At 58.5% G+C, this 54,519-nt stretch carries 54 protein-coding genes, 1 other RNA gene and 1 pseudogene; 21 read left to right on the forward strand and 35 right to left on the reverse strand.

Annotated elements, in window-relative coordinates; all coding sequences use genetic code 11:
- Window positions 1-183: 183 nt before the first annotated feature.
- Window positions 184-462: an HU family DNA-binding protein gene (locus tag BLO50_RS20325; protein ID WP_090256113.1), complete on the reverse strand. Its 279-nt coding sequence runs from the start codon at window positions 460-462 to the stop codon at window positions 184-186.
- 142 nt (window positions 463-604) lie between these two features.
- Here BLO50_RS20325 and BLO50_RS22415 point away from each other — a divergent pair.
- From BLO50_RS22415 to ffs, 3 genes and pseudogenes are all read left to right on the forward strand, one after another.
- Window positions 605-1,381 (forward strand): annotated as a pseudogene (locus BLO50_RS22415) (MCP four helix bundle domain-containing protein); the annotation flags it as partial.
- A gap of 27 nt (window positions 1,382-1,408) precedes the next feature.
- Window positions 1,409-2,239: a methyl-accepting chemotaxis protein gene (locus tag BLO50_RS22420; protein WP_425262278.1), complete on the forward strand. Its 831-nt coding sequence runs from the start codon at window positions 1,409-1,411 to the stop codon at window positions 2,237-2,239.
- 104 nt (window positions 2,240-2,343) lie between these two features.
- Window positions 2,344-2,440: signal recognition particle sRNA small type (ffs, locus tag BLO50_RS20335), an RNA gene on the forward strand.
- A gap of 483 nt (window positions 2,441-2,923) precedes the next feature.
- On the opposite strand, the gene BLO50_RS20340 is transcribed toward ffs, so the two are convergent.
- Both BLO50_RS20340 and BLO50_RS20345 read right to left on the reverse strand, forming a co-directional pair.
- Window positions 2,924-3,211 (reverse strand): DUF3509 domain-containing protein, encoded by a 288-nt coding sequence (locus tag BLO50_RS20340; protein ID WP_090256115.1) that lies wholly within the window; start codon window positions 3,209-3,211, stop codon window positions 2,924-2,926.
- A 70-nt stretch (window positions 3,212-3,281) separates the two neighbouring features.
- Window positions 3,282-3,503 carry a hypothetical protein gene (locus tag BLO50_RS20345; protein ID WP_090256116.1) on the reverse strand — a complete coding sequence of 74 codons (222 nt, stop codon included), beginning with the start codon at window positions 3,501-3,503 and terminating at the stop codon, window positions 3,282-3,284.
- Between the two features lie 462 nt (window positions 3,504-3,965).
- On the opposite strand from BLO50_RS20345, the gene dnaX reads away from it, so the two are divergent.
- The 4 genes from dnaX (at window position 3,966) to BLO50_RS20365 (ending at window position 8,402) form a co-directional block, all read left to right on the forward strand.
- Window positions 3,966-6,056 (forward strand): DNA polymerase III subunit gamma/tau, encoded by a 2,091-nt coding sequence (gene dnaX / locus BLO50_RS20350; protein WP_090256117.1) that lies wholly within the window; start codon window positions 3,966-3,968, stop codon window positions 6,054-6,056.
- A gap of 18 nt (window positions 6,057-6,074) precedes the next feature.
- A complete protein-coding gene (locus BLO50_RS20355) occupies window positions 6,075-6,401 on the forward strand; it encodes a YbaB/EbfC family nucleoid-associated protein (protein ID WP_090256118.1) in 327 nt (108 codons plus the stop codon).
- A 144-nt stretch (window positions 6,402-6,545) separates the two neighbouring features.
- Window positions 6,546-7,145, forward strand: coding sequence for a recombination mediator RecR (gene recR, locus BLO50_RS20360; protein ID WP_090256119.1), 600 nt, complete (start codon window positions 6,546-6,548; stop codon window positions 7,143-7,145).
- Window positions 7,146-7,253: 108 nt separating this feature from the next.
- Window positions 7,254-8,402, forward strand: a complete 1,149-nt coding sequence (locus BLO50_RS20365) for an acyl-CoA dehydrogenase family protein (protein ID WP_090256120.1) — start codon at window positions 7,254-7,256, stop codon at window positions 8,400-8,402.
- Window positions 8,403-8,477: 75 nt separating this feature from the next.
- On the opposite strand, the gene BLO50_RS20370 is transcribed toward BLO50_RS20365, so the two are convergent.
- Both BLO50_RS20370 and BLO50_RS20375 read right to left on the reverse strand, forming a co-directional pair.
- Complete coding sequence (locus BLO50_RS20370; RefSeq protein WP_069516724.1) at window positions 8,478-8,690, reverse strand: cold-shock protein; 213 nt, start codon at window positions 8,688-8,690, stop codon at window positions 8,478-8,480.
- A 343-nt stretch (window positions 8,691-9,033) separates the two neighbouring features.
- On the reverse strand, window positions 9,034-9,960 hold the full coding sequence (locus tag BLO50_RS20375) for an AraC family transcriptional regulator (RefSeq protein WP_143003844.1): 927 nt from the start codon (window positions 9,958-9,960) through the stop codon (window positions 9,034-9,036).
- 299 nt (window positions 9,961-10,259) lie between these two features.
- Here BLO50_RS20375 and BLO50_RS20380 point away from each other — a divergent pair, with 299 nt between their 5' ends.
- Together BLO50_RS20380 and BLO50_RS20385 are read left to right on the forward strand one after the other, a co-directional pair.
- Entirely contained in the window at window positions 10,260-10,997 is a 738-nt protein-coding gene (locus BLO50_RS20380; RefSeq protein WP_090256121.1) for an SDR family oxidoreductase, read from the forward strand.
- 25 nt (window positions 10,998-11,022) lie between these two features.
- Entirely contained in the window at window positions 11,023-11,301 is a 279-nt protein-coding gene (locus BLO50_RS20385) for a putative quinol monooxygenase (RefSeq protein WP_090256122.1), read from the forward strand.
- A gap of 55 nt (window positions 11,302-11,356) precedes the next feature.
- Here BLO50_RS20385 and BLO50_RS20390 read toward each other — a convergent pair whose 3' ends face one another.
- From BLO50_RS20390 to BLO50_RS20410, 6 genes are all read right to left on the reverse strand, one after another.
- On the reverse strand, window positions 11,357-12,373 hold the full coding sequence (locus BLO50_RS20390) for an alpha/beta hydrolase (RefSeq protein WP_090256123.1): 1,017 nt from the start codon (window positions 12,371-12,373) through the stop codon (window positions 11,357-11,359).
- A 59-nt stretch (window positions 12,374-12,432) separates the two neighbouring features.
- Window positions 12,433-12,861, reverse strand: coding sequence for an organic hydroperoxide resistance protein (locus tag BLO50_RS20395; protein ID WP_090256124.1), 429 nt, complete (start codon window positions 12,859-12,861; stop codon window positions 12,433-12,435).
- Between the two features lie 66 nt (window positions 12,862-12,927).
- Window positions 12,928-13,053, reverse strand: coding sequence for a hypothetical protein (locus BLO50_RS22185; protein WP_262372072.1), 126 nt, complete (start codon window positions 13,051-13,053; stop codon window positions 12,928-12,930).
- Between the two features lie 307 nt (window positions 13,054-13,360).
- Window positions 13,361-13,810: a MarR family winged helix-turn-helix transcriptional regulator gene (locus tag BLO50_RS20400; RefSeq protein WP_090256125.1), complete on the reverse strand. Its 450-nt coding sequence runs from the start codon at window positions 13,808-13,810 to the stop codon at window positions 13,361-13,363.
- 176 nt (window positions 13,811-13,986) lie between these two features.
- Entirely contained in the window at window positions 13,987-14,871 is an 885-nt protein-coding gene (locus BLO50_RS20405; RefSeq protein WP_090256126.1) for an SDR family NAD(P)-dependent oxidoreductase, read from the reverse strand.
- The gene (locus tag BLO50_RS20410; protein ID WP_090256127.1) at window positions 14,868-16,421 is read right to left on the reverse strand and encodes a flavin-containing monooxygenase; all 1,554 of its coding nucleotides are present in this window, start codon (window positions 16,419-16,421) and stop codon (window positions 14,868-14,870) included. Before BLO50_RS20410 ends, BLO50_RS20405 begins: the two co-directional genes overlap by 4 nt.
- Window positions 16,422-16,536: 115 nt before the next feature.
- Here BLO50_RS20410 and BLO50_RS20415 point away from each other — a divergent pair, with 115 nt between their 5' ends.
- Together BLO50_RS20415 and BLO50_RS20420 are read left to right on the forward strand one after the other, a co-directional pair.
- Window positions 16,537-17,259: a TetR family transcriptional regulator gene (locus BLO50_RS20415; RefSeq protein WP_090256128.1), complete on the forward strand. Its 723-nt coding sequence runs from the start codon at window positions 16,537-16,539 to the stop codon at window positions 17,257-17,259.
- Between the two features lie 108 nt (window positions 17,260-17,367).
- Entirely contained in the window at window positions 17,368-18,933 is a 1,566-nt protein-coding gene (locus BLO50_RS20420; protein ID WP_090256129.1) for a cation:proton antiporter family protein, read from the forward strand.
- Between the two features lie 23 nt (window positions 18,934-18,956).
- On the opposite strand, the gene BLO50_RS20425 is transcribed toward BLO50_RS20420, so the two are convergent.
- The 4 genes from BLO50_RS20425 to fnr form a co-directional block, all read right to left on the reverse strand.
- A complete protein-coding gene (locus BLO50_RS20425; protein WP_090256130.1) occupies window positions 18,957-19,784 on the reverse strand; it encodes a metal-dependent hydrolase in 828 nt (275 codons plus the stop codon).
- A gap of 303 nt (window positions 19,785-20,087) precedes the next feature.
- Window positions 20,088-20,903 (reverse strand): ion transporter, encoded by an 816-nt coding sequence (locus BLO50_RS20430; protein ID WP_090256131.1) that lies wholly within the window; start codon window positions 20,901-20,903, stop codon window positions 20,088-20,090.
- 97 nt (window positions 20,904-21,000) lie between these two features.
- Complete coding sequence (locus BLO50_RS20435) at window positions 21,001-21,549, reverse strand: adenine phosphoribosyltransferase (protein WP_090256132.1); 549 nt, start codon at window positions 21,547-21,549, stop codon at window positions 21,001-21,003.
- Between the two features lie 25 nt (window positions 21,550-21,574).
- On the reverse strand, window positions 21,575-22,309 hold the full coding sequence (gene fnr, locus BLO50_RS20440) for a fumarate/nitrate reduction transcriptional regulator Fnr (protein WP_090256133.1): 735 nt from the start codon (window positions 22,307-22,309) through the stop codon (window positions 21,575-21,577).
- A 153-nt stretch (window positions 22,310-22,462) separates the two neighbouring features.
- On the opposite strand from fnr, the gene BLO50_RS20445 reads away from it, so the two are divergent.
- On the forward strand, window positions 22,463-22,927 hold the full coding sequence (locus BLO50_RS20445; protein WP_090256134.1) for a DUF1931 family protein: 465 nt from the start codon (window positions 22,463-22,465) through the stop codon (window positions 22,925-22,927).
- Window positions 22,928-22,954: 27 nt separating this feature from the next.
- On the opposite strand, the gene hemN is transcribed toward BLO50_RS20445, so the two are convergent.
- The 15 genes from hemN to ccoN (BLO50_RS20520) all read right to left on the reverse strand — a co-directional run bounded on the left by hemN (window position 22,955) and on the right by ccoN (BLO50_RS20520) (window position 36,917).
- A complete protein-coding gene (gene hemN / locus BLO50_RS20450) occupies window positions 22,955-24,337 on the reverse strand; it encodes an oxygen-independent coproporphyrinogen III oxidase (RefSeq protein WP_090256135.1) in 1,383 nt (460 codons plus the stop codon).
- A gap of 91 nt (window positions 24,338-24,428) precedes the next feature.
- Entirely contained in the window at window positions 24,429-25,112 is a 684-nt protein-coding gene (locus BLO50_RS20455) for a sulfite exporter TauE/SafE family protein (protein WP_090256136.1), read from the reverse strand.
- Window positions 25,105-25,323 carry a cbb3-type cytochrome oxidase assembly protein CcoS gene (ccoS, locus tag BLO50_RS20460; protein WP_090256137.1) on the reverse strand — a complete coding sequence of 73 codons (219 nt, stop codon included), beginning with the start codon at window positions 25,321-25,323 and terminating at the stop codon, window positions 25,105-25,107. Before ccoS ends, BLO50_RS20455 begins: the two co-directional genes overlap by 8 nt.
- A 3-nt stretch (window positions 25,324-25,326) precedes the next feature.
- A complete protein-coding gene (locus BLO50_RS20465) occupies window positions 25,327-25,605 on the reverse strand; it encodes a hypothetical protein (RefSeq protein WP_090256138.1) in 279 nt (92 codons plus the stop codon).
- A 38-nt stretch (window positions 25,606-25,643) separates the two neighbouring features.
- Window positions 25,644-28,052 (reverse strand): heavy metal translocating P-type ATPase, encoded by a 2,409-nt coding sequence (locus BLO50_RS20470; RefSeq protein ID WP_090256139.1) that lies wholly within the window; start codon window positions 28,050-28,052, stop codon window positions 25,644-25,646.
- 8 nt (window positions 28,053-28,060) lie between these two features.
- Window positions 28,061-28,585, reverse strand: a complete 525-nt coding sequence (locus BLO50_RS20475) for a FixH family protein (protein ID WP_090256140.1) — start codon at window positions 28,583-28,585, stop codon at window positions 28,061-28,063.
- Between the two features lie 12 nt (window positions 28,586-28,597).
- On the reverse strand, window positions 28,598-30,010 hold the full coding sequence (gene ccoG / locus BLO50_RS20480) for a cytochrome c oxidase accessory protein CcoG (RefSeq protein WP_090256141.1): 1,413 nt from the start codon (window positions 30,008-30,010) through the stop codon (window positions 28,598-28,600).
- Window positions 30,011-30,146: 136 nt separating this feature from the next.
- Window positions 30,147-31,136: a cytochrome-c oxidase, cbb3-type subunit III gene (gene ccoP / locus BLO50_RS20485; RefSeq protein ID WP_090256142.1), complete on the reverse strand. Its 990-nt coding sequence runs from the start codon at window positions 31,134-31,136 to the stop codon at window positions 30,147-30,149.
- Window positions 31,133-31,318, reverse strand: a complete 186-nt coding sequence (locus BLO50_RS20490; RefSeq protein WP_090256143.1) for a cbb3-type cytochrome oxidase subunit 3 — start codon at window positions 31,316-31,318, stop codon at window positions 31,133-31,135. Before BLO50_RS20490 ends, ccoP (BLO50_RS20485) begins: the two co-directional genes overlap by 4 nt.
- A gap of 6 nt (window positions 31,319-31,324) precedes the next feature.
- Window positions 31,325-31,933, reverse strand: coding sequence for a cytochrome-c oxidase, cbb3-type subunit II (gene ccoO, locus BLO50_RS20495; RefSeq protein WP_090256144.1), 609 nt, complete (start codon window positions 31,931-31,933; stop codon window positions 31,325-31,327).
- Entirely contained in the window at window positions 31,933-33,375 is a 1,443-nt protein-coding gene (gene ccoN, locus BLO50_RS20500) for a cytochrome-c oxidase, cbb3-type subunit I (RefSeq protein ID WP_090256145.1), read from the reverse strand. The genes ccoO (BLO50_RS20495) and ccoN (BLO50_RS20500) overlap by 1 nt, the downstream gene beginning before the upstream one ends.
- 370 nt (window positions 33,376-33,745) lie before the next feature.
- The gene (gene ccoP / locus BLO50_RS20505) at window positions 33,746-34,684 is read right to left on the reverse strand and encodes a cytochrome-c oxidase, cbb3-type subunit III (protein ID WP_090256146.1); all 939 of its coding nucleotides are present in this window, start codon (window positions 34,682-34,684) and stop codon (window positions 33,746-33,748) included.
- Complete coding sequence (locus BLO50_RS20510; protein WP_090256147.1) at window positions 34,681-34,866, reverse strand: cbb3-type cytochrome oxidase subunit 3; 186 nt, start codon at window positions 34,864-34,866, stop codon at window positions 34,681-34,683. Before BLO50_RS20510 ends, ccoP (BLO50_RS20505) begins: the two co-directional genes overlap by 4 nt.
- Before the next feature lie 3 nt (window positions 34,867-34,869).
- Window positions 34,870-35,478: a cytochrome-c oxidase, cbb3-type subunit II gene (gene ccoO / locus BLO50_RS20515; protein ID WP_090256148.1), complete on the reverse strand. Its 609-nt coding sequence runs from the start codon at window positions 35,476-35,478 to the stop codon at window positions 34,870-34,872.
- Window positions 35,478-36,917, reverse strand: a complete 1,440-nt coding sequence (ccoN, locus tag BLO50_RS20520; RefSeq protein ID WP_090256149.1) for a cytochrome-c oxidase, cbb3-type subunit I — start codon at window positions 36,915-36,917, stop codon at window positions 35,478-35,480. The genes ccoO (BLO50_RS20515) and ccoN (BLO50_RS20520) overlap by 1 nt, the downstream gene beginning before the upstream one ends.
- 105 nt (window positions 36,918-37,022) lie before the next feature.
- Here ccoN (BLO50_RS20520) and BLO50_RS20525 point away from each other — a divergent pair, with 105 nt between their 5' ends.
- Window positions 37,023-37,712: an alpha/beta family hydrolase gene (locus BLO50_RS20525; RefSeq protein WP_090256150.1), complete on the forward strand. Its 690-nt coding sequence runs from the start codon at window positions 37,023-37,025 to the stop codon at window positions 37,710-37,712.
- A gap of 108 nt (window positions 37,713-37,820) precedes the next feature.
- Window positions 37,821-38,405 (forward strand): Fe-S biogenesis protein NfuA, encoded by a 585-nt coding sequence (gene nfuA, locus BLO50_RS20530; protein WP_090256151.1) that lies wholly within the window; start codon window positions 37,821-37,823, stop codon window positions 38,403-38,405.
- 102 nt (window positions 38,406-38,507) lie between these two features.
- Here the strand turns inward: nfuA and BLO50_RS20535 are convergent, their stop codons facing one another.
- Window positions 38,508-39,539, reverse strand: coding sequence for an RNA methyltransferase (locus BLO50_RS20535; protein WP_090256152.1), 1,032 nt, complete (start codon window positions 39,537-39,539; stop codon window positions 38,508-38,510).
- Between the two features lie 156 nt (window positions 39,540-39,695).
- Between BLO50_RS20535 and BLO50_RS20540 the strand changes: the two genes are divergently transcribed.
- A complete protein-coding gene (locus BLO50_RS20540) occupies window positions 39,696-39,998 on the forward strand; it encodes a DUF1883 domain-containing protein (protein ID WP_090256153.1) in 303 nt (100 codons plus the stop codon).
- A gap of 68 nt (window positions 39,999-40,066) precedes the next feature.
- Here BLO50_RS20540 and BLO50_RS20545 read toward each other — a convergent pair whose 3' ends face one another.
- Window positions 40,067-40,963: a DMT family transporter gene (locus BLO50_RS20545; protein ID WP_090256154.1), complete on the reverse strand. Its 897-nt coding sequence runs from the start codon at window positions 40,961-40,963 to the stop codon at window positions 40,067-40,069.
- A gap of 200 nt (window positions 40,964-41,163) precedes the next feature.
- On the opposite strand from BLO50_RS20545, the gene aceK reads away from it, so the two are divergent.
- The 5 genes from aceK (at window position 41,164) to BLO50_RS20565 (ending at window position 47,632) form a co-directional block, all read left to right on the forward strand.
- The gene (gene aceK / locus BLO50_RS20550) at window positions 41,164-42,894 is read left to right on the forward strand and encodes a bifunctional isocitrate dehydrogenase kinase/phosphatase (RefSeq protein ID WP_090256155.1); all 1,731 of its coding nucleotides are present in this window, start codon (window positions 41,164-41,166) and stop codon (window positions 42,892-42,894) included.
- Between the two features lie 5 nt (window positions 42,895-42,899).
- Window positions 42,900-44,939, forward strand: a complete 2,040-nt coding sequence (locus tag BLO50_RS20555) for a TonB-dependent receptor family protein (protein ID WP_244152923.1) — start codon at window positions 42,900-42,902, stop codon at window positions 44,937-44,939.
- 99 nt (window positions 44,940-45,038) lie between these two features.
- Entirely contained in the window at window positions 45,039-45,170 is a 132-nt protein-coding gene (locus tag BLO50_RS22190) for a PA1414 family protein (protein ID WP_262372069.1), read from the forward strand.
- Window positions 45,171-45,354: 184 nt separating this feature from the next.
- Window positions 45,355-46,920, forward strand: a complete 1,566-nt coding sequence (locus BLO50_RS20560; RefSeq protein WP_090256156.1) for a methyl-accepting chemotaxis protein — start codon at window positions 45,355-45,357, stop codon at window positions 46,918-46,920.
- Between the two features lie 91 nt (window positions 46,921-47,011).
- Window positions 47,012-47,632 carry a tRNA-uridine aminocarboxypropyltransferase gene (locus BLO50_RS20565; RefSeq protein ID WP_090256157.1) on the forward strand — a complete coding sequence of 207 codons (621 nt, stop codon included), beginning with the start codon at window positions 47,012-47,014 and terminating at the stop codon, window positions 47,630-47,632.
- Between the two features lie 7 nt (window positions 47,633-47,639).
- On the opposite strand, the gene BLO50_RS20570 is transcribed toward BLO50_RS20565, so the two are convergent.
- From BLO50_RS20570 to BLO50_RS20580, 3 genes are read right to left on the reverse strand one after another with little or no spacing between them, the layout of a single operon-like run.
- On the reverse strand, window positions 47,640-48,998 hold the full coding sequence (locus tag BLO50_RS20570) for an HlyD family type I secretion periplasmic adaptor subunit (protein ID WP_090256158.1): 1,359 nt from the start codon (window positions 48,996-48,998) through the stop codon (window positions 47,640-47,642).
- Window positions 48,999-49,006: 8 nt separating this feature from the next.
- Entirely contained in the window at window positions 49,007-51,157 is a 2,151-nt protein-coding gene (locus BLO50_RS20575) for a type I secretion system permease/ATPase (protein ID WP_090256159.1), read from the reverse strand.
- 32 nt (window positions 51,158-51,189) lie between these two features.
- A complete protein-coding gene (locus tag BLO50_RS20580) occupies window positions 51,190-52,545 on the reverse strand; it encodes a TolC family outer membrane protein (RefSeq protein ID WP_090256160.1) in 1,356 nt (451 codons plus the stop codon).
- Between the two features lie 437 nt (window positions 52,546-52,982).
- On the opposite strand from BLO50_RS20580, the gene BLO50_RS20585 reads away from it, so the two are divergent.
- On the forward strand, window positions 52,983-54,519 hold a 1,537-nt coding region (locus tag BLO50_RS20585), incomplete at its 3' end, for a retention module-containing protein (RefSeq protein WP_143003845.1).

The raw sequence follows: 54,519 nt of genomic DNA on the forward strand, positions 1-54,519 counted from the left end.
GAGAGTAGGTCATCGTCAAGCACCTATACCAAAACCCCCGATCGTGAAAACGGTCGGGGGTTTTACTTTGTGGCGCGAAAACAAACCATGCCCAGGGCAGCCTTTTATAGGCAACTAAACAGGGCGTGGCTATGAGTAATATTTACGAAACTCAAGGTGCGCTCATCGAGCGCACCTGGCCCTTCAATTGATGGCGTCACTCAGCGCTTTTGCCGGTACAAACTTAACGACTTTTTTTGCTGCGATTTGCAAGGTTTGTCCCGTTTGAGGGTTGCGGCCGGTGCGAGCGGGGCGCTCACTCACTTTTAGCTTACCGATACCCGGTAGTGTGATTTCGTCACTGTTCTCCAGTGCGTCGCTAACAATTTCACTTAACTGTTCCAGTGCTGCGCGCACAGTGCTTTTCGGTGTGTCTATGGCCTCGGCAATGTCGCTGATTAGCTGTTCTTTGGTTATAGCCATGGTCTGCTCCTTGGTTGTATGGATAGTGGTTTAGATCGTATCGCGGAACGGCATAGGTCGTTGAAGTGAAACTGGCGCTTTATCCGATCTGGCGTCAGTAGTCTATGCTGATGCTACTTGGCAATTCTCTTGGAGAACCAGCATGCTTCGTGCCTTCGCGAATTTAGGGTTTCGTTGGAAGATTGCGCTACCGATTATGTTGCTGGCGATTTTGTTGGTTTCGATGGGCGCCTTGGGAATGCGAGGCATTACCCAGGTTGCAGATTCAAGCACGAAACTGACTAATCGGTTTTTGCCAGGTATCAGCCTGCTTCTAAATGCTGATCGTGATCTTTATCAAGCCTTTGTTGCTGAGCGCAGCTTACTTGATGAGGGTTCGGGGGCGCATGCTGAGGCTTTGAATGCATCGCACTCAGAAAATCTGCAGCAGGCTTACGAGCGAGTACATAAATTCGCAGATATGCAGCCGGGTCGAGAGGCAATGCAATTGGTTGCAGAGTTTGATAAGGGTTTCGAGCAATGGAAGGCCACGTCTCAAAAGGTAATGCAGTTAGCAACCAGTGACCCCCAAGCTGCCAGCGAGTTGAGTTTTGGCGGCAGTGAAGAACAGTTTGAATCGATGCGTACAGCTATTGATAAGTTGGGTGAAATGGATGATGCAGCGGCTAATGCTGAAGGGCTTGCCGCTATCAAATTGGGTGAGACATTAAGCTGGCAGCAGGGCGTCATTATTGCTATCGGTTTAGGGGTCTGTCTGGTGCTGGTGGTGGGCTTTCCAATTCTGGTCACTGGACCGCTGCACAAACTTTTGAATCGTATCGAGCAGATCGCTGATGGCGATGGTGATCTCCGAGTGCGCCTGGATGTCTTGTCGAGTGATGAGCTCGGTAAGCTGAGTCACGCGTTCAATCGCTTTCTCGATAAATTACAACCGCTAATCAAAGAGGTGGGAAGGGTTACCGGTGAGGTTGAAAGCTCTGCGCAGAATCTTGCTGGATTAGCTGCAGCCAATGATCGGTTGATTAGTAGTGAGCATGCTGCAGTCGATCAGGTCAGCACAGCTGCAACCGAGATGAGCTCAGCAGTGAATGAAGTCGCGCGTAATGCGCAAAATGCAGCTGATGCTGCGCGTGGTGCGGAGGTCCAGTCACGCGAGGGTGCAGAAGTGGTCAGTGCCACGATCAACTCAATTCGCCAGCTCGCGCAAGAGGTGGAAAGTGCGTCGTTGACCATTCAGGCGCTTGAGCAAGAGGCATCAAATATCGGTGCTGTATTGGCTGTTATTCGAGGTATTGCAGAGCAAACCAACTTGTTAGCCCTCAATGCGGCCATAGAAGCTGCACGCGCTGGAGAGCAGGGGCGCGGTTTTGCGGTTGTTGCTGATGAGGTGCGTGCATTAGCGGCGCGTACGCAGGAGTCTACTAAGGACATCCAGGTAATGATCGAGCGCCTTCAAATCGGCGTGCAGAATGCGGTTAAGGCCACACACTCCGGGAGCAGTAAGGCAAGGCAAAGTGTTGAGCAGGCAGCTGGGGTGGATCAGGCGCTGACTGATACCAGTAATTCTGTTCAGCGCATCAATGATATGACTGCACAAATCGCTACTGCCTGTGAAGAGCAGAGCAGTGTTACTGAAGAAATTGCGCGCAACATCAGTGACATTCGAGACCTGTCGAATGAGGCGGCTCAAACCTCTGAGCAGAGTGCAGAAGCCAGTCAGCGACTATCTGAGTTGTCGCATGGTTTGAGTAAGCTGGTTGGTCGGTTTCGTGTCTAAGTCACGTGCATTTTAATGGTCTAAGTGCTTGAAACGGTTGTAACTTCAACTCAAGCCAGTACAATGGCGCGGCTCGCTTCAGTCGAGCTGCGTTATGGTGGCCCTGCCGGTCCCCTCGCAACGATCAGCCGTGAACCCGGTCAGGCCTGGAAGGGAGCAGCCGCAGCGGTGACATCGTGTGCCGAGGTGTGGCTGGTAGGGTTGCCTCCAGTTACTAAACTGGTTGATTCGTAAAGGTTTCTCACTCCAAACCACGCGGTGGTACACGGGGTGATACAACCGATGTCCAGCATCCCTTCTTATCTTCTATTTTCACTCCACTCGGTCTATTACTTCCGAGCTGTGGTACTTGACGTCGTTTGTTCGTTGTTTCATCGCAGGGAAATTCGGCGTTCTCCCCAGGCCCGCTGTAGGCGCGAAGCGTTGATCCGTGGGCGCGAGCTTTTGCTGCAAGTTCAGCGGCTTTTCACCGAAGCATTCCAAGGCATTAAGCCGTCGGTTGGGCGCCTGTGTGGCGAGTGGGAGTCGGGAGGAAGAAGGCTCGCTATCTGGGCTTCCTGGTTGCGTCAGCAGCAATTGGAGTCTTTGGCTGCGGCTCCATTTGCACCGCTTCCTGAAACCACTCAGAGGGCCCCGGTAATGCAGGCGTTGGAGGCCCTACTGAAACTAGGGCACAAAGAGCTTTTAGTGTGTGTGGTAGCTAAGCACGCTGTCCTGTTCCTTTAATGCTTTACGCATGTCTGCAGGAATGCTGCCCGAGCGCATTGCAAGCTCTAGGCGAATATCTTCAAGGCTTTGAGCGAACGCTTGCGTGTCGGTCAGTTGGGCTGCGCTCAGCACACGGCTGTATGCAGTGGCTTCGTTTGCATCCAGCAAAGAGAGCACAACCCCACCGTCTGGGCGGGGAGGGCTGAATATGACGCGCAGCGGGGTAAACAGTTGCTCAACGAGTTCGCGGTTAATCTTGTCCATGACCATGCTCCATCCAGAGGGTGATCACTTCTGACCCCTTAGATGCTCGATGGTTCGTGAATCTTGCTAATCAAGCAGTCAGTGACTGCCGAGCGCGTTCGATGACTTGTTCCAGGTGCGCGCCACTGTACTGGCCGGGATAGAGGCGCTGACTGTGCTTGGCGATGCCTGCATCGTTGACGATGGTAAAGCTGAAGCTACCTTTGCGGGCGGCTAGGATGCGGCAGTCAAAAGGTGCAAATGCACTCGATAGGGTGCGAATAGCATCCTGAATTTGGTGTTGGGTATTCATTTTTGTGTACTTCCTAAAACAACAGGCGCGTCATTGCGCTAAATAAAGCTCCAGGCTGTCGACGTAAGTAGTCGATTGCATGTGTAGATAGGAGCTGGACTGCGCGCACAAGTTCCACAGCGGACACGTTGTGCGGGTCGGTACGTCGGAGGCGGGCTTGAGTCAGCGCTTGCGCGGGACGGCCAGATCAGTCAGCAGGTTGGGATATGGGTTAGAGCTGTGCGGCATTACCCGTGGGTTATGCGCTCTTACCTGGAAACCATCGAGGGGGCCAAAAGGCCTGATTGACTTACAGCGTGGTACGAACGATGCGGATGATACCCGTCTGGCTAATTTTTCGCCAGTTTATTTGCAAGCAATACTGCAGGTTGGCCATTCGTAGGCTGCGCATTGGATGCAATTTGCCCCATGCTCCGTTAGGATTAGCCCCACTTTTTTGCTTTCCTCTCGTGACGGGTTTCGATGAGTTATCAGGTTCTTGCACGCAAGTGGCGTCCGCGCTCGTTCAACGAAATGGTTGGCCAGACGCATGTGCTCAAGGCGCTGATCAATGCGCTCGATAGCCAACGACTGCACCATGCCTATTTGTTCACGGGCACCCGTGGTGTAGGCAAGACCACGATTGCGCGGATTATTGCCAAGTGCCTGAATTGCGAGACCGGCATCAGCTCGACCCCTTGCGGTGTTTGCTCGATTTGCAAAGAGATTGATGAGGGGCGTTTTATTGACTTGATCGAAGTCGATGCTGCCAGCCGTACCAAGGTTGAAGACACTCGCGAGTTGCTCGACAACGTGCAGTATTCGCCGAGCCGTGGACGCTTCAAGGTCTACCTGATCGACGAAGTACACATGCTCTCAACCAGCTCCTTCAATGCGCTGCTGAAGACCCTGGAAGAACCACCGCCCCACGTCAAATTCCTCCTGGCGACCACGGATCCGCAGAAGCTGCCGGTCACGGTGTTGTCGCGCTGCCTGCAGTTCTCACTGAAGAACATGCCGCCGGAGCGGGTGGTCGATCACCTCACCCATGTCTTGGCTGCGGAAAACATCCCGTTCGAAAATGACGCACTCTGGTTGCTCGGCCGTGCGGCCGATGGCTCGATGCGCGATGCCATGAGTCTGACCGACCAGGCGATTGCTTTTGGTGAGGGTAAGGTGCTGGCCGCCGATGTGCGCGCCATGCTTGGCACCCTCGACCATGGCCAGGTCTACGGTGTGCTACACGCCCTGCTGGAGGGCGATGCGCGCGCTTTGATTGAGGCTGTGCGTCATCTGGCTGAGCAGGGGCCTGACTGGAATGGCGTTTTGTCCGAGATGCTCAACGTACTGCACCGAGTGGCCATTGCCCAAGCGCTGCCCGAGGCCGTGGATAACGGTCAGGGGGATCGTGAGCGAGTGCTTGAACTGGCCAGGGTTCTCCCTGGCGAAGATGTGCAGTTTTATTATCAGATGGGCTTGATTGGGCGACGCGATTTACCGTTGTCGCCCGACCCACGTAGCGGCTTTGAGATGGTGCTGTTGCGTATGTTGGCATTCCGCCCGGCGGATACCCACGATACGCCGAGAGTTGCGCTAAAGCCGTTGGGGATTAGCCAGGCCACTGCTGATCCCGCGACCAACCCAGTGGCCGGTGCGGCTATCCCGTCACCGGTGAGCATTCCTGTTGCGGTTCTGCCTGCGCCGCCGACTCCTGTAGTTGAAGTTGCACCTGTAGTGCCGGTAGCAGCGCCTGAAGCGCCTGTGGCAGTCCTGCCGCCCGCACCGGAAGTGGTCAGCGGACCCGCTGCGCAGCCTTCGCTGGCTGAAGCGACAGCTGCCCCTGTAGCATCCGCGCCTGTGGTGGATCTGCCCTGGGAAGAGCAGGTCAATCTGCCTGTTGCTCAAACGGCTGAGCCTGTTACAGAAGTCGCAGAGCCTGTCGTTGCTGCGGCAGAGTCCGTCACGCTAACAGCCGAGCCGCCACAAGCTGCAGAGCCTGAGTCGCAACTGATTGAGCAGCCGGCTCCGTCCGCCGATACGGATGACGATGAGCCGCCGCTGGGCGACTACGACTATGTCGAGATGGATGCAGAGTCGTTTGATTATGATTTTGACGCGGTAGAGCGCGCTGCATCTGCCGAGCCAGAGGTCTTGCCTGCGGCGCAACCGGCGACAGGACTGGCGGCCGACTGGTTGGAGCTGTTCCCGAAGCTCGGCTTGTCCGGGATGACCGCTAGCATCGGCGCTAACTGCACTCTGATAAGCGTCGAGGGCGACAACTGGTTGTTGCACCTGGACCCGGCGCATTCAGCGCTGTTCAACCTAACCCAGCAGCGGCGCCTGAATGATGCGCTCAATCAGTTGCACGGGCGCGAGCTCAAGGTGTTGATCGAGTTATGCAAGCCTGAGCAGGAAACACCTGCGCAGGCTGCGGCGCACAAGCGAGCCAATCGCCAGCGTGAGGCCGAAGCCTCGATCCATCAGGACCCGGTTATTCAACAAATGATTCAGCAGTTCGCTGCGGTTATCCGCGCGGACAGCATTGAACCCCTGGATACTCCCGTTAACCCCTAATTACCGAGGACTTACACCATGATGAAAGGTGGCATGGCCGGCCTGATGAAGCAGGCACAGCAGATGCAGGAAAAAATGCAGAAGATGCAGGAAGAGCTGGCGATCGCCGAAGTAACCGGTCAATCCGGTGCTGGGCTGGTCAGCGTGGTTATGACTGGGCGTCACGACGTCAAACGTGTCAGCCTGGATGACAGCCTGATGCAGGAAGACAAGGAGATCCTCGAAGACCTGATCGCCGCTGCGGTAAATGATGCCGTGCGCAAGGTTGAGCAGAACAGCCAGGACAAGATGTCCGGTATGACTGCCGGCATGCAGTTGCCTCCAGGCTTCAAAATGCCGTTCTAAGCGGTCATCCGCCGGCACTGCATTGCAGCGCTGGGAGCCGGTGTGGGTATCCTCAGCCCACACCGCCTGTACCTTGCTCTGTCAGGGCTCAATAGCCCTATAGGGTTTTGTTGGAAAGAGTTGTAGCCGTCGAGTACTTCCCCAATGAGTTTCAGCCCGCTGATCCGCCACCTGATCGATTCTCTGCGCATTCTTCCTGGCGTTGGGCAGAAGACTGCTCAGCGTATGGCCTTGCAGATGCTTGAGCGTGATCGCTCCGGGGCCTTGCGCCTGGCCCAGGCGCTTACACAAGCGATGGAAGGCGTTGGCCACTGCAAGCAGTGCCGCAGCCTGAGCGAGGAAGAGGTGTGTCAGCTGTGTCTGGACCCGCGGCGCGATGACAGTCTGCTGTGTGTGGTCGAAGGGCCGATGGATGTGTATGCGGTCGAGCACACCGGGTTTCGCGGGCGCTACTTCGTTCTCAAGGGGCATTTGTCGCCGCTCGACGGTCTCGGCCCAGAGGCGATTGGTATTCCCGAGCTACTGGCGCGGATTGCTGCCGGCAGTTTCACCGAGGTGATTCTGGCCACCAATCCGACTGTAGAGGGCGAGGCCACCGCGCATTACATCGCTCAGCTACTGGCGGGGAAAGGCCTGATTGCCTCGCGCATTGCCCATGGCATGCCGCTGGGCGGCGAGCTGGAGTTGGTGGACGGTGGCACCCTGGCGCATTCGATTGCCGGGCGTCGACCTATCCAGTTGTAGGTACCCAGCTGGTAGGCGGCTTGATTGCCCTTGCGCATGGCGTAATCCTCTTCTTGTAAACCAAGCAAGCGCTTGGTAATTTCCCTGAAACCTCAGTGGGAATACCTCATGTCTGCCTTCCAGGAATATTTCGATGAATCCCACCAGTTGGTGCGTGATTCAGTCAGGCGTTTTGTCGAGCGCGAAATTCTGCCGCACATCAATGATTGGGAAGAAGCCGAGGAGTTTCCTCGCGAGCTCTACCTCAAGGCGGGGGCTGCGGGGATTCTCGGTATTGGCTACCCGGAAGCGTTTGGTGGCAGCCATGAGGGTGATGTCTTTGCCAAGGTCGCGGCCAGCGAGGAGTTGATGCGCTCAGGCTCTGGCGGCTTGGTGGCGGGGCTCGGGTCCCTGGATATTGGTTTGCCGCCTGTGGTGAAGTGGGCCAAGCCGGAGCTGCGCGAGCGCATCGTGCCGCAGGTCCTGGCCGGTGAAAAAATCATGGCGCTTGCGGTGACTGAGCCGTCCGGTGGCTCGGATGTGGCTAATCTGAAAACCCGTGCGGTACGGGATGGCGATTTCTACCGCGTTAGCGGCAGTAAAACCTTTATCACCAGCGGCGTGCGCGCGGATTACTACACGGTTGCCGTGCGCACCGGAGGTGATGGTTTTGGTGGTGTCAGCCTGTTGCTGGTGGAGAAGGGCACGCCTGGCTTCACCGTAGGGCGCAAGCTGAAGAAGATGGGCTGGTGGGCATCGGATACGGCGGAGTTGTTCTTCGATGATTGCAGGGTGCCGGTAGGCAATCTGATCGGCGCCGAGAACATGGGCTTTGCCTGCATCATGGCGAATTTCCAGAGCGAGCGGCTATCGCTGGCGATCATGGCCAATATGACGGCGCAGCTGGCACTTGAAGAGTCGATGAGGTGGGCCAAGGAGCGCGAGGCGTTCGGTAAACCTATTGGCAAGTTCCAGGTGCTCAAGCATCGTCTTGCGGAGATGGCGACCCAGCTTGAAGTGTCGCGCGACTTTACCTATCGGCAAGCGGCGAAGATGGCGGCAGGTAAAAGCGTGATCAAGGAGATATCCATGGCCAAGAATTTTGCCACTGATATTGCCGATCGACTTACCTACGATGCGGTGCAGATCATGGGGGGGATGGGGTATATGCGCGAAAGCCTGGTGGAGCGGCTTTACCGTGATAACCGCATTCTGTCGATTGGTGGTGGCTCGCGTGAAATCATGAACGAGATCATCAGCAAGCAGATGGGCTTATAGATAAGGCAGGTTTTACAACCGTCAGATAAAACAAACCCCGCGAGCGCGGGGTTTGTTTTAAAGCAGGACAGGGGCTTAGGCCACCTGTACCTCTTCAGCTTGCATACCTTTCTGACCGCGAGCGGCCACGTAGGTAACAGTCTGGCCTTCTTTCAGGCTTTTGAAACCGTCGCTTTGGATGGCTTTAAAGTGAACGAAGAGGTCATCGCCGCCATTAGTTGGGGTAATGAAGCCGAAGCCTTTCTCATCGTTGAACCATTTGACGGTGCCAGTTTCGCGATTTGCCATGGTGTGTCTCTTAATTCGATACGAAGTGCGGTGCCAGAGTGCTCATAGCACCTATGCGGTTTTGCTGATAACTACAAGTCAGCTCAGCCATAATAGGCCGTTTTCACAGGAAGTGTTGGGTTTAACGTTAATTATTCATATTTTTCTCAGCTCATAAGCTGAAAAGTCCCCATTAGCCTGGGCTACAGGGCGTTTTGGCGTCTGCCTGATGTTGTTGCCGATAATGAATTCTGGCCAGTTCTGCCTGCTTAAGCGCTAACTTGGCCCCAGTAAAACGCCTCGGTGCTCTTGAAAAGCGTCGGGGCGTTTTTTTCGAGCTGCTGTCAGAGATTTTTTAGCCCTGCTATGCCGAGCTGCGTAAGCGGGCCAGATCGCGCAGCGGTGGCGCGCCGAACAAGCGGCTGTATTCGCGGCTGAACTGCGAGGGGCTTTCATAGCCGACGCGGTAACTGGCCGAAGCCGCTTCGAGCCCTTCGCAGAGCATCAGGCGCCGCGCTTCCTGCAGGCGTAGCTGTTTCTGATATTGCAGGGGGCTGAGAGCCGTGACGGCCTTGAAACGGTGGTGCAGGGTTGAGGTGCTGAGGTTGACTTCGCGGGCCAGGTCCTCGATGCGCAGGGGCTGGTCGAAATTCAGGTTCAGCCATTCGATTGCGCGGTTGATGCGCTGGCCCTGGCTGTCGGCAATGGCAATTTCGTGCAGACGATGGCCCTGCGGGCTGTGCAACAGGCGGTAGAAAATTTCACGCAGGGCCAGCGGCGCAAGCATGGCGATATCGCGCGGGGTCTCCAGTAGGCGCAGCAGGCGCAATACCGCGTCGAGCAATTGAGTATCCAGGCGATCCAGATACAGCGCCCGACGTGGCCCAGGATTAGGCACGCCAATGGGGCCGATGTCGGCGATTAGGCTGGTGATCAGCGCCGGATCAATATCCAAACGCAGGCTTAGATAAGGCTGTTCGGGGGTTGCGCCGATCACCTGGCCGGTAACCGGCAGGGTGACGGAGGCCACCAGGTAGTTCAGCGGGTCGTAGGTGTACTGCTCATCACCGAGGCGCACATCTTTACGGCCCTGGGCAATGATGCACAGGCAAGGCCGGTACAGCGTGGGGATGGGTAGGCTGGGCTGCGTTGCGCAGGCCAGGTCGAGGCCGGCAATGGCGCTGCTATGCAGGCCATCCGCCGGGCACTGGCGCTGGATCAGCGCGGCCAGTTCGGCTTGGCGTAGCGCCAGGTTGTCGTCGAGAGCTGAGAGGTTTGTGGGGGATGTCATCGGCTGGCTCCTGCTGCTGGCTTGCAGATTATCCCGGTTTTTCAGGCAAGTCTGCGTTGCGCGGAATGCGTTGCAGGATCAGGCAATAATTCACCAGAAATAGGCAATAAGCCCTGTTCTACAGGCGGTCAGTGCAGCTCTGAACTGATCGTATGTTTCGCAGGGTGATTTTTATGAATTTTGAGTGTTGCAGGTTTAGGCAATAATTCGCCAGAAATCGTCTAACCCTGAGCACGCCATCTGACGGAATCTGTTGCTGTCGCGGCAATCCTTGCCGCTTACCAGCAGAGGATTCGGCCATGTTGAATGTCCAAGACAAAGTCATTCTGATCACCGGCGCCAGCAGCGGTATCGGCGAGGCCTGTGCGCGCTTGCTGGCCGAGAAGGGCGCGCGGCTGTTGCTCGGCGCACGGCGTACCGAGCGCCTGGAACAGTTGGTCAGCGAAATCCGTGAGGCGGGCGGTAATGCGGATTACCGCCGCCTGGACGTAACCAGCCAGGCCGACACCCAGGCATTTGTCGACGCCGCCCTTGCGCAGTACGGCCGCGTTGATGTGTTGATCAACAACGCCGGGATCATGCCGCTGTCGCGCCTGGATGTGCTGAAGGTCGACGAGTGGAACCGCATGATCGACGTGAACATCCGTGGCGTGCTGCACGGCATCGCCGCTGCGTTGCCGGTGATGCAGCGTCAGCGCAGCGGTCAGTTCGTCAATATCGCCTCCATCGGCGCCTACAGCGTGGTGCCGACCGGTGCGGTGTATTGCGCAACCAAGTATGCGGTGCGCGCTATCTCCGAAGGCTTGCGCCAGGAGGTGGGCGGCGATATTCGCGTGACTCTGGTATCGCCGGGCGTGGTCGAGTCGGAGCTGGCCGAGAGCATTTCCGATGAGTCGAGCCGTGAGGCAATGAAGGCGTTCCGCAAGGTCGCCATCGCCCCGGACGCGATTGCCCGCGCCATTGCTTATGCGGTTGAACAGCCAGCGGATATCGATGTCAGCGAGCTGATCGTGCGGCCGACTGCCAGTCCTTATTGAGCCTGTATCTCTGGAGAGCAAGCCGATGTTAAGTCATAGCGCCGTGCTGCATGCCAGGGCGGGACGCACCGAGCAGTTGGGGGTGTGCCTGCATGGCTTGGGTGAATCCATGCAGACCCTTCCCGGGTGCCTGGATGTTGAGGTGCAGCAGCTGCCGGATGATGCGGCGCAGTGGCTGTTGCAAAGCCGCTGGCAATCGATGGCGGCGTTGCAGGCATTCTTCGCCGCGTCGCTTTTGCAGCAGGTGCTCGACCAGGCTTTGCAGCAAGGCCTGCTGCGTAGCCTGCAATGCCAGGCCGCTTGAACAGCAGAACGCCCCGGCACGCTAAGCGTGTCGGGGCGCTTTATTGTAGCGCGGGTTACTTGAGGTTGGCTTTCAGCGCGGCGGCGGCTTGCTGCATGGCGCTTTGCGTGCCGGGTATCTGGCTGATCACGTTGAGCAAACCAAAGTCATGGATCATGCCGTTGTAGCGTACGGAGGTGACGTTGACCCCCGCCGCATCCAGCTTGCGCGCATAGGCTTCACCTTCATCACGCAGTACGTCGAACTCGGCGGTTTGCACCAGGGCTGACGGCAAGCCTTTCAATTGCTCCACCGATGCCTGCAACGGCGCGGCGTAGATCTCGGCGCGCTGTTTCGGATCGGTGGTGTAGCTATCCCAGAACCACTGCATCAGGCTCTTGCTGAGGAAGTGACCGTCGGCGAACTGGTTATAGGAGGCGTTGTTGAAGTTGGCGTCGGTGACCGGCCACATCAGCAGCTGGAATTTGATCGCTGGGGTGCCTTTATCTTTGGCCATCAGGCTGACGACTGCAGCCATATTGCCACCCACACTGTTGCCGGCCACTGCCAGACGCTTGCCGTCGACACCAATCTGCGCGCCGTTCTGCGCCACCCATCGGGTTGCGGCGTAGGCCTGGTTGATCGCGGTCGGGTACTTGGCTTCGGGTGATGGGGTGTAATCGACATACACCGCCGCCGCGCCAGAGCCCACCACCAGGTCATGGATCAGGCGTTCGTGGGTCGGGTAGTCGCCCAGCACCCAGCCGCCACCGTGGAAGAACATAAAGACCGGCAGCGTGCCGTTGGCATCGGCCGGGCGCACGACTTTAAGCTGGATCGACTGGCCATCAATTTCGATGGTCTTGTCGGTTACCTTGATGCCGGATACATCGACCTTGACCCCAGCCTGCGCGCCGACCAATACGGCGCGGGCATCTTTCGGGCTTAGCTGTTCGAGGGGCTTGCCACCGCCAGCGGCGAGGGCATTGAGGAAACCTTGAGTATTGCGCTCCACCCCGGGGCTACCAGCGGCAAACGCGCTGTTGACGGCAAGGGCGAGTACGGCGATCGACAAACCTTGTTTGATGTTCATGTGCGGCCTCCTGGGGCGGGCCGCTGACTGGCAGCGGCCGGGTAGTGGGTAGTTTGGACTTAGTCGAGCAGCGTCAGGGTGACGTCGATATTGCCGCGGGTAGCATTGGAGTAAGGGCAGACGATGTGCGCACGCTCGATCAGGGTCTGCGCTTGCTCACGGTCCATGCCCGGCAGGCTGATGCGCAGTTCGACTTCGATGCCGAAACCGTTGGGAATCGCGCCTATACCTACGACACCTTCAATCGAGGCATCTGCCGGCATCGCCAGCTTGTCGCGGCCAGCGACGAACTTCATCGCGCCGATGAAACAGGCCGAGTAGCCGGCAGCGAACAGCTGCTCGGGGTTAGTGCCCGCACCGCCGGCACCGCCAAGTTCTTTCGGGGTGGTCAGGGCGACGTCGAGTACGCCGTCGGAGGAGATGGCACGGCCGTCACGGCCGCCGGTGGCTTCTGCGTAGGCACGGTAAGCAATGGTTTGAATCGACATGGTGGTAATCCTCTAAAGTCAGTTTGGGTTGGTACGCGTTACAGGTGTTGCGGTATTTGTGGTTGATCAGCCGTCGTGGTTGATCAGCCATTCTGGGTACAGGCCTTTGCCATCCTGTTGCTGCTGGCTGTGGTCCGCCAGTACGGCAGCGGAGAGCGTGATGGCGATGGTGAATGTGATCAGGGTTTGCATAACAGTTCTCCTCAAGCTGCTGGGTTGTTTGGTTGGTCAGTAATTAGTTGGTTAGCACTAAAGTTTTGCGCGCTAATCAGTTCGATGGAGTGAACTCTAGTGAGCATTAATTTAGCGCGCAAGATATATTTTTGAACATTTTGCGATAAGCACTGCTGTGTTCAGGCATAAGCGAGGAGTGGCGGGCGGTTGCGCGATTTTTCGAGAGCTGCGGCAGGACGAAATTGTTGAGTTGAGCGGGGGAGTGACGGGTAAGAGTGGTGCGATGTGGACGACGAGGCGGGCTGCAAGCCTGTCGCCCAGGTGCTTACACGGCTTGTTGCAGGCTGCTGCGCAGGGTGACCAGTTCAGCTTTGAGGGCGCCAAGTTCAGCGGCGGATTGCTGGGTGGCGGTGAGGATGCAGCTGGGGATGCTTTTGGCCTGTTCGCGCAGGGCGCGGCCTTTATCGGTGAGGAACAGCTCGACCACACGCTCGTCAACACTGCTGCGGGTGCGCTTGAGCAGACCTTCGGCTTCCAGGCGCTTGAGCAGCGGGGTGACGGAGCCAGGGTCGGTCAGCAGGCGGCTGCTGATATCGCCCACGGTGATGCCATCGCCTTCCCAGAGCACCATCATCGCCAGGTATTGCGGGTAGGTCAGGCCCAGCTCCTGCAGCAGTGGCTTGTAGACCTTGGTCAGCAGTAACGAGGTCGAATACAGGGCGAAGCACAGCTGGTTGTCGAGCAGCAGTTCGGCGCAAGGGTCTTGCGTAGTCATGGCGTTCTCCAGCGGCACAGGACAGGTGCTGATAATTTATCGCGCCAACTACAGTTATGCCAATTGAATGCACGCGGTGTGCATCTCGCGCATGCAAACGCCAGGGTGGCTGCCAGGCATGCCAGGCATAAAAAAGCCCCAGACACCTGCGGCGCTGGGGCTTGTGGACTAGCCGGTTACTCCACGGCAGCCTGGACTTTCTTGCTTGAGCCTTTCGGCGCAAAGCGCGCGGCCAGACGCATGGAGGCGGTCACCAGGCGTTGGTAGAACGCCGGCAATAGGCGCTGCATGCCATCCAGGGCGAAGGCGTCCGGGCCTATCAGGATGCGCCGCTTGTTTGCCAATACGCCGTTGATGATCACCTGGGCGGCTTTCTCCGGAGTGGTGCGCAGCAACTGGTCGTTGAACTGCTGACGTGCCTTGTCGGCATCCTGGCCGGTAACGCTGCTCAGGCTGGCGTTCATCCGCGCGGTCTTGGCGATGTTGGTCTTGATCCCGCCGGGGTGCACGCAGCTGGCCGATACGCCGCAATCGGCCATGTCCAGCTCCTGGCGCAGCGACTCGGTGAAGCCGCGCACAGCGAACTTGCTGGCGTTGTAGGCGCTCATGCCCGGTTGAGCGAACAGGCCGAACACGCTGGACACGTTGACGATATGGCCGCTGCCCGATGCCTTGATATGCGGCAGGAAGGCCTTGGTGCCGTTGACCACGCCCCAGAAGTTGATGTTCATGATCCACTCGTAGTCGGCGTAGTCGTTGCCTTCCACGGTGCCGCCCTGGGCCACGCCGGCGTTGTTGAAGATCGCGTTGACCCGGCCGAACTCGCTCACCACCTGGTCAGCCCAGGCATGCACCGCTTCACGGTCGGCGACGTTGACCAGGGTTTCGCTGACCTTGACCCCGAGCTTGCGCGCCTGGGCGGCGGTTTCCGCCAGGCCCTCGGCATTCACATCGGAGAGCGCGAGTTGGCAACCCTGGCGGGCCAGGCCGAAGGCCAGGGCGCGGCCAATACCGGAACCTGCGCCGGTGATGGCGGCTACCTTGTTTTCAAACGACTTCATGCGCTGGCCTCCTGGGCAGTCAATTGGATAGCGCTGGTCTGCGCCGGGTGTGCCGCGTGTTTACGGCTGAAATGATAGGCCGCTGGGTCAAAGTTGCGCGTCAGCAGGCGAAAACGCCAGGTAAAACCGGGCCACACGGTGCAGTTGCGGCCGCTCACCGGGTGCAGGTACCAGCTGGTGCAGCCGCCGGCATTCCATACTGTGTTACCCAGGCTGCCTTGTAGCTTGCCGTTGAATTTGTCCTGCACCGTCTGTTTGACTTCCAGGCTTTGCAGCTCTTGCTCACCAATCAGCTTGAGCGCGCCGAGCACGTAATGGATCTGCGACTCGATCATATAGACCATCGAGTTGTGACCCAGGCCGGTGTTCGGCCCCATCAGGAAGAACAGGTTGGGGAAGCCGGCGGTCAGCGTGCCTTTGTAGGCCTGCGGGCCTTCCGGCCAGGTATCGAGCAGGTCAACGCCGCCACGACCAAACACCACGCCGCGCGGTAGCGGATCGCTCGGGGTGAAGCCGGTGCCGAAGATGATCGCGTCGATCTCGCGCTCTTTACCGTCCACGGTGCGGATGCTGCCGCTACGAATTTCCTCGATGCCATCGGTGATCAGGTCGACGTTGGGCTGGGTCAGTGCCGGGAAGTAGTCGTTGGAGATCAGCACGCGCTTGCAGCCCATCAGGTAATCCGGGGTGACCTTGGTGCGCAGGATCGGGTCCTTGATCTGCTTGTTGATGTACCACTTGCCGACTTTCTGCGCGAGGGTCATCACCTTGGGCAGCATGGCAAAGCCGATCACCCGGCTTTCCAGCAGGGCATAGATAGCGCCGCGCCAGAGTTTCTGCAGCAGCGGGAAGCGTTTGAAGCGATTGCGTTCCCGCTCGCTGATGGCGCGGTCCGGCTTGGGCATGATCCACGGTGCGGTGCGCTGGTACAGATCGAGCTGGCTGACCTGCTTCTGGATCTGCGGTACGAACTGAATCGACGAGGCGCCCGTGCCGATTACCGCAATGCGTTTGCCGGTAAGGTCATAGCTGTGGTCCCACTGCTGCGAGTGGAAGATCTTGCCGGTGAAGTCGCCCAGGCCCTTGAGCGCCGGAATCGATGGGGTGGACAACGCACCCATGCCCGAGACCACGAACTGCGCGGTATAGCTGTTGCCGGCGCTGTCGCTGATCTGCCACAGCTCCTGCTGCTCATCCCAGGCCAGGCGGGTGATTTCGGTGTTCAGCTGGGTGTGGTTCTGCAGGCGGTACTTGCTCCAGCAGCCTTCCAGGTAACCCTGGATTTCTGGCTGCTTGGCAAACATACGCGTCCAGTTGGGGTTCTGCTCGAACGAAAAGGAGTACAGGTGCGATTGCACGTCACAACCGCAGCCCGGGTAGTTGTTCACCCGCCAGGTGCCGCCGACTCCGGCTTCTTTCTCGAACAGCAGGAAGTCATGTTCACCGGCCTGCTTCAGGCGGATGGCCATACCCAGGCCAGAGAAGCCTGTGCCGATAATGGCCACCTTGCAGTGGCGGGTGGCAGTAGGGGGTGAGACGGGTGCATTCATGGCCAAGCTCCTGTTATGTTTATTGCTGGCGTATACATCTGTATACCAAGGTAGACAAATGTATACTCGCCAGCAAGCAGCATTCTCACAAGCCAACTTTTAGGTAGGGTTCGTCATGCAGGCAGACGCCAGCGAGCAGCAGCCAGCCGCAGAAAAAGCCACTGAGGCCCCCGGTAAGACCCTGTTACTGGAGGCCGCGTTACGTCTCACCTCAACCAGTCGCAGCCTGAGCAACCTGGGCTTGCGCGAGTTGGCGCGTGAGGCGGGGCTGAATCCCAATACCTTCTATAGGCACTTCAAGGATGTCGATGACCTGGGTCTGACGGTGATCCGACAAATCTCCACCCAGCTGCGCCAACCGCTGCGCGCCCTGCGCCGCGAAGCGGCCGAGCGAGCGGTGCAGTCGACCCAGGCCAGCGCGCCAATGCTGTTTGGCATTGACCTGCAGCGCGGCCGGCGGGTATGCCATGAAACCGTGCAGTTGTTCTTCGATTTCGTTGCGCAGAACCCTGAGGCGTTCATCATCGGTGTACGCGAACTGCATGGCGCCTCGGCCGTGCTGCGCGTGGCCCTGCAGGAAGTGATGGATGAATTCGGTGCGGACATGGCCGAGGACATCATCGCCTTCAAGCTGCTGCCGGACATGGTCAACTCAGCAGTGGTGCGGCAGGTGTCGAACCTGATCAGCCGCAATCTGTTCCAGCTGTCGCTGGACTACATTGGCCAACCCGAGCGGCAAGCGGCGATCTGCGCGTTGGCTGAAGAGCAGATCGTTATGCTGTTTACCGGCGCTAGCGTGTTGCAAAGCCTGGGGCAGTTGAAGTTGCCGGTTGAGTAAACACGGCCGCAACTGAGGCGAGTCAATGCGGCGCCATCTATGGGCGTTATGCTAGGCCGGCATAGTGCTACCGCGCTGTTTTGTCGTTTGCCCCATTAAGGACCCTCTATGATTGAAGCCACCTGGATTGCCTTTGCCTTTGTCATGGGGCTGGTGGCGCGAGGTATTGGTCTGCCGCCGCTAGTGGGCTACCTGGGGGCTGGCTTTGCTCTGGCCGGTTTTGGCGAGCATATCGGGGTTGGCCCGCGTGACAGCGCGGCGTTGGATCATATTGCCCACCTGGGCGTGCTGCTGTTGCTGTTTACCGTGGGCCTCAAGCTGAAAATCGGCAACTTGGTGCGGCGTGAGGTGATCGGCGGCGGCCTGCTGCATTTCGCTATTTCCAGCCTGATCTTCCTCCCGGCGATTCTGTTGCTGCTGGAACTACCCTGGGATCAGGGGTTGCTGCTGGCCATTGCCTTGTCGTTTTCCAGCACGGTGCTGGCGGCCAAGGTGCTGGAGGGCAAGCGCGAGCTGCGCGCCTTCCACGGGCGGGTGGCGATTGGCGTGTTGATCATCCAGGACCTGATTGCCCTGGTGGTGATGAGCCTGGCCAGCGGCAAAGTGCCGTCGGCCTGGGCGCTGCTGCTGTTCGGTTTGCCACTGCTGCGGCCGTTGCTGTTTAAGATGCTCGATGTCAGCGGTCACGAGGAGCTGATGGTGCTGCTCGGCCTGCTACTTGCGCTGGTGCTGGGCGGTTACGGCTTCGAGCAACTGGGGCTGAGTTCCGAGTTAGGCGCGTTGGCCTTTGGCGCCATGCTGGCCAAACATAAGCGCGCCACCGAGCTGGCCAACTCGCTGTGGGGCATCAAGGAAATCTTTCTGGTCGGCTTCTTTCTGCAGATCGGCATTGGCGGCCTGCCGGATGCCGCTGCCTTGAAGTTTGCCCTAGTCATGGCCGTGCTGTTGCCGCTCAAGGGCGTGCTGTTCTTCTTTCTTTTTCTGCTGTTCCGCCTGCGCGCGCGCAGTGCCTTTCTCAGCAGCGTCAGCCTGACCAACTACAGCGAGTTTGGCCTGATCATGGCCAGCGTGGTACTGCCGGAGTGGATGATTCCCCTGGCGATTACCGTTGCGCTGTCCTTTGTGATTTCCGCACCGCTCAATCGGGTTGTTCATCCGCTATACGAGCGCCTGGCTAAACGTCTGACGGCCCTGGAGCGCAATATCCGTCATCCGGATGAACAGCCGGTTTCTCTAGGCCTTTCCCAGGTGCTGGTAATGGGCATGGGGCGTACCGGACGTGCAGCCTATGACTACTTGCGGGAGAAGGACTATCAGGTGGTGGGCCTGGATTCCGACCCGGTGGTGATCGAGCAGAGCAACAAGGTGGGGCGTAGCGTGCTGTTTGCCGACGGCGAGGACCCGATGTTCTGGCAGCACCTGCAGATGCCCAACATCGACGCAGTGATCCTTGCGCTGAATGATGAAGAGGCCAAGGTGATTGCCACGCAGAAGCTGCGCGAGCGCGGATTTAACGGGTTGGTGGTGTCACACGCGCTGTATGAGGATATTGCCATGCGCATTCAGCAGGCCGGTGCCGACCGTACTTATCTGACCATGAGCGAGGCGGGTGCCGGTCTGGCCGAACATGTATTGCGTACGCTGAAAAGCCGTGCCGAGGCTGACGCGAATTAGCGGTCAGCCTTGGCAAGCTGGGCTTAGCTGAAGCCCAGACGCTGGCGCCAGCGTTTTTCCAGCGCTTTGCTATCGTGGTCCAGCGGGTGGAAACCAGGGCGGTAGTAGTCCAGGTACGGCAGGATCAGTTTGGTCAGGAAGCCGTTGCGTGGGCCGAACAGGGTTTTCAGGCCCTTGCCCCAGCTGCGCCAGTTGAACAGTTGGCCGTCCTTGCGCAGCAGGTGCAGCTGGAACCAGCCAATCACTCCGAAGAAGATCACGGTGGAAATCGCCATCATGCCAACGCGCGTGAAGTAGCCGCCGTAGACCTTCTGGTACACGTCGTAGCAGACCGCCTTGTGTTCGTTCTCTTCAATCGCGTGCCACATCCACAGTTGATAGAGCTTGGGGTCATTCATCTGGGTGGTCAGGTCTTCGCGTTGCAGCAGTTGCTCGGCCATGGTCGCGGTGAAGTGCTCCAGGGCACAGGTGGCGGCCAGGCGCTGCTTCTTGGTGGTGATCTTGGTCACCCACTCCAGCAGCACCTTGATGCGCAGTTCCAGCAGTTCCAGGTCGATATTGTGCTCGGCGGCGTAGTCGTTATAGGCCGCGTGCTCTTTCGAATGCATGGCTTCCTGGCCGATAAACGCGCTGATGTCCTTCTTCAGCTGCGGCTCGGTGACCTTCTCGCGCACGGCGCGCACGCTGTCGACAAAGAACTTCTCGCCATAGGGAAACAGTGACGACAGGTTGTTCATGAAGTGACTCATGAATGGGTCGCCGGCAAACCAGAACTTCTGGCTTTCATCGAAGGTGAAGTCCATGCGGCGCACGGGAAAGCTGGCGGTTGGGGTGCTGGTTTTGGCTGTCATAAGGGCGACTCCTCGGCATATTGATCGCGTTCGCGACCGCTCTTGTTTTAGGGCTTGGGACGACAGGCTGGGCTGTCTTGGGCCGTGATTAATCTTTAGCCGAGGGCGTTTTAGGCGCGAGGTCATTCCTGGCCAGGGCGGCTGGAATTGCGCCAACTTATGGATAGTTGTCGGACAGTTCGTCAGGCTCAGGCGCTTTAAGGGCACGAACTCGCAGGGAGAGGGGCGTGGGGGAAATACGGTCTATGCCAGTACTGCATCGCGCCAGGCCGGCGCGATGCAGTACTGGTACTTGTGTTGGTTTCAGCGTTGCTGGCGCAGCTCGGCAACCTCGGTGCGCAGGGCGCGCAGTTCATCGAGTAGCAATTGCTCGGTGGGCGAGGGCGGAGCGAGTTTGGCTTCCTGCTCATGGGTGGTCTGCATGGCATTGACCACCACGGCGATAAACAGGTTGAGCATCATAAAGGTGGCAATCAGGATAAACGGCAGGAAATACATCCACGCCAGCGGGAACTGCTCCATCACCGGGCGCACGATGCCCATCGACCAGCTTTCCAGGGTCATCACCTGGAACAAGGTATAGAGGCTGGCACCGAGGCTGCCGAACCATTCGGGGAAGGCCGCGCCGAACAGTTGCGTGGCCATCACCGCCGCCACGTAAAATATCAGGCCGAGCAGCATGGCGATGCTGCTCATGCCCGGCAGTGAGGACAGCAGGGCTTCGACCACCCGGCGCATGTTCGGGTTGATCGAAATCAGCCGCAGCACCCGCAACACGCGCAGCGCACGCAGCACGGCGAATGGACCGCTGGACGGCACCAGGGCTACGCCCACCACCAGGCAGTCAAATACCGCCCACGGATCGCGCAGCAAGCCCAGGCCTCGGGCGACAAAGCGCAGCGCCAGCTCCAGGATAAATACCGCGAGAATTAGCTGATCCAGCGTCAGCAGCAATTCGCCCCACTCGGTCATCAGGTCTGGGTAGGTCTGGATGCCGAGAATTGCGGCGTTGAGGATGATCAGGGCGGTGACCAGGCGGGTGATGGCTGTGCTTTCCATCAGCGCGCCGAGGCGCAGACGCCAATGAGTGGTTGGCGGGTTCATGGGTGTTTCGTTCATGGTCTGTGGGGTTCTTGTGTAAGCGGTGAGCGAATCAGTTCGCGAGGGGCAGCCTGGCCCGGACATGCAGCGCTGCCGTCAGGGCCGTGGAGCAGAGTTATTGATCGGTGAGGGCGAAGCTGGTCAGGGCAAAGGTGGGGATACCGCTGTCCTGTAGCTTCTGCGAGCCGCCCAGTTCGGGCAGATCGATGATCGCGGCGGCTTCGATGATGCTCGCACCCATGCGCCGTACCAGTTGTGCGGCGGCCAGCAGGGTGCCGCCAGTGGCGATCAGGTCATCGAAAATCAGCACCTTGTCGCCTTCGCAGAGGCTGTCGGCATGGACTTCCAGTTTGGCTTCGCCGTACTCGGTCTGGTAGCTCTCGCTTAGTACGTCTGCGGGCAGCTTGCCTTGCTTGCGGAACAGGATAAGTGGTTTATTCAGCTCATAGGCGATGATCGAGCCGATCAGAAAACCGCGCGCATCCATGGCGCCGATATGGCTGAAATCGGCTTCGACGTAGCGCTGGATAAAGCTGTCGGCCACCATGCGCAGAGCACGTGGCGACTGAAACAGCGGGGTGATATCGCGAAAGATCACGCCTGGCTTGGGGAAGTCCAGCACCGGGCGGATCAGGGTTTTGATAGTGAATTCGTCGAAGATCATCGGCTAGGTTCTCAGGGCGGGTCGATCAGCCCTCGAGGTTACCGCCGGCAAGGGCGCACAGCTCGATGGGGTCGAGGATATGCACTTCCTTGCCTTCGGCTTCGAGCAGCTTGTTCTGTTGGAAGCGGGTAAATACCCGCGATACGGTCTCCACCGCAAGGCCCAAATAGTTACCAATTTCGTTACGCGACATGGCCAGGCGGAACTGATTGGCCGAGAAGCCGCGTGCGCGGAAGCGTGCCGAGAGGTTGACCAGGAAAGTGGCGATGCGTTCATCGGCGGTTTTCTTCGACAGCAACAGCATCATCTGCTGATCGTCGCGGATCTCACGGCTCATGATGCGCATCAGCTGGCGGCGCAGTTGCGGCAGCTGCACCGACAGCTCGTCGAGGCGCTCGAAGGGGATTTCGCACACTGAGGTGGTTTCCAGAGCCATTGCTGACACCGGGTACGCGTCACTGTCCATGCCGGACAGACCGACTAGCTCGCTGGGCAGGTGGAAGCCGGTGATCTGTTCGTCGCCGCTGTCGCTCAGGCTGAAGGTTTTCAGTGCGCCGGAACGTACCGCGAACACCGAGTTGAAGGCATCGCCCTGGCGGAACAGGAATTCGCCCTTTTTCAGCGGGCGGCCGCGTTTGACGATTTCGTCGAGCGCGTCCATGTCTTCCAGGTTCAGGGACAGCGGCAGGCACAGACTCGCCAGGCTGCAATCCTTGCAATGGGCTTGGTGTGGGGTATGCAACTTGATGCTTTCGGACATCGCTGGTGATCCTGAGGGTAAACACACAATAGCCGTAAGGTTACAGCAGGGTGCAGGCTAGGGCCACTAGGGCGCAGTCTGATCGAATGTTCAAGTTTTATCCCGTGCGGCCGATAAGCCAGGTTGCTTTCAATATCTGCAAGGAGCATTCGTATGCGTCTGGAATCGACTCAATTGAGCACCCGCATGAACCTTGTGCTGGAGCGTAAGAGCGCTGCGGCTGAAGGCGTTGCAGAGAGCAGCGAGGCGGATAAGCAGGCGTTTCGCGACAGTCTGCGGGTAAGCCTGTCAGAGCAGGGAAAGGCGCGTTCTGCTGCGGCACAGAAGAACCGCGATATTGATGAGAGCAGCCTGCCGGACGTGGTCAAGGATCTGCTTAAGAGAATCCGCGAGCTCAAGGCGCAGATCGAGGCGAAGAGAAACGAGCTGAAAGAGGTCATGCAGGACCAGAGCCTCGATCCCGAGGCAAAACGCATAAAGATCGAGACGCTGCAAGGCGAGCTGGCCTCGCTGCAGGGCGCGTTGAGCAGCGCCAACGCGACGCTGATCAAGACCCTGCGCGAGCAGGACCTCAGTGATCAGCAGATGCAGGAAGTGGCCAGCCTGGTCATGAAATAAACCCCGGCTTTTTTGGTCCGCTGGCTGCTAGATCACCCGGGAAAAACGCTGCTGATTTAGCTCGCTAAGATAGCGATCAAACAGCATGCACAGCGAGCGCACCAGTAGGCGGCCTGCGGGGCGTACCTCGATGCCCTGGGCATTCAGCTCGATCAACCCATCACTGGCCATCTGCTGCAGCTGCGGCCAGACCTCGGCGAAGTAATTGCGAAAATCGATGGCGTAGGCCTGCTCGATATCTGCAAAGCGCAGCTGAAAATGACAGATCAGCTGTTGAATCACCGCCCGGCGCACGCGGTCGTCGGCATCGCAGTGCAGGCCGCGCAGGGTGGCCAGTTCGCTGTGGCCAAGGCTGTCCTGGTATTTGCTCAGGTCGCTGTTGTTCTGGCAGTAAAGTTCGCCAATCTGGCTGATCGATGAAACCCCCAGGCCAATCAGGTCGCAATGACCGTGGGTGGTGTAGCCCTGGAAGTTGCGTTGCAGGCTGCCATCTTCCTGGGCGCTGGCCAGTTCGTCGTCGGGCAGGGCGAAGTGATCCATGCCGATATAGCGGTAACCGGCGGCGCTCAGTTGCTCAATGCTGGCCTGCAGCATGGCCAGCTTGTCGCCAGGACTCGGCAGGTCGCTGGTGTTGATCCGCCGCTGCGGCATAAAGCGCTCCGGCAGGTGGGCATAGTTGAACAGCGACAGGCGATCAGGTTGCAGGGCAATCACCTCGGCCACGGTGCGGGCGAAGCGCTCCGGTGTTTGCAGCGGCAGGCCGTAGATCAGGTCGATGTTCACCGAGCGGAACTGCAGGGTGCGCGCGGCTTCGACGATGGCGCGGGTTTCCTCCAGGGTCTGCAAACGATTGACCGCGCGCTGTACGGCAGGGTCGAGGTCTTGCACGCCCAGGCTGACGCGGTTGAAACCCAGCTCACGGAGCAGGCCCATGGTCGACCAATCGGCTTCGCGCGGGTCAATTTCAATGCTGTAGTCGCCGCTATCGTCATCCAGCAGGTTGAAGTGCTGGCGCAGGTGGCTCATCAGGTGGCGCAGTTCATCGTGACTGAGAAAGGTCGGCGTGCCGCCGCCGAAGTGCAGCTGCTCGACTTTCTGCTGTGGGTCGAGGTGACGGCTGATGATCTCGATTTCGCGTTCGAGTTTTTCCAGATAGGGCTGGGCGCGGCCGCGATCCTTAGTGATTACCTTGTTGCAGGCGCAGTAGTAGCAAATGTGCGCGCAGAACGGGATGTGCACATACAGCGACAGCGGTCGCAGCGCTTTGCGGCTGTCACGCAGGGCGTGCAGCAGGTCGAACTGGCTGATGCGCTCATGGAACTGCACAGCCGTCGGATAGGATGTATAGCGCGGGCCTGCTTGGTCGTAGCGGCGGATTAGCGAGCTGTCCCACTGGATGGCGTTGAGCATGCGGGTATTCCCGGTTTGGCTATCAATACCGGGCAGTCTATGAGCGGTGCGCCTGAGGTGTTTTGACTTGTATCAAGCGCCCGCTGATCGCTTAGTGGCCCATCAACCAGTGCTGGTGCGGTCCAGGCAGGGTCCACAGACCAAAAAGGATTACCAGAATGCCGCCGGCCATACGCACGCCTTGTTTGCGCAGCAGGGCAGTCAGGCGTTCGGCGGCCATGCCGGTGGCCAGCAGCACCGGCAGAGTGCCGAGACCAAAAGCAAACATCAGAGCAGCGCTGTCGACTGCATTACCTTGGCTGGCGGCCCACAGCAGGGTGCTGTAGACCAGGCCGCAGGGCAGCCAACCCCACAGGCTGCCGAGTATCAAAGCGCGCGGCAGGCTGGTGACCGGCATAAAGCGTCGGGTTAGCGGTTGGATATAGCGCCAGAGGCCTCGACCGAGGGCTTCGATACGGGTCAGGCCACTCCACCAGCCTGCCAGATACAGCCCCATGGCGATCAGCAGTAACGCCGCAATTACTCGCAGGCCCATGACCAAAGGGCTATTGGCTAATGCCCAGCCCGCCAGCCCCAGCAGCAGGCCGGCCAGGCTGTAACTGAAGATGCGTCCCAGGTTGTAGGCCAGCAGTAGCTGAAAGCGTTGTGCGCGCTGCTCGGGTGGGATGGCCAGGGTCAGGGCGCCCATCAGGCCGCCGCACATGCCCAGGCAGTGGCCGCCACCGAGCAGGCCGAGGATCAGCGCTGAAACCAGCAGCGGCAGTAGCTCAAGCACCGGGCTTGTCCTGCTGCGAGTCTTTGGGCTGGTCTTGTTGTTGCTGGCTTACGGCTGCGGTGTGCTTGGGGTCTTCATCGTCGAACAGGATGCTATGAGCCGGGCCGTCGAGGTCGTCGTACTGACCGCTGTCCACCGCCCAGAAGAACAGCCAGATGGCAAAGCCGACCAGGGCAATGGCGACCGGGATCAGGATATAGAGGGCGGGCATGGCTTAGTGGCTCCGGCGCAAGAGTTGCCGCAGATCGAGACTGGCAACTGGGAAGAGTCTGTCAGGGCTGCGGCCGGTCAGCGCGACGAAGGCAAACAGAGCATTAAGGAAAAGCATGATCAGGGTATCCGGCAGACTGTCAGTAAACAGGCTGCTGAGTGTGGTCTGCTGACGGATCAACGCGGTGGCAAAGTGGTAGGCCATAAACAGCTGCAGGCTTACCAGCATTACGGCTAATAAGCGCACCCACCAGGCAATCTTGCCAGTCACGTTGTTTCGCATAAGACCTCGCCGAGCGTTTTAGTGGGCTGTTTGACAGCTTACTGCCGGGGCAGGCGAGTCAGGCGCAGCGCGTTTACCACCACCACCAGTGAGCTGACTGACATACCCAGCGCGGCCCAGATCGGAGTGATCCAGCCAATGGCGGCGAAGGGCAGTACCAGGCCATTGTACAGGCTGGCCCAGGCGAGGTTCTCGATGATGATGTGGCGGGTTCGTTGCGCCATGTGTAGAGCTTGCACCAGGCTGCTCAGACGGTTGGATAGGAGCACGGCATCAGCGCTGGTTTTGGCCAGGTCGGTGGCGCTGCCCATGGCCACGCTGATGTCGGCGGCGGCTAACACGGGCACATCGTTAACCCCGTCACCCAGCATCAGTACCCGACGGCCTTGGCTGTGCAGCTGCTTCAATACCTCAAGCTTGGCATCTGGCGTGAGGCCACCACGGGCGTCTGTTATACCCAGCTGGCGTGCCACTTCGCCGACCATGGGTGAGCTGTCGCCGGACAACAGCATGATCTGCCAACCTTTGCTCTTGGCCATGTCGATCAGTTGCGGGGCATCTTCACGTAGGCGGTCATTCAATACAAACCAGGCCAGCGGCCCTTGCTCATCCCCCAGCAGCAGCCATTGGCCATGTTCACTGGCAATCTTTGGCACGGGCTGAGCACTCAACGCACAGACGAAACTGGCTTCGCCAATACGCAGTACTCGGTTGCCAACCCGTCCTTGCAGGCCCAAGCCCGGATGGCTGTCGACCGCTTCGGCGGCTTCTGGTGCCTGGCCGAAGGCGCGGGCGATTGGATGTTCAGAGCGGTTTTCCAGCGCGGCGGCCAATGCGAGGCAGCTGTCGGCATCCAGCTCGCGTAGAGGATGAATGGCACCAAGGGTCAGGCGACCTTCGGTGAGGGTGCCGGTCTTGTCCAGCACCAGGGTGTCAATTTGATTGAGTCCTTCGAGTACATGGCCGCGGGTCAGCAGCATGCCCAGTTTGTGCAGGGAACCCGTGGCGGCGGTCAGAGCAGTGGGCGTGGCCAGGGCGAGCGCGCAAGGGCAGGTGGCGACCAGCAAGGAAAGCACGATCCAGAACGCGCGTGACGGGTCGAGTTGCCACCAAACCAGACCGACGATGGCGGCTACCACCAGAACTATCAGCAGGAACCACTGCGCAACATTGTCGGCCAATACCGCTAGGCGTGGTTTGTCACTCTGCGCGCGCTCCAGCAGTCGAACGATGGCCGATAGGCGTGTGGCATCACCAAGCGCCTGGACTTCAATCTGCAGCGGGCCTTCGACGTTAAGGGTGCCCGCCGTGACGCTGTCGCCCGTGTTACGCGGTTGCGGCAGGTATTCACCGGTCAGCAACGATTCATCCACGCTCGACTGGCCCTGAACAATGCGGCCATCAGCGGGTAGCAGGGCGCCGGGGGGGACCAGCACTTGATCGCCAATGTGCAGTTCACTCAGCAGAATGCGCTGGCTCTGGCCGTCTGCATCCAGGCGCAAACAAGAAGCTGGCAGCAGGTTGACCAGCTGCGCGGTGGCGGCTGCTGTGCGCTCACGGGCGCGGCGTTCTAGGTAGCGGCCGGCCAATAGAAACAGCGCGAACATGCCCACTGCGTCGAAATACAGTTCACCCTGGCCCGTCACCGTCGACCAGATACCGGCGATATATGCACCGCCAATCGCCAGGGATACCGACACATCCATGGTCAGGTGGCGGGTGCGCAGGTCACGCAGCGCACCCCTGAAGAATTGCCCACAGCAGTAGAAGACTATCGGTGTGGTGAGAAACAGGCTGACCCAGCGCAGGATCTTGTCCAGCTCGGGGCTGAGGTCGATGTTGAATTCCGGCCAAGTGGCCATGGTTGCCATCATCACCTGCATCCACAGCATGCCTGCCACGCCCAGTTCGCGCATGGCGCGGCGGTTCTCGCGCTGCAGCTGTTCAGCGGCGGCATCCGCCTGCCAAGGGTGAGCGGCATACCCGATCTTGCGCAGCGTTTTGAGCAGGCCGCTGAGCGGCAGTTGACTGTCGGCCCAGCGCACCTGCAATCGGTGGTTGGATAAGTTGAGGCGCGCCTCGCTGACACCCGGCAGGCTGCGCAGGTGCTTCTCGATCAGCCAGCCACAAGCGGCGCAACTGATCCCTTCGATCAGCAGGCAGGTTTCGCTGAGTTCGCCGTCGTGCTCGACAAAGGGTTGTTGCACGTCGCGGCGGTCGTACAGCGCCAATTCATCCGGTAACGCCTGAGGCAGGCTTTGCGGATTGGCGGCGCTTTCGCTGCGGTGTTTGTAATAGTGCTCCAGACCGCCGCTGACGATGGCATCAGCCACTGCCTGACAGCCCGGACAACACATTTCACGGGTTGCGCCCAGTACCTGAGCCTGGAAACGGCTGCCGGCAGGAACCGGCAGGCCACAGTGATAGCAGGGAGTTGGCGTGCTCATCGGTGCGCTTATTGAGCATCCCCGAGGAGGATGTTCTGCCCGCTTTTCACGTTTTCTTCTTCAAACAGGCGCCAGTCCTTGCCGCCTTCCTGGCCGACCAGCTCCACAAAACGACGGCCTTGCACGGCATCGATCATCTGGCCGCTGTAACTGCCATCGGCCTGCGGCTGCAGAATCACCCGGCGGTCACGTTCGGGTTGCGTTGGCGAGATCAGGTTAAGCACCAGCTGCTGTGGACGGCTGTTGCCGCTCAGTTGCAGGGTCGCAGTGCCGTTTTCATCGTTGAGCAGCAGGGTGGCATGCAGCTTCAGGCGAATAGCGTGATTTTCCCGCTCCAGTGACTGGTTGATGCCTTTGCCGACATCGTAATAGTCATCGGAGATCAGCCCCGGCGGGTTCTTCGTGGCGATGGTCAGCAGGGTCAGCCCCTGCACCACTGAATAGGCCAACAGGCCAATCAGGAACCAGGGCCAGAATTGCTTGTACCAGGGCTTGATGATCTCAGCGTTCTTTTCAGCTATGGGCTCAGTCATGGTCTTCTCTAATCAGCGCACGCTCGGGCCGATAAAGCGGCTGGCGGCGTCGGTTTTGATACTTGGATCATCCACCGAGTGCAGGTGGAAGGTGATTTCATTGGTGCTAGAAGGCAGTTTTTCAGGGTCGATGGACAATTCGACCGGTAGCGACAGTACCTCGCCTGCGATCGCTTTGATTTCGCGCTTGCCTTCGTACACCAGGCCGTCGAGGCCGTCGGCTTCGATCAGGTACGTGACCTCGTGCTGGGCCTTGTTCATGATCTTCAGGGTGTAGACGTTCTCGATCCGGCCTTCTTCGTTCTCGCGGTAGAGCACGCGGTCCTTGAGTACATCCAGCTCCACCAGCGAACGATCGGCGATAGCCCAGGCGAACACGCAGAGCATCGCCAGCAGGGCGATGGCATAACCGATCAGGCGTGGCCGCACCAGGTTGGTCTTCTGGCCAGACAGGTTGTGCTCGGTGGTGTAACTGATCAGCCCTTTCGGGTAGTTCATTTTCTCCATGATGCTGTCGCAGGCATCGACGCACGCGGCGCAGCCGATGCATTCGATCTGTAGGCCGTCACGGATGTCGATGCCAGTGGGGCAGACGTGTACGCACATTTTGCAGTCGATGCAGTCACCCAGGCCCTCGGCCTTGTAGTCCGCATCACGCTTGCGTGGGCCACGGTGTTCGCCGCGGCGTGGGTCATAGGAGACGATCAGGGTGTCCTGGTCGAACATCACGCTTTGGAAGCGCGCGTAGGGGCACATGTAGATGCACACTTGCTCGCGCAGGTAGCCGGCGTTGCCGTAGGTCGCAAGGGTAAAGAAACCCACCCAGAACAGTGCCCAGCCACCGGCTTGCAAAGTGAACAGTTCGGGGATCAGCTCGCGAATTGGCGTGAAGTAGCCGACGAAGGTGATGGCTGTGACCAGTGACACGCCAACCCAGATGCTGTGTTTAGCCAGCTTGCGGAGAAATTTCTGCGTGGTCATCGGCGCTTTATCGAGCTTCATGCGTTGGTTGCGATCACCTTCAGTGACTTTCTCCGCCCACATGAATACCCAGGTGAAGACGCTCTGTGGGCAGGTGTAGCCGCACCACACGCGACCGGCGAATACGGTAATAAAAAACAGGCCGAAGGCGGCGATGATCAGCAGCGCGGAGAGCAGGACGAAATCCTGCGGCCAATAGGTCGAGCCAAAGATATAAAACTTGCGCTCCGGCAGGTTCCACCAGACGGCCTGACGGCCGTTCCAGGTCAACCATACGGTGCCGAAGTACAACAGGAAGAGGGCTGCGCCACCGAGCATACGCAAGTTGCGGAAAATGCCGGTGAAGGAGCGGGTGTAGATTTTTTCGCGGTTGGCGTACAGGTCAACAACTTCGACCTTGGCCGGGGCAGGGGTGACGTCTTTAACTGGAATCTGTGCGCTCATCAGTTTGTACCACGGCGGTTGATTGGCTGCCCTGGTCGATACGTGCCGGCCGGGGTCATACGGGCTCTTGCGCTATGGTACGCCTGACGATTGCCCAGCAGGTGCGACCTGCGGTCGCGCCTGCCAGGCAGGAGAATTACTTCTCGATTTTTGCTTGCGACAGGCTGTACACGTAAGCCGCTAGCAGATGCACTTTATCGTTGCCCAAGAAATCAGCTTGGGCGGGCATCTTGCCGTTACGGCCGTAGCGCAGAGTTTGTTGCACCTGAGCAAAACTGGAGCCGTAGAGCCAGATTTTGTCGGTCAGGTTAGGTGCGCCCATGGCCTGTTGGCCCTTACCTTCAGCGCCATGACAGACTGCACAATTGGTCGCGAAAATGTTTTGACCTGCGGCAAGGTCAACTTCGATACCTTCCGGATTTTTCAAGCCAGACAGGGTGCGAATGTAGCCGGCAACGTTACGGATGCCTTCTTCGCCGATGCTGTCCTTCCACGCTGGCATCGCCGCCTGACGGCCGGCCATGATGGTGGTTTTGATGGTTTCCGGCTCGCCGCCATACAACCAATCATTGTCAGTCAGGTTCGGGAAGCCATATGCGCCCTTGGCATCAGAGCCGTGGCAGACCGAGCAGTTGGAGGCAAACAGGCGGCCGCCCATTTTCAACGCTTGCTCGTCCTGAGCCACTTGCTCGATCGGCATGGCAGCATATTTGGCAAAGATCGGGCCGTACTGGCTTTCAGCCTTGGCCATTTCCTTTTCCCACTGATGCACACCGGTCCAGCCTGCATTGCGCTCGGCACCACCAGCAATTTCGATGTTCGTTGCGAAAGGCTTCTTCGCTTCGGTATCGAGGTATTCATAGCCTGGCAGCAGACCTTTCCAGTTACCCAGGCCCGGGTAGAGCGCCAGGTAGCCGAGGGCGAAGATGATGGTGCCAACAAACAGCATGAACCACCACTTGGGCAGCGGGTTGTCGAACTCTTCGATACCGTCGAAGGAGTGGCCGACAGTTTCTTCGGTGGTTTCTTCGCGCTGGCCCTTGCGGGTGCCGAAGATCAGCCAAGTCAGGGCAAAGATGGTGCCCAGAGACAGAATGGTTACGTACCAACTCCAGAACGTGGTCATTGGTTATTGCTCCTGGAAGATTGCTCGTCACGCTCGTTGGGTTTGGGATCGTCGGCGAAGGGCAGGTTGGCGGCCTCGTCGAAGCTGGATTTACGCTTGCTGCTGTAGGCCCAGAGCACCACGCCAATAAAGGCGATGAACACCACTGCTGTGCCTATGCCACGAATAGTCCCGATGTCCATCGCGCGTTACCGTTTGTTCTTGATGGAAGTGCCGAGAACCTGCAGGTACGCCACCAGTGCGTCCATTTCGGTCTTGCCTTTTACCGCGTCCTTGGCCCCTGCGATGTCTTCATCGGTGTAGGGGATACCAAAGCCACGCATGACTTCCATCTTCTTGGCGGTGTCCTTGCCGTCGAGTTTGTGCTCGACCAGCCAAGGGTAGGCCGGCATCTTCGACTCAGGCACTACGTTGCGCGGGTTGTACAAGTGCGCACGCTGCCATTCATCCGAGTAACGACCGCCGACGCGAGCCAGGTCCGGGCCGGTACGCTTGGAACCCCACAGGAAGGGGTGATCCCAGACGCTTTCACCGGCTACCGAGTAGTGGCCATAACGTTCGGTTTCGGCACGGAACGGACGAATCATCTGCGAGTGGCAGCCGACACAGCCGTTGGCGATGTACACATCGCGGCCTTCCAGTTGCAGCGCAGTGTAAGGCTTGAGGCCTTCCACCGGCTCGTTGGTAACGTCCTGGAAAAACAGCGGAACGATTTGAGTCAGGCCACCGATGCTGACGGCCAGAACCATCAGCAGCGCCATCAGGCCAATATTCTTCTCAATGATTTCGTGTTTCATCAGTGCGCTACTCCGGCAGGAATCTGTGCAGCCGCTTCATATTCAGAAGCCTTGGCGGCACGCACGGTGCGGTAGGTGTTGTACGCCATCAGCAGCATGCCGGCGACGAAGAACGCACCACCAATCATGCGCACAACGTAGCCTGGGTGGCTGGCTTCCAGCGCTTCAACGAAGGAATAGGTGAGGGTGCCGTCTTCGTTGACTGCACGCCACATCAGGCCCTGGGTGATGCCGTTGACCCACATCGAGGCGATGTACAGCACAGTGCCGATAGTGGCCAGCCAGAAGTGTGCGTTGATCAGGCCAACGCTGTGCATCTGCGGGCGACCAAAGACTTTAGGCAGCAGGTGGTACAGGGCACCGATAGAGATCATCGCAACCCAACCGAGCGCACCCGCATGTACGTGGCCGATGGTCCAGTCGGTGTAGTGCGACAGGGCGTTGACGGTCTTAATCGCCATCATCGGACCTTCGAAGGTCGACATGCCGTAGAACGCCAGGGAAACGACCAGGAAGCGCAGGATTGGGTCGGTACGCAGCTTATGCCAAGCACCCGACAGGCTCATCATGCCGTTGATCATACCGCCCCAGCTTGGTGCCAGCAGGATGATCGACATGGCCATGCCCAGGGACTGTGCCCAATCAGGCAATGCGGTGTAGTGCAGGTGGTGCGGACCGGCCCAGATGTACAGGGTGATCAGCGCCCAGAAGTGCACGATGGACAGGCGGTACGAGTAGATCGGACGCTCGGCCTGCTTCGGCACGAAGTAGTACATCATCCCCAGGAAGCCGGTGGTCAGGAAGAAGCCCACGGCGTTGTGGCCGTACCACCATTGGATCATCGCGTCAGTCGCACCGGCATAGGCCGAGTAAGACTTGAACAGGCTAACCGGAACGGCCGCGCTGTTGACGATGTGCAGCATCGCGGTAACCAGGATAAAGGCCCCGAAGAACCAGTTGCCCACATAGATATGCTTGGTCTGACGTTTGACGATAGTGCCGAAGAACACCACGGCATAAGCGATCCAGACGATGCCCAGGAGGATATCGATTGGCCACTCTAGCTCGGCGTATTCCTTGGAACCGGTGAAACCCATCGGCAGAGTGATCACTGCAGCGACGATCACGGCTTGCCAGCCCCAGAATACGAAGGCAGCAAGGCCATCAGAGATCAGGCGTGCCTGGCTGGTGCGTTGCACCACGTAGAACGAGGTGGCCATCAGCGCGCAACCACCGAAGGCGAAAATCACCGCGTTGGTGTGCAGCGGACGCAGACGGCCAAAGCTCGTCCATTCCATACCCAGGTTAAGTTCAGGCCACACCAGCTGTGCGGCGATGAAAACACCCAGGCTCATGCCAATGACTCCCCAAATCACCGTCATTACGGCGAACTGGCGAACCACCTTGTAGTTATAAGCAGTCGGACTGATTGCTGTGCTCATTATGGGTTCCACGGTTAATGGATTTTTTAGGGGCAAAAATCGGCGGCAAGTATGGAGAAAGCAGGTGCTCATTGCAACGACACATGCCGGCGCGATAGGGCTTACAGGGCTGTTGGTAAGCCTGCATGGTCGCTAATGCAGAGCATAACCGCGAGCAGTAAACGCCTAAACAGGCGTAGCGCAAAGATGGGAATCGCCTTGGAGTTATGACATGTGGCGACTGTCGACAAGATTAGCTCAAGTCGAACGTCGCGAGTGCACTTGGTCGGAAGGGTGCGACCTTGGGTCGCATGATCCGGACGGTTGTCCGAACGCGGGAGGGAGGGGCTGGCGACTGTCAGTCGCCAGCCAGGTGGTGCGGTTTTAGCGATTACTGCTCAGTGACGGTCTGCTGTTGCCAGCTCAGGCTCAGTACATAAGCCGCCAGCAGATGCACTTTGTCGTTGCCCAGGTATTGCTCTTGCGCCGGCATCTGGCCGTTACGGCCATGGCGGATGGTCTGCTGCAGTTGCACCAGGCTGCTGCCGTAGATCCAGCCAGCCGGCTTGGTCAGGTCGGGAGCGCCCAGCATGGCCATGCCGGTGCCTTTGGCGCCGTGGCAAGCCTGGCAGTTGGCGGCAAAAATGGCGGCACCTTTTTCCAGATCAAAGCGCTTGTCGGTGGGCAATGGCAGGCCTGCCAGGTCCTTGCGGACATAAGCTGCGACCTGTTGCACCCCGTCTTCACCAATCACCGCCGTCCAGGCCGGCATCGCCCCAATACGGCCATTGAGGATGGTAGTTTTGATTACGCTGGGCTCGCCGCCCCAGCGCCAGTGGTTGTCGGTCAGGTTAGGGAAGCCCACGGCACCCTTGGCGTCAGAGCCGTGGCAAACCGAGCAATAGGTGGCAAACATACGTCCGCCCATTTTTAGAGCTTGTTCGTCTTTAGCCACTTCTTCCAGGGGCATCGCTGCATATTTGGCGAATATCGGCCCATACAACTCATCAGCCTTATCGACTTCACGCTGCCATTGCTTGACCTGCGTCCAGCCGCCTTCGTATCCGGGCAGTACGCCTTTCCAGCTGCCAAGGCCGGGATATAGCACCAGATAGCCAATTGAGAAGATCAGCGTGCCGAGAAACAGCATGAACCACCACTTGGGCAGTGGGTTGTCATATTCCTCAATACCATCGAAGGCATGGCCCATGGTTTGATCGGTGGGGCTTTTGTGAACTTCGCTTTTACGGGTGGCAAAAATCAACCAGAACAACGCGAGCAGGGTGCCCACGGTCAGCAGGGTGATGTACCAGCTCCAGAAAGTGCTCATGGGGTCTTGCTCCTTGGGGCAGCCAGTGTGGGTTCATCGGCAAAGGGCAGCAGGGCGGCCTGATCGAAAGCCGTGCGGCGTTTAGCGCTGTAAGCCCACAGGGTCACGCAAACAAACGACAGCAGAACCAGTGCAGTGCCGATGCCGCGTAGGGTGCCGGTATCAATAAATTCGAATGACATGGCCTACCTCTTGTTCTTCACGGCTGTGCCGAGCACTTGCAGGTAGGCGACCAGGGCGTCCATTTCACTCTTGCCTTTGACAGCCTCACTCGCGCCTGCGATGTCGTCGTCGCTGTAGGGCACGCCAACCAGGCGCAGGGCTTTCATTTTGGCCGGGGTGTCCTGGCCGCTCAGGGTGCCTTCTACCAGCCAGGGGTAGGCCGGCATCTTCGATTCCGGCACCACGTTGCGCGGGTTGTAGAGGTGCGCACGGTGCCATTCATCCGAGTAGCGGCCGCCAACGCGGGCCAGATCTGGTCCGGTACGCTTGGATCCCCAAAGGAATGGGTGGTCGTAGACACTTTCGCCAGCGACCGAATAGTGGCCGTAGCGCTCGGTTTCAGCGCGGAACGGGCGAATCATCTGCGAATGGCAACCGACGCAGCCCTCGCGGATGTAGATGTCACGGCCTTCCAGCTGCAGCGCGGTGTAGGGTTTTAGGCCCGCCACCGGCTCATTGGTCACGTCCTGGAAGAACAGCGGGACGATCTGCGTCAGGCCGCCGATGCTCACCGCCAGCACCATCATCAGCGCCATCAGGCCGATGTTCTTCTCGAGTATTTCGTGTCTCATCAGTGGGCTCCCTCAAGCGAAAACTGCGCGGCGGCGTCCATCTCGGCGGCTTTGGTATGGCGCACGGTCTGCCAGACGTTCCAGGCCATCACCAGCATGCCGGCGAAGAAGATCGCACCGCCGATCACCCGCACCACAAAGCCGGGGTGGCTGGCTTCCAGCGCTTCGACGAAGGAGTAAGTGAGGGTGCCGTCTTCGTTGACTGCACGCCACATCAGGCCTTGGGCGATGCCGTTGACCCACATCGAGGCGATGTAGAGCACGGTGCCGATGGTGGCGAACCAGAAATGCACGTTGATTAGGGCGATGCTGTGCATTTCGTCGCGGCCGAAGACTTTGGGCAGCATGTGATAGAGCGAACCGATGGACACCATGGCCACCCAGCCAAGGGCACCAGCGTGAACGTGGCCGATGGTCCAGTCGGTGTAGTGGGACAGGGCGTTGACGGTCTTGATCGCCATCATCGGACCTTCGAAGGTCGACATGCCGTAGAACGCCAGGGAGACCACCAGGAAGCGCAGGATCGGGTCGGTGCGCAGCTTATGCCAGGCACCTGAGAGGGTCATCATGCCGTTGATCATGCCGCCCCAGCTGGGTGCCAGCAGAATCAGCGACATCACCATGCCCAAGCTCTGCGCCCAGTCCGGCAGCGCGGTGTAGTGCAGGTGATGCGGGCCGGCCCAGATATACACGGCAATCAGCGCCCAGAAGTGCACGATGGACAGCCGGTAGGAGTACACCGGGCGACCGGCCTGCTTGGGTACGAAGTAGTACATCATCCCCAGAAAGCCTGCCGTGAGGAAGAAGCCCACGGCGTTGTGGCCGTACCACCACTGGATCATTGCATCGGTGGCCCCGGCATAGGCCGAGTAGGACTTGGTCAGGGTTACCGGTACTTCCAGGTTGTTGACCAGGTGCAGCAGTGCAACGGTGAGGATAAATCCGCCGAAGAACCAGTTGCCGACGTAGATATGGCTGACGTTACGCTTGATCACCGTGCCGAAGAACACGATGGCGTAGCTGACCCAGACGATGGTGATCAGAATGTCGATCGGCCATTCTAGCTCGGCGTATTCCTTGGAGCTGGACCAGCCCATGGGCAAACTGATGGCCGCCAGAACGATCACCAGTTGCCACCCCCAAAAGGTGAAGGCGGCAAGCTTGGGTGCGAACAAGGCAGCCTGCGAGGTGCGTTGTACGGCGTAATAGCTGGTGGCGAATAGCGCGCAACCGCCAAAGGCGAAGATCACCGCGTTGGTATGCAGCGGGCGCAGGCGGCCGAAGCTGGTCCACGGCAGGTTGAAGTTGAGTTCGGGCCAGGCCAGTTGCGCGGCGATAAATACGCCGAGCCCCATCCCGACAATGCCCCACACCACCGTCATGATGGCGAATTGGCGAACCACCCTGTAGTTGTAGGCGGAACTGGTTGCTGTGTTCATGTCTGGGCTTCCATCCACGGTTTATAGGCAGATCATCGAAAATCAGCGGCTGCGGGCTTGTACGATCTGCGTCGCAGTCCAACGGATTCTTTAAGCGAGGCAAGCATGAGCAAAGGGCAGGTTGCGGGTATTGACGGGGATCAATACGTGCAGGGGCAGGGTGAGGGCGCGTGGCTGTGGGATCGCCCGCTTGGTGAGACGCGCGCTACCTTGATTCTGGCCCATGGCGCCGGTGCGCCGATGGACAGCGAGTTCATGCAAAACATGGCGCAAAGCCTTGCTGAACGTGGGGTTGCCGTACTGCGCTTCGAGTTCGCCTACATGGCGGCGCGGCGTCTGGACGGCAAGAAACGCCCGCCCAACCCCCAGGTCAAACTGCTTGAGCAATGGCGCGAGGTCTATACCCAGGTTCGGCAGGTGCGCCAACAGGTCGCAGGGCCGTTGGCCATTGGCGGCAAGTCCATGGGCGGACGCATGGCCAGCCTGCTGGCTGATGAGTTGGGCGCTGATGCGCTGGTGTGCCTGGGCTATCCCTTTTATGCCGTCGGCAAGCCGGAAAAGCCACGAGTCGCGCACTTAGCCGAGTTGCATACGCCGACGTTGATCATTCAGGGCGAGCGCGATGCCCTGGGGGATCGTCAGACAGTGGCGGACTACACACTCTCTGAAACGATCAAATTGTGCTGGTTGACCGCTGGGGATCATGACCTCAAGCCGCTAAAAAGCTCGGGCTTCACCCATCAGCAGCACATGCAGACGGCGGCCGATGCGATTGCGCAGTTCCTGTGCGCATAGGCGGCATGGCTGGCGATTAGTGAATGACTGTTATTCCTACTAAAACACTAGGACTTTGCCGGCGCGGGTGAGTGGCGTACACTGCGCCCATGTTTGCGAGGAGTTGCCATGAGCACCATTACCATTACCGACGCTGCCCACGATTATCTGGCTGACCTGCTGAGCAAGCAGAACACCCCGGGCATCGGCATCCGCGTATTTATCACTCAGCCAGGCACCCAGTACGCCGAAACCTGCATTGCCTACTGCAAGCCGGGCGAGCAGAAGGCCGAAGACACCGCATTGGGCCTGGCCAGCTTCACCGCCTGGATCGATGCCGTCAGCGAGCCGTTTCTGGAAGACGCCGTGGTTGACTACGCCACCGACCGTATGGGCGGCCAGCTGACCATCAAGGCGCCGAACGCCAAAGTGCCAATGGTCAACGAAGACAGCCCGATCAACGAGCGCATCAGCTACTACCTGCAGACCGAGATCAATCCGGGTCTGGCCAGCCATGGTGGCGAAGTCAGCCTGATCGACGTGGTCGAAGATGGTATTGCCGTGCTGAAATTCGGTGGCGGCTGCCAGGGCTGCGGTCAGGTTGACCTGACGCTCAAGGAAGGCATCGAGAAAACCCTGCTTGAGCGTATTCCCGAGCTCAAAGGTGTGCGTGACGTGACCGACCACAGCATCAAGGAAAATGCCTACTACTAAGTAGATGGCTAAACAAAAATGCCCGCGCTCTGCGGGCATTTTTTATGCTGCTTACTTCGTGTGGGAGCGGCTTTAGCCGCGATGCAACAACTCAGTCATTACTTATGCACGGTTTTTGCGCCGATCCAGCAGCTCGGTTGCCCGTGCACGCAATTGTCCGCAGCCGCCATCAATGTCCTGGCCCGCCGAGTTGCGCACCTTGGTCAGCACGCCGCGGCTGTGCAGGTAACGCACGATCTGCACGATGCGGTCGCCATCGGGGCGCTGAAACTCGTCTGCTTCCAGGCTGTTGTAGGGGATCAGGTTCATGATCGCGTACTTGCCCTTGAGCAGGCGCAGGATGCCGTCCATTTCCTCCTGGCTGTCGTTGATGCCCTTGAGCAGCGTCCATTGGTACTGGATTGGGTAATCGATCTGCCGCGCATAGGTTTCGCCCAGTTCCACCAGTTCTTCAGGATCAATGCGTGGCGCGCGCGGCAGCAGCGCCTGGCGCAACTCGGCATCTGTTGTGTGCAGCGACAGCGCCAGCGCCGGCTTGACCTGCTGCTGTGGCAAACGCTCGAACACCCGTGGATCGCCGACGGTAGAGAACACCAAATTGCGCTGGCCGATACCGCCCTCGGTGCCGAGCAGGTTGATCGCTTCGAGCACGTTATCCAGGTTATGTGCCGGCTCGCCCATGCCCATAAACACCACTTTTTTCACCGCTCGAAAGCGCCGGGCCAAGGCCACTTGGGCGACGATCTCGGCAGTGCTCAGCTGGCGCAGCAGGCCGCTCTTGCCGGTCATGCAGAACACGCAGCCCACCGCGCAACCCACCTGGCTGGAGACGCACAGGCCATCGCGCGGCAGCAGCACGCTCTCCACCATCTGTTTGTCGGCCAACTCCACCAGCAAACGCGCCGAGCCGTCCGTCGCCGGGTGTTCAGAGCTGAGGCGCGCCAGTCCATCAAGTTCGCTGCTTATCTCGGGCAGGGCATTGCGTACCGCCAGCGGCAGGAAGTTCTCGGTCTTCTGGTTGCGCGTACCGGTATCCAGCGGCATGCCGCGCAGCCAGGCACGGGTAATCCGCCCGATGTGCATGGGCTTGGCACCGAGATCGGTGAGGCGTTGGTGAAAGTCGTGAATATGCATGGGGCGCGCATGCTACCACCGGCCAGATTGCGGTGGTATGTGTGGCGGTGGGCAGGCGTCGGATGCGCAGACCACGCCGCTTAATCTTTGCTCAAGCCGCGCCGGGCACTCATACTAGCGTCCTGATTGGCCTGACCCAGCTGTGCGGAGCGGTAGATGAAATTTATACACCAGCGCGAACACCTCAACGAAGACGACGTCGTCGTGATCGAATGCTCGCAAACCTGCAACATTCGCCTGATGAGCGATGCCAACTTCCGCAGCTTCAAGAACGGTGGCCGGCACACCTACCACGGTGGTGCATTCGACACCTTCCCGGCCAAGATCACCGTACCGAGCAGTGGTTTTTGGAACATCACCATCGATACGGTCTCGCGCAAAGCCATCAGCGTCACACGCAAGCCGACGCTCAAGCATTCAATCAAAATCGTGCGCAAGTCGACCTCGCGGCTGAGCTGATCCCTGGTTTGAACCTGAGCCGCAAAAAAGCCCGCTTAAACAGCGGGCTTTTTTGTGTCGGGAGTGAGTCAGGTGGGTTTGACCGTTGCGCTAGGCCGTACCACCAGCCAAAGCGCGATGGCAATCAGCACGCCGCCATACAGGTAGGCCCAGGACAGTGGCTCATCCAGCAGCAAGGCGCCCCAGAGTACGCCGAATGGCGGGATCAGGAAGGTGGTGGTGCTGGCCTTGATCGGGCCGATATCGCTGAGCAGGCGAAAATACAGCACATAGGCGAAGGCGGTGCAGATAAAGCCAAGCCCAGCCAGGGACAGCCAGACCTCTAGTCCGCCCCAGCTGGCCGGCGGCTGCACAACCAGAGAGCCGGCGAACCAGGGCAGTAGAAACAGGCTGGCACCACAGAGGCTGGCAAAGGCGGTCAGACGGTTATCCAGGCCGCCTTGCTGGCCGATCCAGCGTCGCGTTAGAAAGCCGGCAAAACCGTAACAGGCGGTAGCCACCAGGCAGGCTGCGGCGCCCCAGAGCAGCGGTAAATCAAACTCCACCGGACCGGTGCGGGTCAGCACTGCTACCCCGAACAGGCCGATGGCCACCCCGGCGGCTTTGCTCCAGGTCATGGCTTCAGCAAAGAACAACATGCCGATTAGCACCCCCATCATGGGTGTGGTGGCATTCAGAATCGCGGAGTAGCCCGCGGGCAGTACCAGTGCAGCCATGCAATACATGGCTGAGGGCAAGCCGGCGTTGATTACTCCGAGGATCAGGCAGTGTTTGAGTTTGCCGCTGAAGTCCCACCGAACTCGCATCAGTAACAGAATGGCGAATAAGCCCAGCATGCCCAAGCTGGCGCGGAAAAATGCGGTTGGCATGCTGCCCAGTACGGGCGCGACGATGCGCATAAACAGAAAGCTGGCGCCCCAGATGGCAGCCAGCAACAGCAGACGGATCAGGTCGGCAAGACGCACAACGAACTCCACATATTAAGAAAGGCGAGCAGTGTTGCTGGGCGCGTACGCCAAGGCAATTCGAAATGCGCTTTCAAAGCCGTCGAATGGCAATATTTCGTGGCAGATAAATCTGTATTCAGGCATTGCCGGCTTTTACTTGGTGCGGCCACTGGATAAGCTCGGTGGATTATCCGCATTTGATCTGCAGGGGTTCGTATATGCCACAGCAATGGCCGGCCAGCGCGATTGCCGCACTTATCCTCGACGGCTTCGATGATTACCGTGAGCAGTTCAGGCAGATTACCAATGGCGCGCGGGTGCGATTCGAACAGGCGCAATGGCAGGAAATTCAACAGGCTTCAGCCGCACGTATTGCCCTCTATGAAGAGTGCGTCGGTGCGGTCAGCACGCGCCTGAGTCAGGAGTACGACGCGCAGGTGCTGCTGGATGTGGCGCAGTGGCCGCTGGTGAAGTCGGCTTACATCGCCCAGATCGACCTGCGCTACGACGACGAGCTGGCGGAAACCTGGTTCAATTCGATCTTTTGCGGGCTGTTCAGCCATGACCAGATCAACGATGGCTGCATGTTTATCCACACTACGCGCCCAGCGTTGCGGGTGAATGAGCGGGCGCCGCAAACACGGCTGTACGAACCCAAGAGCAATGTTGAACAGGCACTGCGGCAGATTTTCGAGGATTTCAGTTTCGAAGTCGGCTATGAAAACCTGGAGCGCGATCTGGCGCGGCTGCTCAAGCAACTGCATGCCAATTTGCCGGATTGGGTGTGCAAGGACCCGGACCTGCGCATTGAGCTGTTCGCCTCGCGCCTCTATCGCAACAAAGGCGCGTACCTGGTTGGGCGGATCTACACCCGCGATGAGCAATGGCCGTTGGTGATTCCACTGCTGCACCGCGAAGGGCAGGGTATTCAGATTGATGCGCTGATCACCGATGAAGCGGAGGTGTCGATCATCTTCTCCTTCACCCGTTCCTATTTTATGGTCAGGGTGGGCTATCCGGCGGAGTTTGTCGGCTTCCTTAAGCGCATTCTGCCCGGCAAGCATATTGTCGAGCTGTACACCTCAATCGGCTTCTACAAGCACGGCAAGTCGGAGTTCTACCGCGCGCTGATCAATCACCTGGCCACCACCGATGACAAGTTCGTCATGGCCCCCGGGGTGCGCGGCATGGTGATGAGCGTGTTTACCCTGCCGGGTTTCAATACCGTATTCAAAATCATCAAGGACCGTTTTTCGCCGTCGAAAAACGTTGACCGTAATACGGTGATCGAGAAGTACCGGCTGGTAAAAACCGTCGACCGGGTAGGGCGTATGGCCGATACCCAGGAGTTCGCCGATTTCCGCTTTCCGCTGAGTAAGTTCGACCCCGAGTGCCTGGCCGAGCTGCTGGAAGTCGCGCCGTCCACCGTCGAGGTGAAGGGCGATACGGTGCTGGTACGTCACTGCTGGACTGAGCGGCGCATGACTCCACTCAACCTGTATGTGGAAAGCGCCAGTGCAGCTCAGGTGCGCGAAGCGCTGGACGACTATGGCTTAGCCATCAAGCAGCTAGCCGCAGCCAATATCTTCCCTGGCGACATGCTGCTTAAAAACTTCGGCGTTACCCGTCATGGCCGCGTAGTGTTCTACGACTACGACGAGATCTGCTTCCTCACCGAGGCCAACTTCCGGCGCATTCCGCCACCGCGTTACCCCGAGGATGAAATGTCGTCCGAGCCCTGGTACTCCGTGGCGCCGCTGGATGTGTTCCCCGAGGAGTTTCCGCCGTTCCTGTTTGCCGATATGCAGCAGCGCAAGCTGTTCAACGAGCTGCATGGCGAGCTGTATGACGCCGATTATTGGAAGAGTCTGCAAGATGCCATTCGTGCCGGCAAGGTCATCGATGTATTCCCGTATCGGCGCAAGGATCAAGCCGATAGGGAGTATTGAGCAGCGTGCGCCTATCGTGTTGTGCGATTGCCGCCGGTGCCTGGCTACTGGCGGATAGCGCTGTTGTGAGGGCGGCTGAATCAGGCGAGGCTGCCGTTGAACTGGCGCCATTGCTGATCACTTCGCCACGTAGCACTGCGCGCTGGTTGAACACGCCGGCCGCCGTCACAGTTATTGATGCGGGCGTTGCGCCCGGTGAGCAGAACCTCACGCTGGATGCTTTGCTGGCGCGCGTGCCCGGCGTGTTCAGCCTCAATCGTTACAACCTGGCTCAAGGCCTGCGCCCTGCGATTCGCGGGTTTGGCGCACGGGGCAATTTCGGCGTGCGCGGCATTCGCGTGCTGGTCGATGGTGTGCCCCTGACCATGCCCGATGGCCAAACTGAGCTCGACGGCCTTGATCTGGGCTTGGTTGAACGAATGGAGGTCCTACGTGGCCCGGCTTCGGTGCTGTACGGCAATGCCGCAGGCGGCGTGCTGGCAATTGAAACGCGCGAGCCACCCATAGTGCCCACGATGCAGTTGGACCTCAGTTCGGCTGGGCTGGGTTATCAGCGTACACGTGGCGAAATTGGTGGCAGCGCCAGCAACCTGAGTGGTTTGCTCGCCTTCAATAGCACGGTTTTAGAGGGCTATCGCGAACACAGCCAGGCGCACACCAACAGCCTCACCGGCAAGCTGCGCTGGTATGCGCCCACGGGGCGTCTGCGCCTGAATTTCAATGCCATCGACAACCGTGCTGAAGATCCGGGCGGCCTGACTGCCGCTGAAGTAAAAAGGGATCGTCGTCAGGCAGCGCCGAATAACCTGCGGTTTGATGCCGATGAATACATTCGTCAACAGCGCTTGGGGCTGGTCTGGGATGGCTACGCTGAGGGGGCTGATGAGTACCAGCTGCGCAGTTACCTAGGGCACCGCGAGTTTGGCAATCAGCTGGGGTTTGCCACCAGCGGGCAGACGACCTTCAAACGCTATTTCAGCGGCGTTGGTGGGCAGTACAGCCATCACCGTGAGCTGATTGGCCTGCCTCATAAAATCACCACAGGCTTTGAGCTAGAGGCGCAACGTGATGATCGTCGGCGGTATGACAACCTGCTTGGTGAGCGTGGACAATTGCGCCAACAACAAGATGAATCAGCGCTGAGCCAGGGGCTGTTTATCGAAGATCAGATCGACCTGAACGAGCAGTGGCAGGCCACGCTTGGGCTGCGTTATGACCAGGTACGTCTGGCGGTGGATGATTTTTATCTGGTCGATAATCGCAATGACTCAGGCTCGCGCAGCCTGGAAGATTGGAATTACAGCGCCGGACTGAGTTATCGCATCACCTCGCAACAATCGCTCTATGCGCGCCTGGCGAGCTCTTTTGAAACACCCACCATCAATGAGTTGGGTAATCCACAAGGCGGTGGCTTCAACGGCGCCTTGCAGCCGGCTCAGGCATTTAGTCGTGAGTTGGGTATCAAAGGCGAATGGCCTGCGCTGCGTTATGCCGTATCGCTGTACCGCATTGAGCTTGAAGATGAGTTGGTGGGCTTTAGTCTGCCCGCCCAGCCTGGACGTAACTTTTATCGCAATGCCGGTGAGTCACGCCGTGATGGTCTGGAGTTGAGCCTAGATTGGCAACTGGCCGATCATTGGCGTTGGTCTGCGGCCTATGCGTTTAATCGTTATCGTTTTGAGACGTATCAAACCACGGCGGGCGATTTTTCCGGCAAGCGTATCCCCGGTATTCCGCAGCAAACCCTCTTCAGCGAACTGGCTTATGAACAGCAAGGCGCCTATGTGCGGCTCGGCGTGAGCGCTCAGTCGCGGGTATATGTTGACGATGCGAATAGCCGGCCTGCTCCCGGTAATGCCGTGTTCAATGTGCGCCTCGGTAAGCGTTATCAGATGAACGAGCAAAGCGTGGAACCGTACGTGGGTATCGATAACCTGCTAGGGCGTGAGTATTTCGATAACCTGCGCATCAACGACGCCAACGAACGTTACTTCGAGCCCGGTCCCGGGCGTACCTTTTATGCTGGCCTGCGAGTCCTGTTTTAACCTGTTACGACGGAGTTGAAGCAGTTTCAATCAGCCTGAACTAGGCTGGAATGAGGTGTCCAATCACCTATGTCGATGTCTTGGGTTGGAGGCTATTGTATGAACACCAAGTTGCAGAATGCCTTGCTTGATTTGTTGGTTGCCCTTGGCCTGTGTGAACGGCCAAAACTGCAGCCAATCCCTGTACGCAGTAATCCCCTCGACTCCAAGTCGGTACCTCCACGGCGTTAGGTCTTTGTGCCTGTTTGCATGCGTCAGCGACGGTCAGTTTTTGTCTGGGCGGCTGACGTTTATTGCGCAAATTGTCCCAGATCATAATTGCCTGCTTTAAAACAAGCATTTGCTAGCGCGTTGTCAGCGCTGTGCTAGACCTACACCTGAAGTTGTGCAAATAGCTCAGACAGGGATAGCTCCAATGCGCCAGAACCTCCCAGTGACTCAACGGGAAAGAACGTTTCCCGCCAATGAACGGCTGATTTCCACCACCGATCTGAACAGCAATATCACCTATTGCAACGATGCCTTTGTCGAGATCAGCGGTTTTACTCGCGAAGAGCTGCTCGGTCAGCCGCACAATCTGGTGCGCCATCCCGATATGCCTCCCGGTGTGTTTGCTCACATGTGGGAAACCATTAAACAGGGCAAGCCCTGGATGGGCGTCGTCAAAAATCGTGCAAAAAATGGTGATTACTATTGGGTTAGCGCTTACGTCACGCCGATCTATGAAAATGGCCGGGTGGCTGGCTACGAATCGGTACGTTCTCTACCTGATGAAGCGCAGAAACGCCGAGCTGAAAAACTCTATGCCCGCCTGCGTGAGGGCAAGCCTCCTGTGCCAAAACTGGAGTACTGGACCTACGATATCATTCAGTCATGGCCACTGATTCTGGCGTGCGTGCTGATTCTTGCTTCACACGCTGTGCTCAGTGGTACTTGGCTTTTGGGCTTCATTTTTGCGGTGCTGTTCGGGCTCGGGTCCTATCAACTGCACGCAAAAAGCAGTTTGATCAGGGACACACTTGCCGAGCACCCCAAGGCATTTACCAGTGCTCTAGTCGCCCTGACCTATACCGACAGTCGGGGTGCACAGGCATTATTGGATATGGCGATGATCAGTGAGGACGCACGACTTCAGACCGCACTGACACGTATTGAAGATGCCGGCAACAATGTCAAAAAGCATGCGGCGCGCTCGGCCGACCTGTCACGTTCCGGGGCGCTGATGCTTGATCAACAGCGTAGCGAAACCGATCAGTCCGCCACTGCAATCAACCAGATGGCAGCAACCATTCAGGAGGTGACGCACAACGTGCAGAGCACCTCGCATGCCGCTGAGGAAGCAGACCGGCTGGCTAAACAGGGCCTGCAACTTGCCAGTGGCAGCCTCGACTCTATGCAGCATATGGCTAAGGCCGTGGTCGACATTGGTCAGGCCGTCAATGACCTGGCCAACTCGACACAATCTATTGGCAGCGTCGCTGATGTGATTACCTCGATTGCTGAGCAAACCAATTTGCTAGCGCTCAACGCTGCCATCGAGGCGGCGCGAGCGGGTGAGCAGGGACGTGGCTTTGCGGTGGTGGCCGATGAGGTGCGTTCATTGGCATCACGTACGCGTGAGTCTACCGAGCAGATTCATCAGATTATTTCGTCGCTGCGCGCAGGGGCTGAACGTGCGGTGGTAACCGCAGGCAAGGGCGAGGCGATTTCCAATCAGAGCGTTGAAAGTGTCGAGTCGGTCCGCACCGCGTTAAGCGGTATCAGTGAAGCCGTCAGCCGCATCACCGGCATGAGCCAGCAAATGGCATCTGCATCCGAAGAGCAAAGCCATGTGGCGGAAGACATCAGCCGACAGATTACGCAGATTGCGCAACTCTCTGACCGCAGTGCCGAGCAGGCGCACCAGGGCGCAGTAATTGGCCAGGAGCTGGAAGATATGGCCGATTATCTGCATAGCCTCGCGGAGCGCTTCAATCGCTGAGTGATGATTTGGCCGTATGCCTGTCGGCTCGCCTCTGAGGTGGGCCGATTTTCGATGTGTTATGGCAAACTGCGCGGCTGAGGAGAAACCGATGCCACGCCCGCAATGCCTACGTTGTGCCCGTCCGATTGAGCGCTGTTTATGTGCGCTGATTCCCTGTCTAAATAGCCGTACTCGGGTGCTGATCCTGCAGCATCCGAGTGAGGTCAAGCATGCGCTGAATACCGCACGTCTTGCGGCTCTTGGCCTGAGTAATGCTGAGTTGCTGGTAGGTGAGGTCTTCGAGTCGCTTGCTGCACTGCTTCAGCCGCCTGGCTATCGTGCGTGTTTGTTGTTCCCCGGCGAGCATGCGCAAGCGTTACGGACGTTTGCTCAACAGCACAGTGAGCAGCCGCTGCTGCTGGTGGTGCCTGACGGCACATGGCGCAAAGCCCGTAAGCTGTTGCACCTCAATCCATTGTTGGCAACTTTGCCCAGAGTTGTATTACCGGAGGGGTTGCAGTCACGTTATCGCTTGCGCAAAGCGCCGATGCCCGGTGCTTTATCAACCATCGAAGCGATTGTGACTGCCCTGAATATCGTTGAGGCTCCAGTCTGTTTCGATGGGCTGCTCACACCCTTTGAGGTATTGATTGAGGGGCAGATTGAGGCGATGGGCGAACAGACTTTCCAGCGCAACCACGGCAAGCCGGATGCATCAGGCGTCAGATAAGGCATTTTTAGCGCTCGCGCATGGCTTCCGAGCGTGCCTTCAATACTGGTTTGAGCAGGTAGTCGAGCACACTTTTTTCACCGGTGATGATGTCGACCGTGGCAACCATGCCAGGGATGATCAGCAATGGATGTTCATCGCTGCCTAGGTGGCTCTTATCGGTACGTACCTGGATCAGGTAGAAACTATTGCCTTCCTCATCGGTAATGGTGTCGGCGCTGATCAGTTCGAGGTTGGCCTTGAGTCCACCGTAGATGGTGTAGTCGTATGCGGTAAATTTGACCATGGCTTTCTGCCCAGGGTGCAGGAAGGCGACATCCTGCGGGCGTACCTTGGCTTCAATCAGCAGGCTGTCATCCAGCGGTACGATTTCCAGCATGTCACTGCCGGGTTGAACGACGCCGCCGATGGTGTTGACCTTGAGTTGTTTGATCACTCCGCGTACGGGTGATACCACGGTGGTGCGGCTGACGCGGTCATCAATCGCAACGCTGGTAGCGGTGAGCTTCTGTAGTTCGGTGCGGATTTCGTTGAGCTCCTTGAAAGCGTCTGAGCGAAAGCTCAGTTCCGATTCTTCAATCTTGCTTTTGATCTCATCCATCGCCGACTCGGCTCTTGGGATCGCCAAGTTGGTGGCATCCAATGAGCCGCGTATTTCCACCAAGCTGCGACGCAGGCGGAGGATTTCCACCTGGGAAATGGCGCCTGTTGCGACCAGGGGTTGCGACATATTCAGCTCCTGCTGCAGCAGGCCCATACTGGAGCGGTATTGCTGAGCCTTGGCGCGAAATTCGGCCAGTTCCTGGGTTTTTTGCCGCAGCTGTTCGCCGAGAGTGCGTTGTTCGCTTTGCAGGCGATTCTGTCGAGATTGATAGAGCGCCAGCTCATCCTCAGCCAGTTGTGGGGCTTCGCGCAGAATATCCGCCGGCATGCTGATGGGGCGTCCTTCAGCTTCTGCGGTTAACCGCTCGACCCTTGCTACCAGAGCTAGGCGATCGGCTTCGGCTTCGCCTCGGTTGGAGAGAAAGCGCGTGTCATCTAAGCGCAGTAGCACAGCGCCTTTTTCGACAATCTGTCCTTCGCGTACAAAAATTTCGCTGACGATGCCGCCTTCCAGGTTCTGAATAACCTGGATCTTGCTGGATGGGATGGCTTTGCCTTCACCAGTAGTGACTTCCTCCAGCACGGCAAAGTTGGCCCAGATCAACGCCACGATCAGGCATGTGCTCACCACCCAGACGGTGATACGGGTGAACCACGGCGAGTCTTCGAGAATGGCGCCGTCGACTTCCGGCATAAACTCGGTGTCCTGCTTGCGCTGGCGCATGCTGGCGAAGTAGTCGCGAATCGAGGTGCTTATTTGCATGACCGTTCCTATACCGCAGCAGGGCCAACTCGACCTTTGCGTAGCGCTTCAATTACTGCTTCTTTCGGGCCGTCTGCAACAATATGGCCGTTATCCAGCACCACCAGACGGTCGACTAGGCTGAGCATTGAAGCGCGGTGAGTGATCAGCAACATGGTTTTACCCTGGGCCCAGGTTTGCAGACGGTTGCGCAGGATTTCCTCGCTGGTGTTATCCATGGCGCTGGTGGGTTCATCCAGCAGCAGGATGGGTGGATCAAGTAGTAACGCGCGCGCTAGCAGCACGGCTTGACGCTGACCACCGGAAAGCAGCTGGCCTCGCTCACCCACAGGGCGGTCGAAGCCTTGCGGATGTTGCCGGGCCAGATCGACCACACCGGTCAGCTCAGCCACTTCTAGCATGCGTGCATCGCTGACATAGCGTGCGCCTAACGTCAGGTTATCGCGCAGGCTGCCGGCAAGCAGTGGTAGGTCATGGGCGACGTAACCAATCTGGTGGCGTAAGTCAGCCACGTCGAGCTGACGCAGGTCGAGATTGTCCAGCAGGATTTGCCCTTTGCTAGGGCTGTAGAAAGCCATGACCAGGCGCGCCAAGGTGCTCTTGCCAGAGCCGCTGCGGCCGATGATGCCGATACGTTCACCAGCTGTCAGACGCAGGCTCACGCCTGCAAGCGCTGGGGTACTTTGTCCCGGGTAGTTGAATGTAACGTCGCGTACATCCAGTGCCCCATGCAGTTGGGTGCGGTCTAGTGGTCGTTGTTTGGCCTGACGCTCCTGCGGCAGGGCCATCAGCGCATCGGTGCTGGTCATGGTCAGGCGCGCTTGCTGGTAGCGGGTGATCAGTCCAGCGATCTGCCCCAGCGGCGCCAAAATACGGCTACCCAGCATGTAGCAGGCCACCAGTGCACCCACACTGAGCTGGCCGGCGATGATGATGTATACCCCCGCGATGATGGTGGCCATGCCCGCGAACTGCTGCAGAAACAGTGTGCCGTTGGTGGCGATCGAGGCCAGTGAGCGAGCATGAATATCGAGACGGGTGAGGGCACCATGGGTTTTTTCCCACTGGTGCTGGCGTTCACTCTCTGCGCTGCAAGCCTTCAGGGTTTCCAGGCCGCCGAGGGTTTCGATTAGCAGTGCTTGGCGTTGTGAGGCCAGTTGCAGACTTTTTTCCACCGTATCGCGCAGACGCGCCTGGATGATAAAGGCGAACAGCGCGGTAATCGGAAACGCCAGCAAGGGGATGACCACCAGCCAGCCGCCGATCAGCCAGATCACCGTAATCATCAGAAATGAGAAGGGCAGGTCGATCAGGCTGGTGAGGGTGACGGCCGTGAGAAATTCACGCAAACCCTGAAAATCATGAATGCTCTGGGCAAAGCCGCCTATGGTGGCCGGCCGGGCTGTCATCGACATGCCAGTGATGCGCTCGAACAACGTGGCCGACAGCACCACATCGGTTTTCTTGCCTGCGGTATCGAGCAAGTGCGAGCGCAGGATTTTCAGCAGCAACTCGAAGCCCATGCCAATAAACAAGCCGATGGCCAGAACCCAGAGCGTTGAGGTGGCCTGGTTGGGCACGACGCGGTCATAGGTCTGCATGACGAACAGCGGCACCATCAGGCCGAGCAAGTTGATCAGTAGGCTGGCGAGAATGGCATCGGTATACAACCAACGCGACAGCTTCAGTGTGTCGCGAAACCAGGCTTCGATACGCGGTACGAGCGGTGAGCGTGCTTCTTCCAATTCATGCCGTGGTCGGGCAAAGAAGGCTTGGCCGCAGTACTCGCTGGCCAGTTGTTCACGGCTGACCCACTGTTCGCCGCCATCGGCTTCGCAGGGCAGTATTTGCGCTTGGTTCTTCGGGCCCCATTGACGCAACACCGCGCTGCGGCCGTTTTTCAACAGCAGCAGAACGGGCAGGTTGAGGGTTGAGATGCTGGCCAGATCGCGTTGCAGCAAACGCCCTTGCAAACCCGCCCGCGCCGCAGCGCGGGGTAGTAACTCAGGAGTCAGACGCTGCTCTGGCAAAGGCAGGCCTGCACTCAAGCTGCCACGGCTGGCCGAGCAGCCGTGGAGTTTGCAAAGAATCAACAAGCCATCAAGCAGCGGATCGTCGTGATTAAGACGCGGATCGCTGGATGACCCCGGCCGTTCCATGGTGGTCAAGGTTACTACTCCTTATGCCGGTTCTATTTCATTGCCGGCAGACGGGCCTCGCTCTTCACTTCAGTGAGGGCTACAGCTTCTGCCGGTACTACCACTTGCTGCTGACGCAACAAGTCACCCATCGCTGCGGTTACCCGGTACATCGAGAACTCTTCGCTAAAGCGCACTTCGCTGTAACGCCGGTTAGCGGTAAAGAGCTCGTTTTCACTGTCCAATAGGTCGAGCAGGGTGCGTTGGCCAAGGCTGAATTGCTGTTGATAGGCTTCGCGAACTCGTGCGGTGTAGTCTGCGTAATCACGCGCTTTGGGGGTTTGCAGGCGGGCGTTTTCCATGGCGTTCCAGGCCAGGGAGAGGTTTTCGTTGAGTACGCGTAGGGCGTTGTTACGGATGTCCATCGACTCATTAATCTGGTGTGCAGTCGACTGTAGGCGTGCTTTGTCGCGCATGCCGTTGAACAGGTTGTAGTTCATCACCACAGCCGCACGCCAACCATTGTTATGACCCTCATCGCCCTGGGTGTTGTTGTCGGCATTGGTGGCCAACTCAAGGTCAACACGTGGGTAGAAAGTTGATTTGGCAACTTCGTATTGTTTTTCGGCTGCCTGGACGTCGGCCTGTGCGGACTTCAGGAACGGGTTGTTATCAATCACGGCTTGGCGGGCGCCATCCAAGGTCTCTGGCAATGAGCCCTTGAGTGAGGCGGGCGAGTCCAGCTCGTCCGGCATACGGCCAACGGCACTGAAGAAATTGGCTTCGGCATCGGCAAGGTTTACCTGCTCGGTGTAAAGGTTGTTCTCTGCCAGGGCCAGACGTGCTTCAGATTGGTCCAGGTCCGCCGTGCTGCCAACGCCTTGCTGGCTGCGCAGGCTGATTTGATCATTTATACGTTGGTGGGCTTGTAAGTTGTTACGTGCCAACTCGACCATTTCACGGCGCATCAGCAGATCCAAATAGACCTCAACGGTACGCAGAGCCAGACTTTCCGATGTGCCCAGGAGCCGATAAGCCCGTGAGTTGACTACTGCTTTGGTGCGCTCGACTTCATTGGGCGTATTGAAACCATCAAAGATCATCTGCCGCAGGCGCAGCTCAGAGGTGCCGTAATTCAGGGTTTCAGTGTTGTGGTTGCCCAGTGCTCGTGTGCTGGGGCTGTCGGTATTTTCGCGACCGTAGCCCATCAGCAGGTCGACGGTTGGCAGATAACCGCCTTTGGCAATTTTGACTTCTTCATCCGATGAAAGGCGGCTATTGGCCCCTGCATGCACCTCCGGATGGTTGTCCAGAGTGCTCTGGATCGCCTCCGATAAGGTGATGCCTTGTGCCTGGGTACAGACCGCTGCCAGCACGATACTGCTCCATAGAGGGTTGAGTGCGCGCATCTGGAAACTCTCCTTATAAGACTTGCTTAATTCCGTCGCCAAAAAAATGGCTTTTTTGTCTTGTTGATTACTCTTCGCCTGTAACATCACAGCTAAGAACACTTTTCAGCGTAGCTAAGAAAAAATTGTTACAAGCCATATAAGAAAAAAATCTTATGCAGACTGATAAAAGCAGCACATTGTTTTCATCCAGAAGCCGTGCATTTCGTGCTTTTAAGTGGCGTGCGCGGCTAAAACAGATGGTCAGATGCAAATAGGGGCGGGATCTTGCTGGTGTAATGGGCGACGTGAGTCAGGGTGACAGTTTTTTGTCGTTATTGTTTTTGAGTGTGACGTCGTTTCAACAGCCAGTGGTTTTGTTCTCTCCTTGAAAGGTATTTCGACCTTTTTTGGCATACGTGTCGGCGGTGGTCGGCAGTTGTAGTGAGGATGGAATCATGGCTACTTTGATTGGTGTCGTCAGCCAAGTTATCGGCGAAGTCTATGCAGTAGCTGGCGACGGAACGCGTCGGCCGCTCAGTGAAGGCGATCGAGTTTTTGCGGGGGAACAAATCGTTACTGGGGCCGCTGGATCTATTGCGGTTGCCATGAGCAATGGGCAGCAACTGACTCTGGGCCGCGACAGCAGCCTGAATCTCAACGAGCAAATGCTCGCCGATAATTCCAATTCACAAGTCCCCACCGCTGAAACGCCTCCAGCAGCGCCGAGCGATGGCGACTTGACCGACGTTGAGCAACTGCAGGCCGCAATTGAGGCCGGCGTCGACCCGACTCTTGAAGGTGCAGCAACTGCTGCGGGCCCAGGTGCGGGTGGTGCCGGCGGTGCTGGTGGTGTGGGCGGCGGTCATTCGTTTGTACTGCTGGGTGAAACCGGCGGTGCGCTTGATCCGATCATTGGCTTCCCAACCGAAGGGCTGAACACTGGGCCAGAGTTCCCCAATCCTGAGCCTGAGGTTGCTGATGAGGCGCCAGATGCTCCGGATTTCACTCCGGATATTGATATTGAATATGAGGACGGCAGCGGCACCTTGATTACCGGCCCTGCGGTTGTGGATGAAGAGGGATTGGTGAATGGGAGTAACCCCTCCAGCAATTCAGAACAAGCCAGCGGCACCATCATCATCAATTCTCCGGACGGTCTGTCAGCGCTGGAAATCCTGGATGTAAATGGTAACTGGATAAACGTAACCAGCGGCGGGGTCGTTCAAGGTCTGTACGGCACACTCACTGTGGATGCGGCCGGTAACTGGACTTATAGCCTTACCAGCAACACGCTTAATCACACAAATCCGAATGCAACGGGGGCTGCCGATCAGGTTGGCGAAAGCTTCCCTGTGCGGATGTTTGATCTCGACGGTGACGTATCCCCTACGGTACTTATTGACGTTCTGGTGAATGACGACGGTCCGCAGGCTCAGCTGAGTGAGCAATCAGGTGAGTTGAGTTCCGTGGTTGTAGACGAGAGCCTGGCCAGCCTGGGCGGCGCCTATGCTGACGGAATTGCCTCAGCGGTGCTGAGCGCAGCGGTGGTGCAGTCGCAGTTTGACAGTGTGTTCGGTGCTGATGGCGCCGCGGCAGGTGATGACGGCACGGTATACAACCTGCAGCTGAGCGGTGCGGATGTACCCAGCGGCCTGTTTGCGGTGGACGCCAGTGCCCCATTGGGCAAAGGCGAACAGATCGTCCTGAACCAGCTGGGCAACGTGATTACCGGCAGCGCCGGTGGCGTGGCGTATTTCACCCTGACCATCGACCCGGTCAGTGGTGAAGTGACCCTGGAGCTGCTGGACAACCTCTGGCACGACGACACCGCCGATGCCGATGACAGCGAAGTACTGGCCCTGACTGAAGGTGCACTGCTGCTGACCCAGACCGTAACCGACGGCGATGGCGACAGCGACAGCGCCTCGATTGACCTGGGTGCAGCGGGTGTCTTCAGCTTCGAAGACGATGGCCCCGTGGCACAACTCAGCG

Source organism: Pseudomonas peli, assembly GCF_900099645.1.
Lineage (GTDB): Bacteria > Pseudomonadota > Gammaproteobacteria > Pseudomonadales > Pseudomonadaceae > Aquipseudomonas > Aquipseudomonas peli.

Excerpts from the sequence above, each read along its gene's own strand:
- BLO50_RS20325 (WP_090256113.1), bottom strand. The coding sequence starts at position 462 with ATGGCTATAACCAAAGAACAGCTAATCAGCGACATTGCCGAGGCCATA.
- BLO50_RS20340 (WP_090256115.1), bottom strand. The coding sequence starts at position 3,211 with ATGGACAAGATTAACCGCGAACTCGTTGAGCAACTGTTTACCCCGCTG.
- BLO50_RS20345 (WP_090256116.1), bottom strand. The coding sequence starts at position 3,503 with ATGAATACCCAACACCAAATTCAGGATGCTATTCGCACCCTATCGAGT.
- dnaX (WP_090256117.1), top strand. The coding sequence starts at position 3,966 with ATGAGTTATCAGGTTCTTGCACGCAAGTGGCGTCCGCGCTCGTTCAAC.
- BLO50_RS20355 (WP_090256118.1), top strand. The coding sequence starts at position 6,075 with ATGATGAAAGGTGGCATGGCCGGCCTGATGAAGCAGGCACAGCAGATG.
- recR (WP_090256119.1), top strand. The coding sequence starts at position 6,546 with ATGAGTTTCAGCCCGCTGATCCGCCACCTGATCGATTCTCTGCGCATT.
- BLO50_RS20365 (WP_090256120.1), top strand. The coding sequence starts at position 7,254 with ATGTCTGCCTTCCAGGAATATTTCGATGAATCCCACCAGTTGGTGCGT.
- BLO50_RS20370 (WP_069516724.1), bottom strand. The coding sequence starts at position 8,690 with ATGGCAAATCGCGAAACTGGCACCGTCAAATGGTTCAACGATGAGAAA.
- BLO50_RS20375 (WP_143003844.1), bottom strand. The coding sequence starts at position 9,960 with ATGACATCCCCCACAAACCTCTCAGCTCTCGACGACAACCTGGCGCTA.
- BLO50_RS20380 (WP_090256121.1), top strand. The coding sequence starts at position 10,260 with ATGTTGAATGTCCAAGACAAAGTCATTCTGATCACCGGCGCCAGCAGC.
- BLO50_RS20385 (WP_090256122.1), top strand. The coding sequence starts at position 11,023 with ATGTTAAGTCATAGCGCCGTGCTGCATGCCAGGGCGGGACGCACCGAG.
- BLO50_RS20390 (WP_090256123.1), bottom strand. The coding sequence starts at position 12,373 with ATGAACATCAAACAAGGTTTGTCGATCGCCGTACTCGCCCTTGCCGTC.
- BLO50_RS20395 (WP_090256124.1), bottom strand. The coding sequence starts at position 12,861 with ATGTCGATTCAAACCATTGCTTACCGTGCCTACGCAGAAGCCACCGGC.
- BLO50_RS22185 (WP_262372072.1), bottom strand. The coding sequence starts at position 13,053 with ATGCAAACCCTGATCACATTCACCATCGCCATCACGCTCTCCGCTGCC.
- BLO50_RS20400 (WP_090256125.1), bottom strand. The coding sequence starts at position 13,810 with ATGACTACGCAAGACCCTTGCGCCGAACTGCTGCTCGACAACCAGCTG.
- BLO50_RS20405 (WP_090256126.1), bottom strand. The coding sequence starts at position 14,871 with ATGAAGTCGTTTGAAAACAAGGTAGCCGCCATCACCGGCGCAGGTTCC.
- BLO50_RS20410 (WP_090256127.1), bottom strand. The coding sequence starts at position 16,421 with ATGAATGCACCCGTCTCACCCCCTACTGCCACCCGCCACTGCAAGGTG.
- BLO50_RS20415 (WP_090256128.1), top strand. The coding sequence starts at position 16,537 with ATGCAGGCAGACGCCAGCGAGCAGCAGCCAGCCGCAGAAAAAGCCACT.
- BLO50_RS20420 (WP_090256129.1), top strand. The coding sequence starts at position 17,368 with ATGATTGAAGCCACCTGGATTGCCTTTGCCTTTGTCATGGGGCTGGTG.
- BLO50_RS20425 (WP_090256130.1), bottom strand. The coding sequence starts at position 19,784 with ATGACAGCCAAAACCAGCACCCCAACCGCCAGCTTTCCCGTGCGCCGC.
- BLO50_RS20430 (WP_090256131.1), bottom strand. The coding sequence starts at position 20,903 with ATGAACGAAACACCCATGAACCCGCCAACCACTCATTGGCGTCTGCGC.
- BLO50_RS20435 (WP_090256132.1), bottom strand. The coding sequence starts at position 21,549 with ATGATCTTCGACGAATTCACTATCAAAACCCTGATCCGCCCGGTGCTG.
- fnr (WP_090256133.1), bottom strand. The coding sequence starts at position 22,309 with ATGTCCGAAAGCATCAAGTTGCATACCCCACACCAAGCCCATTGCAAG.
- BLO50_RS20445 (WP_090256134.1), top strand. The coding sequence starts at position 22,463 with ATGCGTCTGGAATCGACTCAATTGAGCACCCGCATGAACCTTGTGCTG.
- hemN (WP_090256135.1), bottom strand. The coding sequence starts at position 24,337 with ATGCTCAACGCCATCCAGTGGGACAGCTCGCTAATCCGCCGCTACGAC.
- ccoS (WP_090256137.1), bottom strand. The coding sequence starts at position 25,323 with ATGCCCGCCCTCTATATCCTGATCCCGGTCGCCATTGCCCTGGTCGGC.
- BLO50_RS20465 (WP_090256138.1), bottom strand. The coding sequence starts at position 25,605 with ATGCGAAACAACGTGACTGGCAAGATTGCCTGGTGGGTGCGCTTATTA.
- BLO50_RS20470 (WP_090256139.1), bottom strand. The coding sequence starts at position 28,052 with ATGAGCACGCCAACTCCCTGCTATCACTGTGGCCTGCCGGTTCCTGCC.
- BLO50_RS20475 (WP_090256140.1), bottom strand. The coding sequence starts at position 28,585 with ATGACTGAGCCCATAGCTGAAAAGAACGCTGAGATCATCAAGCCCTGG.
- ccoG (WP_090256141.1), bottom strand. The coding sequence starts at position 30,010 with ATGAGCGCACAGATTCCAGTTAAAGACGTCACCCCTGCCCCGGCCAAG.
- ccoP (WP_090256142.1), bottom strand. The coding sequence starts at position 31,136 with ATGACCACGTTCTGGAGTTGGTACGTAACCATTCTGTCTCTGGGCACC.
- BLO50_RS20490 (WP_090256143.1), bottom strand. The coding sequence starts at position 31,318 with ATGGACATCGGGACTATTCGTGGCATAGGCACAGCAGTGGTGTTCATC.
- ccoO (WP_090256144.1), bottom strand. The coding sequence starts at position 31,933 with ATGAAACACGAAATCATTGAGAAGAATATTGGCCTGATGGCGCTGCTG.
- ccoN (WP_090256145.1), bottom strand. The coding sequence starts at position 33,375 with ATGAGCACAGCAATCAGTCCGACTGCTTATAACTACAAGGTGGTTCGC.
- ccoP (WP_090256146.1), bottom strand. The coding sequence starts at position 34,684 with ATGAGCACTTTCTGGAGCTGGTACATCACCCTGCTGACCGTGGGCACC.
- BLO50_RS20510 (WP_090256147.1), bottom strand. The coding sequence starts at position 34,866 with ATGTCATTCGAATTTATTGATACCGGCACCCTACGCGGCATCGGCACT.
- ccoO (WP_090256148.1), bottom strand. The coding sequence starts at position 35,478 with ATGAGACACGAAATACTCGAGAAGAACATCGGCCTGATGGCGCTGATG.
- ccoN (WP_090256149.1), bottom strand. The coding sequence starts at position 36,917 with ATGAACACAGCAACCAGTTCCGCCTACAACTACAGGGTGGTTCGCCAA.
- BLO50_RS20525 (WP_090256150.1), top strand. The coding sequence starts at position 37,023 with ATGAGCAAAGGGCAGGTTGCGGGTATTGACGGGGATCAATACGTGCAG.
- nfuA (WP_090256151.1), top strand. The coding sequence starts at position 37,821 with ATGAGCACCATTACCATTACCGACGCTGCCCACGATTATCTGGCTGAC.
- BLO50_RS20535 (WP_090256152.1), bottom strand. The coding sequence starts at position 39,539 with ATGCATATTCACGACTTTCACCAACGCCTCACCGATCTCGGTGCCAAG.
- BLO50_RS20540 (WP_090256153.1), top strand. The coding sequence starts at position 39,696 with ATGAAATTTATACACCAGCGCGAACACCTCAACGAAGACGACGTCGTC.
- aceK (WP_090256155.1), top strand. The coding sequence starts at position 41,164 with ATGCCACAGCAATGGCCGGCCAGCGCGATTGCCGCACTTATCCTCGAC.
- BLO50_RS22190 (WP_262372069.1), top strand. The coding sequence starts at position 45,039 with ATGAACACCAAGTTGCAGAATGCCTTGCTTGATTTGTTGGTTGCCCTT.
- BLO50_RS20560 (WP_090256156.1), top strand. The coding sequence starts at position 45,355 with ATGCGCCAGAACCTCCCAGTGACTCAACGGGAAAGAACGTTTCCCGCC.
- BLO50_RS20565 (WP_090256157.1), top strand. The coding sequence starts at position 47,012 with ATGCCACGCCCGCAATGCCTACGTTGTGCCCGTCCGATTGAGCGCTGT.
- BLO50_RS20570 (WP_090256158.1), bottom strand. The coding sequence starts at position 48,998 with ATGCAAATAAGCACCTCGATTCGCGACTACTTCGCCAGCATGCGCCAG.
- BLO50_RS20575 (WP_090256159.1), bottom strand. The coding sequence starts at position 51,157 with ATGGAACGGCCGGGGTCATCCAGCGATCCGCGTCTTAATCACGACGAT.
- BLO50_RS20580 (WP_090256160.1), bottom strand. The coding sequence starts at position 52,545 with ATGCGCGCACTCAACCCTCTATGGAGCAGTATCGTGCTGGCAGCGGTC.